Consider the following 55,103-nt stretch of genomic DNA (forward strand, 5'->3'; position numbering starts at 1 on the left):
CCGAGAACCTGATCGGCGAAGAAGGCAAGGGTTTCAAATACATCCTCGACGGCCTGAATGCCGAGCGCACCTTGATTGCCGCCGAATGCATCGGCGACGGCTACTGGTTCATCGACAAGGTAACCAAATACGTGAGCGAGCGCGAAGTGTTCGGCCGCCCGATCGGCCAGAACCAGGGCGTCCAGTTCCCGATCGCGAAAGCCTATGTGAACGTCGAAGCGGCCAACCTGATGCGCTACAAGGCCTGCGCCCTGTTCGACGCCCACCAGCCCTGCGGTGCCGAGGCGAACATGGCCAAGATGCTTGCCGCGGATGCGTCCTGGGAAGCGGCCAACGCCTGCCTGCAGTTCCACGGCGGCTTCGGCTTCGCCGCCGAATACGACGTCGAGCGCAAGTTCCGCGAGACCCGCCTGTACCAGGTGGCGCCGATCTCGACCAACCTGATCCTCGCCTATATCGGCGAGCACGTGCTCGGCATGCCGCGTTCGTTCTGAGGAGGCGACCATGAATGATTCCACCATGCGCCCGCTGGACGGCATCACCGTCGTCACGCTCGAACACGCGATCGCCGCGCCCTTCTGCACGCGCCAGCTGGCCGACCTCGGCGCGCGCGTCATCAAGATCGAACGCCCCGGCGTGGGCGACTTCGCGCGCGCCTACGACAGCCGCGCGCGCGGCCTGGCCTCGCACTTCGTGTGGACCAACCGCTCCAAGGAAAGCCTGACGCTCGACGTCAAGCACGAGGAAGCCGGCGCCATCCTCGACAAGCTGCTGGAAGAAGCCGACGTGCTGGTGCAGAACCTGGCGCCCGGCGCCGCCGCCCGCCTCGGCCTGTCCTACGAGGCCCTGTCCGAACGCTTTCCGCGCCTGATCGTCTGCGACATCTCCGGTTACGGCGCCGACGGCCCCTACCGCGACAAGAAAGCCTACGACCTGCTGATCCAGAGCGAGTCGGGCTTCCTGTCGGTGACCGGCACGCCGGACGAGCCGGCCAAGGCGGGCTGCTCGATCGCCGACATCTCGGCCGGCATGTACGCCTACTCGAACATCCTGGCGGCGCTGATCCGGCGCGGCCGCACCGGCAAGGGCAGCCACATCGACGTCTCGATGCTGGAAACCATGATGGAGTGGATGAGCTTTCCGCTCTACTACGCGATGGACGGCGCCTCGCCGCCGCCGCGCGCCGGCGCCGCCCACGCCACCATCTACCCCTACGGCCCCTTCCCCGCCGGCGACGGCCGGGTGGTCATGCTGGGCCTGCAGAACGAGCGCGAATGGGCGCTGTTCTGCACGAAGGTGCTCGGCATGCCCGAGCTGGCGAGCGACCCGCGCTTCAACTCGAACGCGGCGCGCACCGCCGCCCGCGGCGAACTGCGCGCCATCATCGTCGACGTGTTCTCCCGGTTCACGGCCGAGCAGGTGATCGACAAGCTGGAAGCGGCGCCGATCGCGAACGCCCACGTCAACACCATGCACGACATGTGGGAGCACCCGCAGCTGAAGGCGCGCGGTCGCTGGTCGGAGGTAGCGACGCCTGTCGGCCCCCTGCCCGCCCTGAAGCCGCCCGGGGTGCCCGAGGACTGGAATGCGCGCATGGATCCGATTCCGGCGCTTGGGGCGCATACGGAGGCGATCCTGGGTGAGCTGGGGTATGGGGCGGAGCGGATCGCGGCGCTGCGCGAGCAGAAGGCAATCTAAGAACGACGGCACTAACCGGAGACGCATCAATGAACGAGCACCACCCCAGCCAGAAACTGGCCACCTTCGCCGCCAGGCTGCGCTTCGAAGACATCCCGGCCCCGGTAATCAGGCGCGCCGAAGACCTCTTCCTCGACTGGTTCGGCTCGGCCCTGGCCGGCAGGACCGGCCGTCCGGTCCAGGTCATCGAAGCCTTCGCGCGGCAGATGGGGCCGCAGGACGGCGCCTGCGAGGTGCTGATCGCGCGCCGCCGCACCACGCCGCTGTTCGCCGCGATGGTCAACGCGGCCTCCTCCCACTTCGCCGAGCAGGACGACGTGCACAATGGCTCGGTATTCCATCCGGCCGCGGTGGTGTTCCCGGCGGCGCTGGCGGTCGCGCAGGCGATCGGTGCCGGCGGACGCGATCTGCTGACGGCGTCGGTGGCCGGCTATGAAGTCGGAATCCGGGTCGGCGAATTCCTCGGCCGCTCGCACTACAAGATTTTTCATACGACCGGCACCGCCGGCACCCTGGCCGCCGCCGCCGCCGCCGGTCACCTGCTGGGCCTGAACCCCGAACAGATGCTGCACGCCTTCGGCTCGGCCGGCACCCAGGCCGCCGGCCTGTGGGAATTCCTGCGCGACGCCGCCGATTCGAAGCAGCTGCACACGGCCCACGCGGCCGCCGGCGGCCTGACGGCGGCCTACCTGGCGCAGGGCGGCTTCACGGGCGCAAGCCGGATCCTGGAAGGCGCCCAGGGCATGGCCGCCGGCATGTCGCGCGACGCCGACCCGGCAAGGTTGACCGATCAGCTTGGACAGCGCTGGACCCTGGCCGAAACCTCGTTCAAGTTCCACGCCTCCTGCCGCCACACCCATCCGGCCGCCGACGCCCTGCTGCAGGTGGTGAGCGCGCACGCGCTGCGGCCGCAGGACATCGTGGGCGTGACGGCGCGCGTGCACCAGGGCGCCATCGACGTGCTGGGCCCGGTGGTCGATCCGCGCACCGTGCACCAGGCGAAGTTCTCGATGGGGACGGTGCTCGGCCTGATCGCCGAATTCGGCAATGCGGGCCTGCAGGAATTCGAGAGCTTCTACAACGATCCGCGCATCGCCGCTTTCCGCAACAAGGTCGAGATGGTGCTGGACGAGGAAGTCGACCGCGCCTATCCGGCACGCTGGATCGGCAAGGTGACCGTGCATACCGTCGATGGACGCACGCTGGAAGGCCGCGTCGACGAGCCGAAGGGCGACCCGGGCAACACCTTGTCGCGCGAGGAGCTGGAAAGCAAGGCCCTGCGCCTGGCCGGGTTTGCCGATGCCGCCAGCCCGGCCGAGATGCGCGCCGCTTTTGCCCGCATCTGGACGCTGGCCGATGCCGAACGGGTCGGCTTCCTGCTGTCCGGCCAGGACTGAAGCATGCTGGAACGCTCCTATCTGTTCGTACCGGGCAACCGCCCGGAACGCTTCGACAAGGCCTGTGCCGCCGGCGCCGATGCGGTGATCGTCGACCTCGAGGACGCGGTGCCGCCCGCCGACAAGCAGGCGGCGCGCGATGCGCTGGCCGCCTGGCTGTCGCCGCAGCAGCCGGTGCTGGTGCGCATCAACGGCTTCGAGAGCGCCTGGTTCGAGGACGATCTCGTGCTCTGCGCCGTGCCCGGCGTGGCCGGCATCGTGCTGCCCAAGGCCGAGCACGAGGCTGCGCTGGCCAGGCTCGACGCCGCCGGCGCCGCCGCCATCCTGCCCCTGATCGAAAGCGGCCTGGGATTGTGGAATGCCGCCGCGCTGGCGCGCATGCCGCGCGTGCAGCGCCTGGTCTTCGGCTCGATCGATTTCAGCCTCGACCTGAACATCCAGGAAAGCCACGAGACCCTGCTGCATGCGCGCTCCCAGTTGGTGCTGGCCTCGCGCGTGGCGGGCATCGCGGCGCCGGTCGACGGCGTGACCACCAGCTTCGACGATCGCGCCCGCGTGCACGGCGACACCCTGCGGGCCCGCGCGCTAGGCTTCGGCGGCAAGCTGTGCATCCACCCGAAACAGGTCGCTCCCGTGCACGAGGCCTTCGCGCCGACCGCCGCGGAGCTGGACTGGGCCGGGCGCGTGGTCGCCGCGGCCGAGGCGGCGCAGGGCGGCGCGGTGGCCCTCGACGGCAAGATGGTCGACCGGCCGGTCATCCTGATTGCGCAGCAAATGCTCGAAGAAGCACGGCGGCGCAAGTAACAACCCAGCTGTTCCCATTTCAACGACAAAGGAGACAAGATGAAATTCAAGATCATGCACGCGGTACTGTTCGCCGCCACCTTCGGCAGCGCCGGCGCCTACGCCCAGGCGCCGATCGTCATCAAGTTCAGCCACGTGGTCGCCAACGACACGCCGAAGGGCAAGGGTGCGCTACGCTTCAAGGAACTGGCGGAAAAGGCGACGGCGGGCCGGGTCAAGGTCGAGGTCTACCCGAACAGCACGCTGTACAAGGACAAGGAAGAAATGGAAGCGCTGCAGTTGGGATCGGTCCAGATGCTGGCGCCCTCGCTGGCCAAGTTCGGCCCACTGGGCGTGAAGGAATTCGAAGCCTTCGACATGCCCTTCATTTTCCCGGACAAGCAGGCGCTGTACCGCGTCACCACCGGCCCGGTGGGCAAGTGGTTCTTCGCCAAGCTCGAACCCAAGGGCGTCCATGGCCTGGCCTATTGGGATAACGGCTTCAAGGACATGACCGCCAACAAGCCGCTGCACACGCCGGCCGACTTCCGCGGCCTCAAGATGCGCATCCAGAGCTCGAAGGTGCTGGACGCCCAGTTCCGCGCGCTCGGCGCCAATCCGCAGGTGATGGCCTTCTCCGAGGTCTACCAGGCGATGCAGACCGGCGTCGTCGACGGCAACGAGAACACGCCGTCGAACATCTATACGCAGAAGATGCACGAAGTGCAGAAGGACATGACGATTTCCAACCACGGCTATATCGGCTACGCGGTCATCGTCAACAAGAAGTTCTGGGACGGCCTGCCGGCCGACATCCGCACCAAGCTCGAGGGCGCGATGGCGGAAGCCACCAAGTACACCAACGACATCGCCCAGGAAGAAAACGACAAGGCGATCGAAGCGATCAAGGCCAGCGGCAAGACCACGGTCTACACCCTGACCCAGGCCGAGCGCGAAACCTGGCGCAAGGCGATGTCGCCGGTGTACAAGCAGATGGAGAGCCGGGTCGGCAAGGAGGCACTGGACGCCGTGGAAAAGGCCGTGGCGGGTAAATGAGATGACGCCGATGCGAATCGCCGACGCGGACGGCGGGCCCGTGCTGGACGAACGGGTGCTGCTCGGCGCCCTGCCGCTGGCGTCCATGCCGGCGCGGGCGCTGGAACTGGGCTGCGGCACCGGGCGCCAGACCCGGCTGCTCGCCGCCGGCGGCCGCTTCGCCTCCATCCTGGCGCTGGAGGTCGACCGCATCCAGCACGACAAGAACCTGCTGGTCGACGACCTGCCCGGCGTGCGTTTCGCACTGGGCGGGGCGCAGCGGATTCCCGCGCCGGATGCCGGCGTGGACGCGGTCTTCCTGTTCAAGTCCCTGCACCACGTACCGCTCGACCTGCTGGGCCAGGCGTTCGCCGAGATGCACCGGGTGCTGGCGCCCGGTGGCCTGGTGTACATCTCGGAACCGGTGTTCGGCGGCGACTACAACGAGATCCTGCGCCTCTTCCACGACGAGGAGAAAGTGCGCGCGGCCGCCTTCGAGGCGACCCGTGCGGCCGTCGATGAGGGATTGTTCGAGCTGGTGTCCCAGACCTTCTTCCGCGCGAAGGTGAAGTACAGGAGCTTTGCCGACTTCGAACGGAAGGTGATCCAGGTGACGCATACCGAGCATCGCCTGTCGCCCGCGCTGTACGCGCAGGTGCAGTCGACATTCGAGGCCCACCTGGGCCCGGACGGGGCGAACTTCCTGGCCCCGTTCCGGGTCGACCTGCTGCGCAAGGCGTGATCGTTTAGTCGACCGCCTTGACCATGGACTCGATCACCTTCTTCGCATCGCCGAACACCATCATCGTGTTCGGCTGGTAGAACAGGTCGTTGTCCAGGCCCGCATAGCCGGAGGCCATCGAGCGCTTGTTGACGATGATGCTCTTGGCTTTATAGGCTTCCAGGATCGGCATGCCGGCGATCGGCGATTTCGGGTCCTTGGCGGCCGGATTCACCACGTCGTTCGCGCCCAGCACCAGCACCACGTCGGTCTGGCCGAATTCGCCGTTGATGTCCTCCATCTCGGCCACCTGGTCGTAGGGCACCTCGGCCTCGGCCAGCAGCACGTTCATGTGGCCGGGCATGCGGCCCGCCACCGGGTGGATGGCGTAGCGCACCTGCACGCCGTGCTCGGTCAGCTTCTCGGCCAGTTCCTTCACCGAGTGCTGGGCGCGCGCCACCGCCAGGCCGTAGCCCGGGACGATGATCACGGATTCCGCGTTCTGCAGGATGAAGGCGGCGTCTTCGGGCGAGCCGGCTTTGACCGGACGCTGTTCCTTGGCACCGCCGGCGCTGGAGTCCACCGCCTCGCCGCCGAAGCCGCCCAGGATCACGTTGAAGAAGGAGCGGTTCATCGCCTTGCACATGATGTACGAGAGGATGGCGCCGCTCGATCCCACCAGCGAGCCGGCGATGATCAGCATCGAGTTGTTCAGCGAGAAGCCGATACCGGCCGCCGCCCAGCCCGAATAGGAGTTCAGCATCGACACCACCACCGGCATGTCGGCGCCGCCGATCGGGATGATGATGAGTACGCCCAATATGAAGGACAGCACGGTCATCACGATATAGGGCGTCCAGGCCGCTGTATTACTTCCTCCGGTGCCGCTTGAAAAGCAGAACACGAGGCCCAGCGCGATGATGGCGATCGCCACCAGCAGGTTGATGATGTGCTGGCCCGGATAGCGCACCGGCGCGCCCTGGAACAGGCGGAACTTGTACTTGCCGGCGAGCTTGCCGAAGGCGATCACCGAGCCCGAGAAGGTGACGGCGCCCACGAAGGTGCCGATGAACAGTTCCAGCCGGTTGCCGAAGGGGAGCGCGGCGCCGCGTTCGGCGATATTGAAGGCCCAGGGCTCGGACACGGCGGCGATCGCGATGCAGACCGCGGCCAGGCCGATGAGGGAGTGCATGGCGGCCACCAGTTCCGGCATCTTGGTCATCTCGACCCGGCGCGCGGCAACGGTGCCGATGGCGCCGCCCACCACCACGCCCAGCAGCACCAGGCCGAAGCCCATGCCGCCCGTGCGGATCTGTTCCTGCAGCTTGAACATCAAAGCGATCGTGGTGACCACGGCAATCGCCATGCCGGTCATGCCGAAGGCATTGCCCATGCGCGCCGAGGACGGCGAGGACAGCCCTTTCAAGGCCTGGATGAAGCACACCGATGCCACCAGGTACAGCAGCGTCACCATATTCATGCTGATGAAATTCATGCTGCCTCCTTGGCACCGATGCCGTTGCCGGGCTTGTCGCCCGCGACGGCCTTGCTTGCCTTTGGCTCCTTCTTCTTGAACATCTCCAGCATGCGCTGGGTGACCAGGAAGCCGCCGAACACATTGACGGCCGCCAGCGCCACCGCGATGGTGCCCGCCACCTGGCCGGTGATGCCCTCGGTGAGGCCGGCCGCCAGCATGGCGCCGACGATGATGATGGCCGACACTGCGTTCGTCACCGCCATCAGCGGCGTGTGCAGGGCCGGCGTGACGGTCCACACCACGTGGTAGCCGACGTAGATCGCCAGCACGAAGATGATCAGGTTGATGATCGTGTGACTGATTTCCATGTTCTGCTCCTCCACTTATTTACGCAACACTTCGCCATCCGCGCACACCATCACGGCGCGCACGATCTCGTCCTCGCGGTCGATGGCGAGCTTGCCTTCCTTGTCGACGATGAGCTTCAGGAAGTCGAGCACGTTGCGCGCGTACAGGGCCGAGGCATCGGCCGCCACCAGGGCCGGCAGGTTGGGCTCGCCGATGATGGTCACGCCATATTTATTCACGGTCCGGCCCAGTTCCGTCAGCGGGCAGTTGCCGCCCTGCTCGATCGCCATGTCGACGATGACGGAGCCCGGCTTCATGGCCCGCACCGTGTCTTCCGAGATCAGCACCGGCGCCTTGCGGCCCGGGATCAGGGCGGTGGTGATGACGATGTCGGCGAGTTTGGCGCGTTCGTGCACCAGTTCGCCCTGGCGGCGCATCCAGTCGGCCGGCATCGGGCGCGCATAGCCGCCCACGCCATGCGCGATCTCCTTCTCTTCGTCGGTCAGGAAAGGGACGTCGATGAATTTGGCGCCCAGCGACTCGACCTGCTCCTTGACCGGCGGGCGCACGTCGGAGGCCTCGATCACGGCGCCCAGGCGCTTGGCGGTGGCGATCGCCTGCAGGCCGGCCACGCCCACGCCCATGATCAGCACGCGCGCCGCCTTGACCGTGCCGGCGGCCGTCATCAGCATCGGCATGAAGCGTTGATAGGCATTCGCGGCCAACATCACCGCTTTATAACCGGCGATGTTGGCTTGACTCGACAGCACGTCCATCGACTGCGCGCGCGTGATGCGCGGCGCGGCCTCCAGGGCGAAGGCGGTGAGGCGCTTGTCGGCCATCGCCGCCAGGTTCTCGGTATCGAAAGGGTTCAGCATGCCGATCAGCGCGGTGCCCGGGGCCATCAGGGTGCGCTCGTCCGCGTTCGGGGCGCGTACCTTCAGCACCAGCTCGGCCTGGAAGGCTTCCTGGGCGCTGCCGATGCGGGCGCCGGCGGCGGCATAGGCATCGTCGGTTACGGAAGCATGCAAGCCGGCGCCGGACTGCACGATGACTTCGTGCTGGGCTGCCAGCTTCTTGACGGTTTCGGGCGTTGCTGCGACGCGTGTCTCACCTGGCCTGGTTTCGGCCGGCACACCAATCTTCATCATGCCTCCGCAAAATTGATAAACTGTCTACAATCTAGCATGCAAAAGTCGACAAGAGCAGTTGTCAATATCGATCAGTGGTATTTCGTAAACAGACCGGCAATTTTCCTGCCCAACGTGTTACAGACCTAGGGATATCCCGCCGTTTTTTGTATCAAATCAAGCAAAAAGTCCGACCAGAACTGTTGCAATGCAGCGTGCGTGCAAGCAATGGCTGTGCCATCAAGGTAAAATGTCGGCACACTACAAGGACGCGCATGACCCATACCTTCAGACCATCAGTGACCGTCGCTGCGATCATTCAGCGCGATGACGGCCGCTTTCTGCTGATCGAAGAGGAAACCAGCGACGGCATCCGGCTGAACCAGCCGGCCGGCCACCTCGACCCATTCGAATCGCTCGAACAGGCGGTGATCCGCGAGGCCATGGAAGAAACCGCCCACGAGTTCGTCCCCGAGGCACTGGTCGGCATGTACATCTCGCGCTACCACTCGAAGTCGCGCGGCACCGACGTCACCTACCTGCGCTTCACCTTCTGCGGCAGGCCGGGCAGGCAATACGACCAGCCGCTCGACGAGGGCATCCTGCGCACCTTGTGGATGACGCGCGACGAACTGGCGGCCTGCCAGGAGCGCCACCGCAGCCCGATCGTGCTGAAGTGCGTGGACGACTACCTGGCCGGCAAGCGCACCGAGCTCGACCTGCTGTACACCGACCATACGGTATTCGATGGCGGTCTTTCAATCAAACCGGACGTAACGTAAGCATGAGCAAGAAAAAAGTCGTGATCGGGATGTCGGGCGGCGTCGACTCCTCGGTCGCGGCCTGGATGCTGAAGGAACAGGGCTATGAAGTCGTCGGCCTGTTCATGAAGAACTGGGAAGACGACGACGATTCCGAATACTGCTCGACGCGCCAGGACTGGATCGACGCGGCCAGCGTGGCCGACGTGGTCGGCGTCGACATCGAAGCCGTCAACTTTGCCGCCGAATACAAGGACCGCGTGTTCGCGGAATTCCTGCGCGAGTACCAGGCCGGCCGCACCCCGAACCCGGACGTGCTGTGCAACGCCGAGATCAAGTTCAAGGCCTTCCTCGACCACGCCATGAAACTGGGCGCCGACCTGATCGCGACCGGCCACTATGCGCGCGTGCGCCAGAACCCGGGGACCGGCAAGTTCGAGCTGCTGAAGGCCTTCGATTCGACCAAGGACCAGAGCTACTTCCTGCACCGCCTGAACCAGGCGCAGCTCTCGAAAGCCCTGTTCCCGCTGGGTGAGATTCCCAAGACCGAGGTCCGCAAGATCGCCGAGAAGCTGCAGCTGCCGAACGCGGCCAAGAAGGACTCGACCGGCATCTGCTTCATCGGCGAGCGCCCCTTCCGCGAATTCCTGGGCCGCTACCTGCAGCACAAGCCGGGCCCGATCAAGCTGGACAACGGCCAGACGGTCGGCGAACACGTCGGCCTGTCCTTCTACACCCTGGGCCAGCGCAAGGGCATCGGCATCGGCGGCCTGAAGTCGCACAAGAACGCGGACGGCACCAGCGAGCCGTGGTTCGTGGCGCGCAAGGACATCGCCAGCAACACCCTCTACATCGTGCAGGGCCACGACCACCCCTGGCTGTTGTCCGCCGAACTTGGCGCGGGCCAGGCCAGCTGGATCGCCGGCGAAGCGCCTGCTCCACGCGCACTGTCCGCCAAGACCCGCTACCGCCAGGCCGACGTCGCCTGCAGCGTGGCGCCGGAAGGCCTGGACCGCTTCAGCCTGCGCTTCGACGAGCCGCAATGGGCGGTGACGCCCGGACAATCGGCGGTGCTGTATGACGGGGATGTTTGCTTGGGTGGTGGGATTATCGATAGCGCCACTGGCGTTTGATCCCGTACTCGTAGCCCGCGGCGTTTGATCGTCGTCCCCGCGAAGGCGTGGACGACGTTTACACGTACGTGTCCGCAGTCGACTGTTGCACCCTTCCGCAAAATTTCACGATTTTTAGCCGCGCTTGCCATTTCTCCATCGAACTGCGCGCCGAAATATCGTAATCTTCACTAATGTTGCCGCACGGCAAAATTTGCACACAGGAGCAGCAATGGCTGAAGACACCAACAACGCGACAGAAGTGCTGTCGTTCCGGCTGGGCGCGGAAGAATATGCGCTCAGCATCCTCAAGGTCCAGGAAATCCGCGGCTACGACAACGTCACCCGCATCGCCAGCGCGCCGGACTACCTGAAGGGCGTGGTCAACCTGCGCGGCATCATCGTGCCGATCGTCGACATGCGCATCAAGTTCAATGTCGGCAACCCGACCTACGACGCGTTCACCGTGGTGATCGTCCTGAACATCAACGGCCACACGATCGGCATGGTGGTCGACAGCGTGTCGGACGTCGTGACCCTGACGCCGGACCAGATCAAGGCCGCGCCGGACCTGGGCGCCAGCGTCGCCGCAGAATACCTGCAGGGCCTGGGCACCGTCGGCGAGCGCATGCTGATCCTGCTCGACATCGACAAGCTGCTCAGCTCCGAAGACATGGGCCTGCTGGCCGCCGCACGGTCCGCCGCCTGACAGTACTGCCTCCCACGGCCGCGGCATGCGCCGCGGCTGTCTGCCTCATCTCGCTTCACCTCCAACAACATCATGAATTTCAGTAATTTCAAACTGCGCACCCGCCTTGCGCTGGGCTTCGGCATCATCTGCGCCATGCTGATCGTCGTTCTCGTGCTGGCCGTGACCATGCTCGGCCGCGTCAACCAGGGTGCCCGCGACATCGTGCAGCAACGCATGCCGAAGATCGAGGCGGCGACCTCGATCCTCGACCAGACCAACAACATCTCGGTGGCGCTGCGCAACCAGATGCTCAACGACGATCCGGCCGACCGCAAGCTGCAGACCGCCAACGTGATGAAGGCGCGCGCCACGATCCAGTCCATCCTCGACGGCTACCACGCCGAGACCACCGCAGGCGCGGAGCGCGAGCTGGCCAACCAGACCGCCGAGCACAACGCCACGTTCGTCAAGGACCAGGACGAGCTGCTCAAGCGCATCGGCGCCGGCGACATCGATGGCGCCAAGGCTTACCTGACCAGCGAATTCCGCCCCCTGCTGCTGGCCTACAAGAAGGTCCTGAACGAGCAGATCAAGCTGCAGAAGACCGCCGTGGCGGCGGCCAGCGACAACGCCGAACTCACTTATTCGGAAACCCGCACGCTGATGATCGGCCTGGGCCTGGCCATCCTGGTGGTGGCGGGCGTCATCGCCTGGCGCATCTCGGCATCGATCGCGGTGCCGGTCGCGCGTGCGCTGGAGGTGGCGAATACCGTCGCCGCCGGCGACCTCACCAGCCGCATCGACGTGACCACCCGCGACGAGATGGGCCAGCTGCTGCAGGCCCTGAAGGCGATGAACGAAAGCCTTGCGCGCACCGTGCGGACCGTGCGCAGCGGCACCGACACCATCGCCACCGCCTCGGGCGAAGTGGCGGCCGGCAGCCTGGACCTGTCCTCGCGCACCGAGCAGCAGGCCAGCTCGCTGGAGGAGACGGCGTCGTCGATGGAAGAGCTGACCTCGACCGTCAAGCAGAACGCCGACAACGCGCGCCAGGCCAATGTGCTGGCGGAATCGGCCTCGAACGTGGCGGCGCGCGGCGGCGCCGTGATCGAGCAGGTGGTCGGCACCATGCGCGAGATCCACGATGCCTCCGGCAAGATCGCCGACATCATCGGCGTCATCGACGGCATCGCCTTCCAGACCAATATCCTGGCGCTGAACGCGGCCGTCGAAGCGGCGCGCGCCGGCGAGCAGGGCCGCGGCTTCGCGGTCGTCGCCGGCGAAGTGCGCAACCTGGCCCAGCGCTCCGCCGCCGCGGCGCGCGAGATCAAGGCCCTGATCGTGGATTCGACCGGCAAGGTCGAGAACGGCAGCAAGCTGGTCGGCGAAGCCGGCAGCACCATGCGCGAAATCGTCGACGGCGTGCGCCGCGTGACCGACATCATGAGCGAGATCACCGCCGCCAGCCACGAGCAGAGCAGCGGCATCGAGCAGATCAACCGGGCGATCGCACAGATGGATGAAGTCACCCAGCAGAATGCGGCGCTGGTGGAGCAGACCTCGGCGGCCGCCGAAGCGATGCAGGACCAGGCGGCGCGCCTGGCGCAGGCGGTGAGTGTGTTCAAGGTGGAGGGCGCGGCGCAGGCCGTGGCGCCGACGCTTTCCAGGCCGCTGAAGCGCGTGGAAACGCCGAAGCTGGCGCAGGCGGCTAAGCCGGCGCAGCGCAAGGAGCCGGTGGCGGCGGAGTGGGAAGCGTTTTAATAAGAACTACCGTCGCCCCCGCGGCTTCTCTACGACGTTCAGGCGCCCCGATGCTGCCTGACGATATTCAGCACCGTAGTGCGAATGGTCCGCAGCACGGTCTCCGCCTTGAAGGGCTTGACGATGAAGCCCTGCACCCCGCGCGTCAGCGCGGCCTGCACCGCGGGTGCGTCGAGGGTGCCGGAAACCATGAAGATCAGTGTCTTCGGCAGATGGGTGCGCAGTTGCTCGACCACGTCGTTGCCGTCCTCGACCTGCTCGCGCGCGATGCAGAAGATGTGCGGGCGGTGCTTCTGCGCCAGCGCGTAGCCGAGCAGGCTGGTATGGGTCTGGCCGGCCACTTCGTAGCCGCCGTCGGTCAGCACGGTGTTGAGCAGGCCGCGCGAGATCGCGTTCGAATCGACAATCACTGCCTTGAGCATCATGGTTTTCCTGTCCTTCCTCAGTTGGCGTCCCACGCCAGCATCTTCCAGCTCACCCCGAGCCTGACGTCGGTCTTCAGGTCGACCAGCTTGCGCGAGACCTCGAGGATCTCGCGCTCGGCGCGCAGGCGCTCGCCCAGCGGGGTCTTGAGGATGCCGGCGCCGGCCATTACCGCGTCCAGGTCGCCGTAGGCGTTCAGCAGGCGCGCCGCGGTCTTCATGCCGATCTTGGAGACGCCCGGCACGCCGTCGGTCGGGTCGCCCATCAGCGCCAGCAGGTCATGGATGCGCTCGGGCGCCACGCCGAACTTGTTGCGCACCCAGGCGTCGTCGTGCCACTCGCCCTTGAAATGGTCCCACACCAGGGCGCCATGGGCGATCAGGGCGTGCAGGTCCTTGTCGGTGGTGGCGACCACCGCATCTCCCCTGCCCTCCGACAGCCAGCGCATGACGCCGGTAGCGATCACGTCGTCGGCCTCGACCTCGGGAATCATGAGCGCGTGCAGGCCGGCCGCGCGCAGGCGCTCGTGGAATTCCGGCAGCGCATTGCGCAGGTCCGAGGGCATCGGCGCCCGTCCCTCGCGGTAGCGCGGATACAGGGCGTGGCGCCAGGTCTGGCCGCCGTAGTCGAAGGCCGCCAGCACGTGGGTCGGCGCATGCGCCTCCAGCAGCTTGCGGAAGGACGAGAAGGCGTGGCGCAGGGCGATGCTGGCCTTCAGGTCGGAGTCCGGCTCCGGACTGGCCTCGTAGACCCGGCGGACGATGTTCAGGCCATCGATGGCCAGCAGCTTTGCCATACTCTCTTACTTGACGAAATCGTACTTCCCGCCCCGTTCGAGCGCGCGCCGGTAGGCCGGACGCGCGTGGATGCGTTCGAGGAAGCCGCTCAGCTTCGGATACTTGCCGTCCAGCCCACCGCGCGCGGCGGCCGCCTCCAGCGGGAAGCTGACCTGGATGTCGGCGGCCGAGAACGCGTCGCCGGCAAACCAGTCGCGCTCCGCCAGCTCGCCCTCGAGGAAGGCCAGGTGCTGGCGGATCTGCGGCAGCACGAAGCTGTCCTTGACCCGGTTGGCGATGGCGCGCGCGATCGGGCGCACGAAGAAGGGCGCCGGCGAATTCTCGACGCGGTCGAACACCAGCTTGAGCAGCAGCGGCGGCATCGCCGATCCTTCCGCATAGTGCAGGAAATAGGTGTAGCGCAGGCGCTCGGGCGTATCGGGCTTCGGTTCCAGGCGGCCGTTGCCGTAACGCCCCACCAGGTATTCGATGATGGCGCCGGACTCGGCCACGATGGTGTCGCCATCCTGGATCACCGGCGATTTTCCCAGCGGGTGCACGGCGCGCAGCTCCGGCGGCGCCAGCATCGTCTTCGGGTCGCGCTGGTATTTTTTGATCTCGTACTCCAGGCCGAGTTCCTCCAGCAGCCACAGGATGCGCTGGGAGCGGGAGTTGTTCAGGTGGTGGACGATGATCATCGGCTGGCGGTGGTCGGGAAAATGGCGCTAGCTTAACATTTTGCCTCGCAATTGCGTACCGCTCCCCGCTTGGGTAATATGCTTGAATGCAACTTTTAACAATCTAGGAGACCCCCCGATGCCGCGCCCCAGCCTGCCGACCCTGTCCATTCTTCCCCTGCTGTTCGCGGCGCTCGGCGGCACGGCCATGGCCCAGACGCCGGCGATGGCGCCCGACATCCCGTCCGACAAATTCTCGATCACGCTCCCGAATGCCGACTACGTGAAGCGGGAGGTGATGATCCCGATGCGCGATGGCGTCAAGCTGCACACCGTGATCGTGATCCCGAAGGGAGTCAGCCACGCCCCGATCATGCTGACCCGCACGCCGTATAACGCCTCCGGCCGCACCGCCCGCATGAAGAGCCCGCACATCACCTCGCTGCTGGGCGACGGCGACGATGCCTTCATCGAGAACGGCTATATCCGCGTGTTCCAGGACGTGCGCGGCAAGTACGGCTCGGAAGGCGACTACGTGATGACGCGTCCGGTGCGCGGCCCGCTGAACAATACCCAGGTCGACCACAGCACCGATGCCTGGGACACCATCGACTGGCTGGTCAAGAACGTCAAGGAATCGAACGGCAAGGTCGGCATGGTCGGCTCGTCCTACGAGGGCTTCACGGTGCTGATGGCGCTGGTCGAACCGCACCCGGCGCTGAAGGCGGCAGTGCCGATGAGCCCCATGGTCGACGGCTGGCGCGGCGACGACTGGTTCCACAACGGCGCCTTCCGCAATACCAACCTGGCCTATATCGCCGGCCAGAACGCGGCGCGCGGCAAGGGCGAGGAGATCGTCACCGGCATCCACGACGACTACGACGCCTTCCTGCGCGCCGGTTCGACCGCGGACTACGCCCACATCTACGGCGTCGACCAGCTGAACTTCACGAAGAAGATCTTCGAGCATCCGGCCTACGACAGCTACTGGCAGGAGCAGGCGCTGGACCGCATCCTGGCGAAGAAACCCTTGACGGTGCCGACCATGACCGTGGTCGGCCGCTGGGACCAGGAAGACATCTACGGCGCCTACGCGACCTATGCCGCGGTGGAGCCGAAGGACAAGGACAACAAGCTGAATTCGCTGGTGGTCGGTCCGTGGCGCCACAGCGGCGTGAATTACGATGGTTCCTCGCTGGGCGCCCTGAAGTTCACCGGCGACACCGCCCGCCAGTTCCGCCGCGAAGTCATGCTGCCCTTCTTTGACCAGTACCTGAAGGATGGCGCCCCGGCCTTCGACACCCCGCCCGTATGGAGTTACCAGACCGGCGTGAACCGCTGGCGCCGCCTGGAGCAGTGGCCGCTGGTCCCGAGTTCGACCGCGCTGTACCTGAAGCCGGGCTTCGGTCTCGGCTTCGGCAAGGATGAGATGCGAAGCGATGCCAAGGGCGCGGCCTTCGACGAATACGTGTCCGATCCGGCGAAACCGGTGCCCTTCGTGCCGCGTCCGGTGCGCATGGGCGAAGGCACGGTCTGGAAGCCCTGGCTGGTGACCGACCAGCGTTCGTATTCCGACCGCCCGGACGTGCTGACCTATGTGAGCGAACCGCTGAGCAAGCCCCTGGAACTGGCCGGCGAGCCGATGGTGAACCTGTTCGCCTCGACGTCCGGCACCGACAGTGACTGGGTGGTCAAGCTGATCGACGTGTATCCGGACGAGGTCGCGGCCCAGCCGGAGATGGGCGGCTACCAGCTGCCGATCGCGATGGACATCCTGCGCGGCCGCTACCGCCAGGGCTTCGACAAACCGGCGGCCATCCCGGCCAACAAGGCCGAGCGCTACCGCTTCGCACTGCCGAACGTCGACCACGTCTTCCTGCCGGGCCACCGCATCATGGTGCAGATCCAGTCCAGCTGGTTCCCGCTGTACGACCGCAACCCGCAGACCTTCGTGCCCAACATTTTCCATGCCAGGGCGGGCGACTTCCGCAAGGCGACCCAGCGGGTCTACCACGCGCCGGGCATGGAAAGCGCGATCGAACTGCCGGTCGTTTCGGCTGGGAAATAAACACTGCCGAGCCGGCCAGCCGTTGTGGCCGGCCGGCGACATTGTGTCAACCGGACAGGGCTTCCTTAACAAACACGTGTAGGCTGAACCCAGCATTTCATTTACCGCGGGGTCGTCCCGCACCATGCGAGGTCCACCATGAAGCACCTGTTGTCCGCCACCGCACTGCTGCTTGGCAGTGCGCTCGCCCATGCCCAGTCGGCCCACTGGACCTTCACCTACACCGGCTTCTACGACCATGAAGCCGCGGTCTTCCTGCCCGGCATGCAGATCTCCGGTTCCTTCACCGGCACCGACCTGAACGCCGACGGCGTGCTCGAACTCGGCGAGCTGAATTCGCTGACCATCGGCTCGATGGACTACATCGCCTGCGGCACCAGGAGCAATGCCTACTACCACTGCGGGGCCGACAGCTTCGTGTTCTCGCCCGACAAGGGACTGTCCTTCAGCCTGGGCGAATACGGCAGCGACCCCGAGGGCTGGCGCGGCGGCGGCCACCTGATCGAGTCCGGCAAGATGAGCTACGAATACCAGTTCGATCCTTACACCACCACCGAGCACCACCTGTACTGGACCGAGGGCACGGTCCTGAGCATGATGTCGGCCTCGCCGGTGACGCCGGTGCCGGAGGCGCCTGCGTGGGCGATGCTGGCGGCGGGGCTTGGGGCCGTGGGTTTGTGGCGCCGGCGGCCTGCGAAGTTTGCGTTCTTAGTCCGTCAGTAATGGTAGCGGCAGGAGATGATGACAAGCTCTTCATCCTGCACTTCGTAGACCAGGCGGTTTGTCTCGTCTATCCGGCGCGACCAGCAGCCGCTCAGGCTGTGTTTCAGGGCCTCGGGCTTGCCGATCCCTTCGAACGGGCTTCTCTGCGCGTCCTTGATCAGATCATTGATACGTTTGAGTGTCTTCCGATCTTGCGTTTGCCAATAGATGTAGCTGTTCCAGGCTTCATCCGTGAACTTCAGGTTTCGCATGATGCGCCTCTTCGGCTTCCAGAGTATCGATCAGTTCCCGGGACTGAGCCTGGCCGGAACGGGCTTGGGCGAGGGACTTGGCAAGATGCGCGGCGTTTGCCGGAGAGCTCAGCAGGTGCACTGTTTCCATGAGGCTGCTGTAGTAATCGAAGGACATGACAACGGCATCGGGAGCATCACGGCGCGAGATTACCGTTACGTCTGCATCTTCGACCACTTGATCGATCACAGTACGAAGGCTGTTACGCGCGTCGGAAAAGTTGACGATTCTCATTTGCCATCTCCAGAAGAATATTGACTTGTACAATATATAGTACAACTCTAAGTATAGCGCAAATAGCCTGGATCGCAAGCGAGCCCGATCACGGTTCGTCAACGTACCGAGTCATCCTCGCCGCTCGCCTACCATCGCAGGCATGGGCAACATCTACATCGGCATCTCGGGCTGGCGTTACGACCCCTGGCGCGGGGTGTTCTATCCGCCGGGTCTGGTCCAGGCGCGCGAGCTGGATTACGCATCGCGCTTCCTTCCCACCATCGAGATCAACGGTTCCTTCTATGCGCTGCAGCGGCCCGCGAGCTACGCGGCCTGGTATGCGGCCACGCCGCCCGGCTTCGTGTTCGCGGTGAAGGGCAACCGCTTCCTCACCCACATGCTCAAGCTGCGCGGGATCGAGACGCCGCTTGCCAACGTGCTGGCCTCGGGCGCCGCCACGATGCCAAGATGACGGGACGTTCGCTGCTGGAGATCGACGCCGTGCGCCCGCTGCGCCACGCGGTCGAGGTGCGCCACGAGAGCTTCCACGACGAGGCCTTCATCGCCCTGCTGCGCAGGTACAAGGTGGCGCTGGTGGTGGCGGACACCGCGGGCAAGTGGCCGGACTGGGAAGACGTCACCGCGGACTTCGTCTACATCCGCCTGCACGGCGAGCATGAGCTGTATGCGAGCGGGTACGAGGACGATTCGCTGGCGCGCTGGGCGGCGCGGATACGCTCGTGGAGCGAAGGGAAGCAGCCGGAGGATGCGCGGCTGGTGTCTTCGATACCGCCGCCGAAGGCCGGGAGCCGGGATGTGTACTGCTACTTCGACAACGACATCAAGGTGCGGGCGCCGTTCGATGCGAAGCGCTTGATGGCATTGCTGGACGTGGAATGGCGGCCTGCGGCCTAGAAATGGTGGATCTAGCGCTTCACATGCACCTGGATGATCTTGCGCCCCTGCGCATCCTGCTCCGGCATCGGCTCCGTTTCGCAGGTCCCGCAGGTATCGCAGCCGCTGCCGCAGCCCGCGTCCTTGTCGAGCCAGCGCGCCAGCAGGCCGCGGCCAGAGCCGTCCGAGAACTTGTAGACGATCTTGCGGCGCCAGGACAGCGGCAGGTATTTGCCCGCCGCGTACAGCGCCGCGAGCAGCACGATCATGCCGACGACCAGATACTGGACCATTTCAGCTCCCCAGCGCCCAGCGCGCGACGTGGTAGGTGATGAAGGAAGCCGTGTAGGCCAGCGCGAACATGTAGCCGGCCATCAGGAAGGCGTAGCGGATGCTGCCGGTCTCGCGGCGCACGACGGACAGGGTCGACAGGCACTGCGGCGCGAACACGTACCAGGCCAGCAGCGACAGCGCGGTCGCCAGGCTCCAGGAATGGGCGATCAGCGGCGCCAGCGAGGTGGCGACGTCGTCGCCGCCGCTGGACAGCGCGTACACGGTGCCGAGCGCGCCGACCGCGACTTCGCGCGCGGCCATGCCGGGCACCAGCGCGATGCAGATCTGCCAGCCGAAGCCGATCGGCTCGAAGACCACCGCCAGGGCGCGTCCCAGCATGCCGGCCACGCTGTAGTAGATCGGCGGATGGGTCGCCCCTTCCGGCGCGCCCGGGAAGCTCGACAGGAACCAGACCAGCACCATCAGGGTCAGGATCACGGTGCCGACGCGGGTCACGAAGATCTTCGCGCGTTCCCACAGGCCCAGGGCCAGGTTCTGCAGGTGGGGCCAGTGGTAGGCCGGCAGTTCCAGCATCAGCGGGTGATGACCCTTGGCGCGCGCGGCGCGCTTGAAGAACCAGGCCACGCCCATCGCGCTGACGATGCCGGCCGCGTACAGCAGGAACAGCACCAGGCCCTGCAGGTTGATGCCGGCGCCGAGCTGGCGGTTCGGGATGAAGGCCGCGATCACCAGCGCATACACCGGCAGGCGCGCCGAGCAGGTCATCAGCGGCGCGATCATGATCGTCACCAGGCGGTCGCGCGGGTTCTGGATCGTGCGCGCCGCCATCACGCCGGGGATCGCGCAGGCGAAGGAAGACAGCAGCGGAATGAAGGCGCGTCCGGACAGGCCGACGCCGCCCATCAGGCGGTCGAGCAGGAAGGCCGCGCGCGGCAGGTAGCCGCAGTCCTCGAGGATCAGGATGAAGAAGAACAGGATCAGGATCTGCGGCAGGAACACCAGCACGCTGCCGACGCCGCCGAAGATACCCTCGACGATCAGGCTGCGCAGCGGGCCTTCGGCCATGCTGGAACCGATCCAGCGGCCGAGTCCCTCGACGCCGTTCTTGATCAGGTCCATCGGCACGGCGGCCCAGCTGAACACGGCCTGGAACACCAGGAACATCAGCGCGGCCAGGATCACCGGGCCCAGCACCGGATGCAGCACGACCCGGTCGATCTGCTCGGAGAGGTTGCCGGTGTCCTTGTCGAAGCTGACGCAGGCCCCGATGATGCGGCGCACCTCGCGCTGGGTCTCCTCGACCGGCACGGCGTCGATCGCGGAAAGCGCGCGCGGCTTGACCGGCGCGTCGAAGGACAGCGCTTCGAGCGCTTTCAGCAGGCCTTTCTCGCCGCCGGACTGCACGGCCACGGTCTCGACCACCGGCATGCCCAGCTCTTGCGACAGTTTTCCGGTGTCGATCTCGATGCCGCGCTTGTTGGCGACGTCGACCATGTTCAGGGCCAGCACCATCGGCAGGCCCAGGCGCTGGATCTCGAGCACCAGGCGCAGGTTCAGGCGCAGGTTGGTGGCGTTGACGACGCACACCACGGCGTCCGGCGACTGTTCGCCGGCGCGCAGGCCGGCCACCACGTCGCGCGTGATGGCTTCGTCGGGGGTGTGGGCGGACAGGCTGTAGGCGCCCGGCAGGTCGAGCACGCGCATGGCGCGACCGCCCGGCAGGGTGAAACTGCCTTCCTTGCGTTCGATGGTGACGCCGGCGTAGTTCGCGACCTTCTGCCGCGCGCCGGTGAGGCGGTTGAACAGCGCGGTCTTGCCGCAGTTCGGATTACCCAGCAGGGCGATGAGCGGCGCCCTGGCCGCTGCCTGGACCTGCTGTTCTACTGCTCCCATGTATATATGGCCTTATTCCGGCTGGATCGAGATCAGCGCCGCTTCGAAACGGCGCAGGGCGAAAGTGGACTGGCCGACCTTCACCGCCACTGGGCCGCCGGGCAGGCCGCCCTTCAGCATGCGGATTCGTTCGCCGGGGACGAAGCCGAGCTCCAGCAGGCGGCGCGAGACGTCGGCGCCATCGCCACCATGGCTGGGGGCGAGATGGATCACGGTGGCGCTCTGGCCCGCCTTCAAGGCGTCGAGCGTGGTCAGGGTCGGTGCAAGAGTCATGATGTCGCTTCCAATCGAATTCGGCTGCAGCGCTGATGAGACATGTGAGCATCATAAACCTAAATGCGAATTATTTCTATTTGCGATTTGTCTACTTGTGTTCACTCTGCCTCGATTACGCGACAAAACGCTTGCATTCAGGCTTCGACTTCGGGAGAATACAAAACATAATGAGAATGATTCGCATTATAGACCAAACAACACCGGAATAAAGACCATGATCGTCTGCGTCTGCAACAACATCTCCGACCGTGAAATCCGCCAGGCCGTCGAAATGGGCCTGACCTCGATGTCCGACCTGTACAAAGAGCTCGGCGTCGGCACCTGCTGCGGCAAATGCGTCAGCTATGCCCGCGAGGTGATGAACGAACACCTGGAATCGACCACCACGGTCACCGAGCTGCGCCGCACCACGGTGGCCGGCCTGGCCGCCTGATTTTTCCGAATCGTCCCGGCCGTCGCCGCGCCTGCGGCGCCAGCGACGCCGGTCCAGTTTTACAAGCGCCATGACCTCATAGCAAAGCGTGGGATTGCCGCACACATATCGATGCGCGAAGCGGCCGATGCGCGGCGCGTCCTGATAACATGGTGCTTCCGAAGCAGCCATCTCGCCTGTCTTATGCCCGTCATCCCGTTTCGCAATCCGAGGACGCCGCCGCCCCCGTTTACGGTTCAACCGCCTCCCACACCTTCGCGCCGCGCCGTCGCCGTCAAGTGGCTGCGCAAGATGCATGGCTGGATCGGCCTGTGGGGCGCCGTGCTCGGCCTGCTGTTCGGCAGCACCGGCATCCTCCTGAACCACCGCGCGGTGCTGAAGATTCCCGCCGCGCAAACCCAGGAAAGCACGGTGCAGGTGCCCCTGCCCGACCCGGCCCCGGCCGACCCGCAGGCGCTGGCCGCCTGGCTGAAATCCTCGCTCAAGCTCGCCCCCGATCCGGCGCGCGTGAAACTCGATCCGGCCCGCACCGTGGCCTGGGGCGACCGCACCATGGTCCAGCCGGCGCGCTGGAGCGCCAGTTTTACGTCCCCCTCCGGGACGGTAGCGGCCGAGTACTGGGTCGGCAACAACTACGTGACCCTGAAACGCACCGAGAACAATGTCTTCGCCACCCTCACCAACCTGCACAAGGGCGTGGGCATGAGCGTGGGCTGGATCCTGCTGGTGGACACGCTGGCCGGCTCGATCATCCTGCTGTCGCTGTCCGGAATGGTGTTGTGGGCGCTCACCAACCGCAGGCGCACGGTGGGCATCGCGATCGCCTCGGTCTCGCTGCTGCTGGCCGGCGGTGTGGCGCTGGCATCGATATAAGGATGGCGGGCCCCGCGGTTTTGCTATGATGCCGATATCACGTCAACAATAAAGGGCACTCCATGAAGGGCGATCCGAACATCATCCGCGCACTCAATGCGCAGCTGACCAACGAACTGACTGCGGTCAACCAGTACTTCCTGCATGCGCGCATGTACAAGCACTGGGGCTTCACACGCCTCGGCAAGAAGGAATACGACGAGTCGATCGGCGAGATGAAGCATGCGGACCGGCTGATCGACCGCATCCTGATGCTGGACGGCCTGCCCAACCTGCAGGCCCTGCACAAGCTGCTGATCGGCGAGTCGACCCAGGAAATGCTGGAATGCGACCTCAAGCTCGAGCGCGCCGCCCAGCAGACCATCAAGGACGGCATCGCCGCCTGCGAGACCGTGCGCGACTACGTCTCGCGCGACCTGCTGCTGGACATCCTCGAAGATACCGAGGAGCACATCGAGTGGCTGGAAACCCAACTCGACCTGATCGTCAAGGTGGGTATCCAGAACTACCTGCAGTCGCAGATGGGCGACGTCAGCGAGGAGTAAACGCCGACGCCGAAGCGGCAGCCGGGTCGCGCCAGCGCGTGACCCATTTGTCGTAGAAGTTCAGGTCACGCGGCACCGCGCCGGCGACCGCGCAGATCGCGCCGGCGAATTCGTTGGCGCGCGCCAGGGTCAGTTCGAGCGGCCAGCCGCGCATGCGGCCCAGCAGGAAGATCGCCGAGAAGGCGTCGCCCGCCCCCACCGTGTCGATCACGAAGGGCGGCGCCGGGTTGTCGCGGTTGGCGATCAGGCCGCCGTCCGCCAGGAACACCACCGAGCCGCGGTGGCCCAGGGTCACGATCAGGGTTTCCAGGCCGAAGCGGTCCATCAGCGCGCGGCAGGCCGCGTGCACTTCCTCGGTGGCCAGCGGCGCATCGCTCGGGCCGATCTGGAAATACCACTGGAACAGCGCCTGCAATTCCTCTTCATTGACCTTGACGATGTCGGCCGCCTCGAGCGAACGCGTGACGGTGCTTTCCTCGTACTGGCCGGGACGCAGGTTGAGGTCGAGGTAGCGCTTGGCCGGCGTCGCGTCGAGCACGGCGGCCAGGGCGGCGCGCGAACGCTGTTCGCGCTGGGCCAGGGTGCCGAAGTAGACGATGCCGGCATCGGCGTTCGCCAGGCTGGCGGCGGCGGCGGCGGCGTCGATGAAGTCGTAGGCCTGGCGCGGCAGGATGCGGAAGCGGTGGCCCTGGCCGCTCCTTTCGACCACCACGCGGCCGGTTTCCTCCATCGGGTCGTGCTGCAGGCCGGCGTCGCTCATCGCGAAACGCTCGAACTCGCCGCGCACGGCCTGGCCGTTGCGGTCGCGGCCGATGCGGGTGATCATCAGGCTTGGGGCCATGAAGGCGGCCAGGTGGCGCGCGACGTTGAAGGGCGCGCCGCCCACCACCTGCTCGGTCGGGAATTCGTCGACCAGGGCTTCGCCGAACACGACCGTGGTCGGCGCGGATGCGCTTATTGCGGCGCTCACGAGGCGATAACCGGCACGGTGTCCTTGAAGGACTGGCGTTCCGACAGCTTGTCGAACAGGCGCGCCAGGTTCGGGTGCTCGCCGCGCCAGTCGATGGCGGGGAAGCGCAGGGACAGCCAGCCCAGCACGCAGCCGACCGCGACGTCGGCCAGGGTGTAGTGGATCCCCATGCAGAACGGCTGCTCGCCGAGGTTGTCGGACATGACCTGCAGGCCCTTGCTGACCTTGCCCATCTGGCGCTCGATCCAGGCCTGGCTCTGCAGCTCGGCGGGGCGCTGGGTGCGCTCCAGGTAGGCCAGCACGGCCGCATCGCCGACGCCGTCGGCCAGCGCTTCCCAGACCTTGACGTCGGCGCGGTCGCGGCTGTTGGCGGGCAGCAGTTTGCACACCGGGGTCAGCGTGTCCAGGTACTCGGCGATCACGCGCGAGTCGTACATCGCGCTGCCGTCTTCCATCACCAGGCAGGGCACCTTGCCGAGCGGGTTGGTGGCGCTGATCTTCGTATCGGCCGACCAGACGTTGTCGAGCTCGAACACATAGTCGAGCTTCTTCTCTGCCAACACGACGCGCACCTTGCGCACATAAGGACTCGTGACGGAACCGATGAGTTTCATAAATGCTCAGATTAGGGGACTGACTGACAGTATAGCATCGGGCAATGACCGGATAATGGCGTGGGAAAGGCGTGCAACGCTGTCCACATTCGGCTTGACAAACCCGGTTCGCGCAGGCTCCCGATGGTAAAATCGCGCTTTTGCACTCATCCCCGCCCGCCATGACCTCTACCGCCTCCTCCTCCACCCTGTCGGCCCTGTCCCCGCTGGACGGCCGCTACGCCGCCAAGACCGACAAGCTGCGTCCGATCCTGTCGGAAGCCGGCTTCATGCACCACCGCGTGAAGGTGGAGATCGCCTGGCTGCAGGCACTGTCGCAGGCCGGCTTTGCCGAACTCAAGCCATTCTCGCCCGAGGCGAACGCCCTGCTCGACAAGCTGGCCGCCGACTTCTCGGAGCTTGATGCCGCCCGTATCAAGGAAATCGAAGCCGTCACCAACCACGACGTCAAGGCCGTCGAGTACTGGCTGAAGGAAAAGGTCAAGGACGTGCCGGAACTGGTCGCGGCCAGCGAGTTCATCCACTTCGCCTGCACCTCGGAAGACATCAACAACACCTCGCACGGCATGATGCTGAAAGCGGCGCGCGACGGCGTGATGCTGCCGGCCCTGCAATCCATCATCGCCAGGCTGACCGAGATCGCCCACGTCAACGCCGACCTGCCGATGCTGTCGCGCACCCACGGCCAGACCGCCAGCCCGACCACCCTCGGCAAGGAATTCGCCAACGTGGTCGCGCGCCTGCAGCGCGCCGTCAAGCGCATCGAAGGCGTCGAGATCCTCGGCAAGATGAATGGCGCGGTCGGCAACTACAACGCGCACCTGGCAGCCTACCCGGGCTTCGACTGGCCGGCGTTCAGCAAGAACGTGATCGAACAGCGGCTGGGCCTGACCTTCAACCCCTACACCATCCAGATCGAGCCGCACGACTACATGGCCGAGCTGTTCGACGCGATCTCGCGCACCAATACGATTTTGCTCGACCTGAACCGCGACATCTGGACCTATGTCTCGCTGGGTTACTTCAAGCAGAAGCTGAAGGCCGGCGAAATCGGTTCGTCGACCATGCCGCACAAGGTCAACCCGATCGACTTCGAGAACTCGGAAGGCAACCTGGGCCTGGCCAATTCGGTGCTGCGCCACATGGCCGACAAGCTGCCGGTCTCGCGCATGCAGCGCGACCTGACCGACTCGACCGTCCTGCGCAATATCGGCGTCGGCTTCGGCTACGCCCTGCTGGCCTACGACAGCTGCCTGCGCGGCCTGAACAAGCTGGAAGTGAACCCGCTGCGCCTGGAGCAGGACCTGGACGCCAACTGGGAAGTGCTGGCCGAGCCGGTGCAGACCGTGATGCGCCGCTACGGCATCGAGAACCCCTACGAGCAGCTGAAGGAACTCACCCGCGGCAAGGGCATCACCCGCGAAGCGCTGCAGGAGTTCATCGGCAAGCTGGCCATGCCGCAGGAAGCCAAGGCCCTGCTGCTGGCGATGACCCCGGCCAACTACACCGGCCTCGCGGCCCAGCTGGCCAAGGCGATCTGAGTGTTTCCGGCCCCGTCAGCGGGGCCGGGATCTGAGTTTTTCCGGCCCCGTCAGCGGGGCCGGATAAGGTGTTTTTGACAGATCTCGAGGACGGCATCGACGCATTGCCCGATGCTGTCCCTGGCGGTATGCAGCTCCAGCTCCGGCGCCGCCGGCGCCTCGTAGGGCGATGAGATGCCGCTGAATTCCTTCACTTCCCCCGCCCGTGCGCGCCGGTACAAGCCCTTGACGTCGCGCCGTTCGCAGTCGGCCACGCTGGCGTTGCAATAGATCTCGAAAAAGTGTCCCTCCGGCAGCAGCCGGCGCGCCCGCTCGCGGTCCTGCGCAAACGGCGAGATCAGCGCCGTCAGCACGATCGCGCCCGATTGCGCGAACAGGGACGCCACCTCGCCCACCCGGCGGATGTTCTCGTGCCGGTCCGCGTTCGAAAAGCCGAGGTCGCTGCACAGGCCCTGGCGCAGCCTGTCGCCGTCCAGCACGAAGGCGCGGCAACCGAGCGCGTGCAGACGCCGCTCGACGCTGCTGGCCAGGGTCGACTTGCCCGAGCCGGACAGGCCGGTGAACCACAGCACCGCCGGCGCGTGGCCGTGCAGGCGTTCGCGTTCGCGCGGATCGATCAGCGCTGCCACACCAGCTTCACGCCGACGCTGCGTCCCACTTCGCTGCGGAACTGGGACACGCCGTATTCGCCGTGGCTGCCGTTCAGATTGTTGCCGATGACGGACAGCTCCATGCCCGGCGCGAAACGCCACCCGAAGCGCAGGTCGAGCGCATTGTAGGCCGGCACTTCAGGCCGTCCGGTGGCGCCGACGTGGCGCACCGCCAGTTCGAGCTCGCGCGCGCTGTCGAAGGCATAACTGGAGCGCAGCTGGGCCGTGTAGGCCGGATCGGTGCCGGTGGTCGCCACGCTGCCGGCGTCGACGCTGCCGGGCTTCAGCGTGAAGCGCTCGTGCAGCGCCGTCAGGCCGCCCGACAGGCGCCAGGCATCGCTCATCTGGTAGCTGCCCCAGGCTTCGAGGCCATGCGCCCGGCCTTCCATCAGGTTGCCGAATTCGATCGTGCCGGCGGGCGTGATGTCCTGGGTGCGCAGGTGGTCGTACAGGTTGCGGAAGGCCGTGACCGAATACGACATCCGCTGTCCGACCTGGCCGCGGTAGCCGAGTTCGAACACGCGCGCCACTTCGGAGCGCACCCGCGGACCGCCGGCCAGCAGATAGGGCGGCGCACCGGGGACGTAGGCGTCGACGTCCAGGCGCGACGGTGCGCGCACGGTGCGCGAATAGCTGGCCCACAGCGAGTGCGCCGGCGAGACCCGCCAGGACAGGCGCAGGGTCGGCAGGAATTCGGCGCCGGTATAGGGGTTGCGCTCATAGCGCGCGCCGGCCGTCAGGCGCAGGTCGTCGCGCAGCGCCATCTCATCCTGGGCGAACAGGCTGGCCCAGGGCTGGCGGTCGCTGGCCGGCAGGAAGGCGACGAAGCGGCTGTTGTCGACCTTGTCCCAGCTGTAGCGGTACTCGCCGCCCCACACGATGCTGTGCATGCCCCACTTGGGGAGCGAGTGCTGGAGCTGGAGGTCGGCGATGTCGACCGAATCCGTGAAGGTGGGCGGCACCTGGCGGTAGCGGTGATCGACATAGGCCTGGGCGCTGAGGCTGCCGCCGCCTTCGAGCGCATGCTCCCAGCGTCCGGTCAGGTTGGCGCCGCGCGTGATGATGTCGTCGACCCCGACGCTGGCGCCCGGCGCGGCGATGGCGCCCGGCGCCGGCTGGCCCTGGCGGCCGCGCCAGGCGTTGCCGTTGAGGCTGATGCGGTCCTGGCCGCGCTCCCAGTCGGAGCGGAAGCCGACCTGGCCCTGGTCCCAGGCGTCGTCGATCGGCGCACCGCTGGCGAGTTCGCTGTGACCCAGGCCGAACACCTTGCCGTACACCCGCCAACTGTGTTCCGGACCGCCCGCACCGTGGCGGAAGGCGGCTTGGGCGCCGTCGCTGTCGCCGCGCAGCACCAGCAGGTCGCCGCGGGTATCGGCCGCATGGCGGGTGGTGATGTTGATGACGCCATTCACGGCATTCACGCCCCACAGCGTGCCGCCGGGGCCGCTGATCACCTCGATGCGTTCGATGTCTTCCAGCATGACGTCGGGCTCGTCCCAGAACACGCCCGAGAACAGCGGCGAATACACGGAACGGCCGTCGATCATCACCAGCAGCTTGTTGGCGGGGCTGTTGCTGGAACCGTTCATGCCGCGCGCGGAAATGTAGTAACCGGAATTGTTGGAGCGCGCCACTTCCAGGTTGGGCGCCAGGCGCAGCGCTTCGGCCAGGCTGCGGCTGCCGGAACGGCGGATGTCGTCGGCGGTGATCACGAACACCGAGGCCGGCGCATCCTGCAGGCGTTCCGGCCGCTTGGACACCGACGTCACCTCGATGTTCGCCAGTTCCTCGATCGACAGGTCGGCGAATTCGGCCTGGCGCTCGCCGCCCGTACGCTCGCTCGACTGTTCGCCCGCATGCGCGCAGGTGGCCAGGACCACGCCCAGCAAAAGGAGGGGCAGGCGGAGCGCAAACGGCGCCCGGCCGGGAGCGGACGACATCATAAGGTGTTCGAGGAAATATTCATGGCCGACAATTATCATTGATAAATCGGCCAAGTCAACATTTTACCTTCGTCACACCCTCATCCGATGGGAGCTTTTTCCGATTGTTCCGCCAGCTGAACAATGTTATCCGTTTTGCTGGCTTCCTGACGCCCCATGGAATTGTTAAAGTACGGAATCAATACACCAGCTATTTTGTTAAGATCTTGTTCCGACAAGAATATTTTCCGGAGTCAAACATGTACGAGCGGCAGCGGCAGGAGCAGAAGTCTTACACCACGACCGCGATCGCGCTTCACTGGCTGATCGCCGTGCTGATCGTGGGCGCCTTCACGCTCGGCCTGGTGATGACGGACATCCCGGGCTTTTCGCCGACCAAGCTGCGCTACTACTCCTGGCACAAATGGGCCGGCGTGACCGTGCTGCTGCTGGCCGCCCTGCGCCTGCTGTGGCGCCTGAAGAACCGTCCGCCGGCGCTCGCGGCATCGATGCCGGCCTGGCAGCAAAGCGCGGCCCATGGCCTGCACCACCTGCTCTACCTGTTCATGTTCGCCGTGCCCGTCTCGGGCTACCTGTATACCCTGGCGGCCGGCGTCCCGGTCAAGTACTTCGGCCTGTTCCAGCTGCCGGTGTTCTACGCCAAGAATCCGGCCCTGGCCGACATCCTCAAGCCAATGCACTACTGGCTGAACATGGCCATGGCGGCCCTGGTCGCCCTGCACCTGCTGGCCGCCCTGAAGCACCAGATCCTCGACCGCGACGGCACCATGCGCCGCATGCTGCCCGGTCGTTCCATTTGAAGGAGAAAGCATGAAAACCACCTCTTCCCTGGCCGGCATCCTCCTCGGCGTCGCCCTGGCCGCGAACGCCGCGCCGCTCAAGACCGACGTCGCCCACAGCAGCGTATCGGCCGTTTTCAAGCAGATGGATGTGCCGGTCGAATCCAGTTTCAAACGATTCGACGCCCGGATCGACTACGACGCCGCGCACCCGGACAAGGCCAGCGCACGGGTCGACATCGACACCGCCAGCTTCGACATGGGCCAAGCCGACTACAACAAGGAAATCGCGAAGAAGGAGTGGTTCAACTCGGCCCAGTTCCCGAAGGCGACCTTCGTCTCGTCGTCGATCAAGCCGGCAGGCAGCAACAAGCTGACCGTCACCGGCAAGCTGACCATCAAGGGCAAGACCGCCGAGGTCAGCTTCCCGCTCAACGTGAAGCCCGAAGGCGGCAGGCAGGTATTCGAAGGCCAGCTGCCGATCAAGCGCCGCGCCTTCAACGTCGGCGAAGGCGAGTGGCAGGACACCAGCATCGTCGCCGACGACATCGTCATCAAGTTCCGCGTCGCCGCGGGTTAATTAGCAGCAGTTAATAGGCAGCATCCACACTAACGAAGGAAACCCGTCACATGAAACTGAAGCACCTGAGCATCGCCCTCCTGGCCGCAGCATTCGCAAGCAGCGCCTTCGCCGCCGACAGCTACAAGATCGACCCGAGCCACACCTACCCGAGCTTCGAAGCCGACCACTTCGGCGGCCTGTCGGTCTGGCGCGGCAAGTTCAACAAGACCGACGGCGGCATCGTGCTGGACCGCGCGGCCAAGACCGGCACCGTCGACATCGTCATCGACGCCAACAGCATCGACTTCGGCAACGACAAGCTGAACGAGCACGCCAAGAAGGCGGAGATGTTCGACGTCGCCAAGTTCCCGACCGCGACCTACAAGGGCAAGCTGGTGTTCAACGGCGACACCCCGGCAACGGTCGACGGCGAACTGACCCTGCACGGCGTGACCAAGCCGGTCACCCTCACCGTCAACAAGTTCAAGTGCATCATCAACCCGATGCTGAAGAAGGAAGTGTGCGGCGCCGACGCCTCGGCCACCTTCAAGCGCAGCGACTTCGGTGTGAGCTACGGCGAGTCCTTCGGCTTCAATATGGACGTCAAGCTGGCGATCCAGGTCGAAGCGGTCAAGCAGTAATTTTTGACCGGACGTAAAAAAACCTCGGCGCCGCAAGGCGCCGAGGTTTTTTATCGTTCAAGGAAAATTAACGGCCGTCGCGATCCAGGTCACCCGGCATGGCGCGCTCGACGCGATCCCAGGCTGCACGGCTGGCCGACTTGGCCTGCTCCCACGACAGGCGCGAATGGCCTTTCACGCGATCCCATTCATCGGCCATGTGCGGCTCGGCCAGGTCGTAGGACGGGTAGCGGCGGGCGTTGTTGTAGCCCAGCGCATAGGCCGGCGAGTAGTCGTCGTAGCTGTAGCCCGGCGAGTAGTACGGCTGGGTCTGGTAGTTGGTGCGCCAGTAGTTGTCTTCCTCGGTCGGGTTGACCAGGTGGCCGGCGCCCTTGCCGGCCATGCCGCCGGCGATGCCGCCGATGGCCGCGCCGGCCGCCATGCCGACCGGACCGCCGACCGCGCCCAGCGCCGCACCGGCCGCCGCGCCGCCGCCCGCGCCGACGCCGCCGGCCAGGTTGTGCTCATGCAGCTGGTCGCCCGGTTTCGGGTTCACGACTTCACCCGCGCCCTTGCCGGCCATGTCGCCGGCAATGCCGCCGACGACCGCGCCAGCCACCGCGCCGATCGGGCCTCCGACGGCGCCGATCGAAGCACCGGCCAGCGCGCCGCCGGCAGCGCCGGTGCCCTGCGCCAGGTTGTGTTCATGCAGGCGGTCTTCCGCATGCGGGTTCACGACTTCGCCCGCGCCACGTCCGGCAGCGCCGCCGGCCAGGCCGCCGATCGCGGCGCCGGCCGCCATGCCGATCGGGCCGGCCACCGCACCGGCGGCGGCACCGACTGCCGCGCCGGCGCCCGCGCCCACACCCTTGGCCATGTAGTGTTCACCCAGGTCGTCGCCCGCTTTCGGGTTCACGACTTCGCCGGCGCCCTTGCCGGCCATGCCGCCGGTGATGCCGCCGATCGCGGCGCCCGCCAGGGTGCCGACCGGGCCGGCGACCGAGCCGATGCCCGCCCCCACGGCCGCGCCGGCGAGGGCACCGATGCCGGTGCCGATCACGTGCGAGCCGCCGTTATCGGTGAAGGAGCGCTGGATGTATTCGACGTCGTCATCCGAACGGGGATTCACGCCCATCAGGATGCCGCCCTGGTTGATGCCTTCTTCGTAGTGCTTGACGCGCTCCTCCGGGATGCCGGCGCCGATCAGTGCGCCGATCAGGCCGCCGGTGATGCCGCCCGCGCCTGCGCCGGCCAGGCCGGCCGCCAGCGGACCCGCCACCACCAGGCCCAGGCCCGGCAGCACCAGGGTGGTGCCCAGCGCGGCCACGCCGGCCAGCACGGCGCCGATGGTGCCGCCGATACCGGCACCGACGCCGGCGCCTTCAGCCGCTTTGCTGCCCAGCTCGGTTTCGGTGTCGTTGAAATGGGTCTTGCGGGTCGAGTCCGACATCATCAGGTTGACGTCGTCCTTGGTATAGCCGCGCGTCGAGATGGCGCTGTAGGCGCGTTCGGCGCTGGCGCGGTCCGGGAACAGGCCGGTGACCATGCGATTCTGGTTGTTCTGCTTGTCGGTGTCGAAGATGCTCATAGTGTGTCCTCTCAAGGTCGGTGTGCCAGGCACGTATTGGATACGTGTTTTCTAAAAATCGGGTAGTGCAATGGAAGCAACGATATGCCTGCCCAGCAGTGCGCTTCTGTTCGCTGACGCACCCTTGCCCGGACATTCCAAGCATCAAGAGAACGTCGTCGCACTTTGCGCGTCTAACGTACGTTGCCGCACCGACCCGGGTACGTACGCATCACTAGACTTTGCCCATGGCCTCGGCAATCAATTGGCCTGGAGTATGTTTTTCCAACTTGAGGAGGAATCAACATGTTATTCATTATCTGGATCGTCGTCGGTGGTATTCTCGGCTGGCTCGCCAGCATGGTCATGAAGACGGACGCTGAACAAGGCATGATTCTCAATGTCGTGGTCGGTATCGTTGGTGCCTTCCTGGGCGGCTGGCTGCTGTCCCCGCTGTTCGGTTCCGGCACCATCAACGCGGACGACTTCAGTGTCTCGTCGCTGCTCGTTTCCTTCCTGGGCGCCGTGATCCTGCTGGCCATCGTGAATCTGCTGCGTCGCGGCCGCGTCCGCTAAGCAGTGCGCTACTTCGGTTAAAACCAACGCTCTTTCCGGCGTTGGTTTTTTTGTGTCTAAAATACTTCCATGCGTATACGTCGCTCCATCGTTGCCTTGATCGCCTGCATCGCCACCCTCATGGTCGGCCTGCTGGCGCTCAACCTCATGCCGAACGAAAAACAGATCGAGACCCAGCTGACCCGCCAGTACGACACCAACGACCCGCAATTCCGCCGCTCCCTCGGCGTGCTGCTCGGCCCGCCCCTGGTCGAAGGCAACAAGGTCGAGGTCCTGCTGAACGGCGACCAGATCTTCCCCGCCATGCTGAAGGCGATTCGCGAGGCGCAGCGCACCATCACCTTCGAAACCTATATCTACTGGTCCGGCTCGATCGGCCGCGAATTCACGGAAGCGCTGGCGGAACGCGCGCGCGCCGGCGTCAAGGTCCACGTCCTGCTGGACTGGATCGGCAGCATGAAGATCAGTAATGCCGAAATGGAGCAGATGCGCAGCGCCGGCGTCGAGCTGCACCGCTACCACAAGCCGGTGTGGTGGAAGCTGGCGCGGCTGAACAACCGCACCCACCGCAAGCTGCTGGTCGTCGACGGCCGCATCGGCTTTACGGGTGGCGTCGGCATCGCCGACAAATGGCGCGGCCACGGCCAGGACGAGGACCACTGGCGCGACACCCATTTCCGCGTCGAGGGCCCGGTGGTCGGCCAGATGCAGGCCGTGTTCAACGACAACTGGACCAAGGCCACCGGCACCGTGCTCGACGGCGACGCCTACTTCCCGGCCCTGAAGCACGAGGGCGAGTCGGCGGCGCAGATGTTTTCCAGTTCCATCACCGGCGGCAGCGAGAGCATGCACCTGATGTACCTGCTGGCGATCACCGCCGCGCGCCACACGATCCACCTGTCGAACGCGTATTTCGTGCCGGACGACCTGGCGGTGCGGGCCCTGGTCGCGGCGGCCAAGCGCGGGGTCGACGTGCGCGTCATCACTCCCGGCAAGATCATCGACTCGGACGTGGTGCGCGCCGCCTCGCGCGAGCGCTGGGGCGAACTGCTCGCGGCCGGCATCAGGATCGCCGAGTACCAGCCCACCATGTACCACGTGAAGGCGCTGGTGGTCGATTCGCTGCTGGTGTCGGTGGGCTCCACCAACTTCGACAGCCGCTCCTTCAGCCTGAACGACGAAGCCAACCTGAACGTCCTCGATCCGGTCTTCGCCAAGCAACAGGAAGCGGTCTTCGAAGACGACTGGCGCCGCGCGAAGCCGGTCTCGCTGCAGCAGTGGGAAAACCGTCCGCTGCACGACAAGGCGGCGGGCAAACTGGCCGACCTGATCGGTGCGCAGCTGTAATTACAAAGTGGCAAATATTGGTTGACGGTCGTTTTTCACATCCGCATACTGTGGCGGCTCCCAGAGAGCCACGAGACGACAATCCAATAACCACTAACGTATCGGGGCCTCCAAAACAGGTTTTGGCAGCCCCCACCACACGAATGAAAAAATCTCTTCTTTCGCTGGCCATCCTGACCAGCTTCGCCGCTCAGGCGGACGAAGGCATGTGGATGCCGCAGCAGCTGCCACAAGTAGCCAAGCAACTGAAAGCCGCCGGCCTCAAGCTCGACCCGGCCACCCTGACCAAGCTGACCGAATTCCCGGCGGGCGCGATCGTGAGCCTGGGCGGCTGCTCGGCTTCCTTCGTCTCGCCGCAGGGCCTGGTGATCACCAACCACCACTGCGTCTACAACAGCGTGGCGATCAACTCGACCCCGCAGCGCGACCTGCTGGCGAACGGCTTCCTGGCCAAGACCATGGACGAGGAACTGCCGGCCGCACCGGGCAGCCGCGTGTTCGTGACCGAGGAAGTGGCGAACGTCACCAACCGCGTGATCACCCCGGAAGTCGCCAAGCTGACCGGCAAGGCCCGCGTCGAGGCGATCGAGAAGAACCAGAAGGCGCTGGTGGCCGAGTGCGAAAAAGACGCCGGCTACCGCTGCACCGTGCCGAGCTTCTACGGCGGCCTCGAGTTCTACCGCATCAAGCAGCTGGAAATCCGCGACGTGCGCCTGGTGCACGCGCCGGCAGTCGGCATCGGCAAATTCGGCGGCGACACCGACAACTGGATGTGGCCGCGCCACACCGGCGACTACGGCTTCTACCGCGCCTACGTGAGCCGCGACGGCAAGGCCGCCGAGTTCTCGAAGGATAACGTGCCGTACAAGCCGAAGCACTTCCTGAAGATCGCCAAGGAAGGCGTCAAGGAAGGCGACTTCATCATGGCCATGGGCTACCCGGGCCGCACCAACCGTCACCGCCTGCCGTCGGAAGTGGCGTTCACCTTCGACTGGAACTACCCGGCCTTCGTGAAGGCGTCGGGCGAGACCCTGGCGATCATCGAGCGCGAGACCAAGAACGATCCGGCCGCCAAGCTGAAGTACGCCGGCCAGGTCGCGGGCGTCAACAACTACTACAAGAACCGCAAGGGCATGATCGCCAGCTACGAAGGCAGCGACATCCTGGCGCGCAAGACCGCCGAGCACAGTGCGCTGAAGGCCTGGGTCAACGCCAACCCGCAGCGTAAAGCCGAATTCGGCGCCGACATCGACACCGTCGAGAAGCTGATCGCCGAGCGCGACGCCAAGATCAAGCGCGAGTTCTTCCTGAGCTACTCGACCCCGCGCTTCCTGAACTCGGCGCGCGCCCTGTACCGCCTGGCCAACGAGCGCACCAAGCCGGATGCCGAGCGCAAGTCGGGCTACCAGGAACGCGACATGCCGCGCCTGACGTCGAGCATCACCGGCCAGGACCGCACCTACGACGAGAAGGTCGACAAGGCTTTGGTGCTGAACTTCCTGAAGCAATATGTGGAGCAAAATCGCGCCCAGCCGGGTAATGAAAACGCCGCCTTCGACGCCGCGCTGGGCATCAAGCCGGGCATGAGCGAAGCCGAACTGAAGGCCGCGCTGGACAAGCTGTACGCCGGTTCGCAGCTGGAGAACAAGGACTTCCGTGTCCAGTGGCTGAACAAGTCGCCGGCTGACTTCCAGTCCAGCAACGACGCCTTCATCAAGGCCGCCGTCGCCCTGTACGACGCCGACCGCAAGGAAGAAGCCGAGGACGAGGAACTGGGCGGCAACATCCAGAAAGCCTACGCCAGCTACATGAAGGCCAAGATCGCCTACATGAACAGCCGCGGCCAGGCCGTCTACCCGGACGCCAACTCGACCCTGCGCGTCACCTTCGGCAACGTCAAGGGCCGCAGCTACGGCGCCGACGGCACCGGTTCCTGGACCGCCTTCACCACCGTGAAGGGCGTGGTTGCCAAGCACACCGGCGAAGGCGAATTCAACGCACCGGAGAAGCAGCTGGCCGCGATTCGCGCCAAGGACTTCGGCAACTACGCCGATCCGAAGCTGAAGACCGTGCCGGTCGACTACCTGGCAACCCTGGACATCACCGGCGGCAACTCGGGTTCGGCTGCGCTGAACTCGAAGGCCGAGCTGATCGGCCTGGCCTTCGACGGCACCCTCGATTCGATCATCTCGGACTGGGACTTCAACAAGGAAGCCACGCGCGACATCCAGGTCGACATCCGCTACATCCTGTGGAACATGGACAAGGTCGACCACGCGGACAACCTGCTGAAGGAAATGGGCGTCAAGTAAACGCCTGGGTGGACGCTTCGCGGCGTCCAATCCAAGAAGCCACGCTGCCGCAAGGCGCGTGGCTTTTTTTCCGTTCGTCGCCCATGGCGGCGGTTCATCCGGCCGGATCGGCATTCCAGTCCACCGTCAGCTGCCGCTTGCCGCCCGCACCGCTACACTTGCCTGCAATCGGCGCCCGGCGCCATCGATCAGGGAGGAGCGGCATGAAAAGGACATGGATCGCATGCTGGGCGCTGGCCGGCATGGTGGCCGCGGGCGCCGCGGGCGCCGCGGCGCAGGATACCGATTTGCAGGCGCAGGCCAGGGAGTACCGCGAGGCGCGCGCCGCGGTCGCGGACCTGGAAAAGATCGTCGCCCCTGGCGCCATACAGGAGTCGTACAAGACCCGCATCGGCGGCATCGACCAGTGGATCAGCGTGCGCGGCCAGGATCGCGAGAATCCGATGGTCCTGTTCGTTCACGGCGGCCCGGCCTCCCCCGTCACGCCGACCATGTGGCAGTTCCAGCGTCCGATCGAAGAATACTTCACCGTCGCCAACTACGACCAGCGCGGTGCGGGCAAGACCTATGGCGAGACCGATCCGGAAGCGGTCGGCGGCACGATCCGTATCGAACGCTACGTCGACGATGCGATCGAAGTGGCCGAGCACCTGCGCCAGCGCTACGGCAAGCACAAGCTGATCCTGATGGGTCACAGCTGGGGCACCATCATCGCCATGAAGGCGGCACTCAAGCGCCCCGACCTGTTCCATGCCTATGTCGGCATCGGCCAGGTGATCAGCACGCGCGAGAACGAGCGCATCAGCTTCGACTATGCGATGGCGCAGGCAAAGGCGCACGACAACCGGGAGGCGCTGCGCGACCTCGCCTCGATCGCTCCCTACCCCGGCAACCAGCCGATCACGCGCGAGCGCATCATCGTGGCGCGCAAGTGGCCGCAATACTACGGCGGCCTGAGCGCCTTCCGCAGCAGCTCCGGCTACTTCTTCGATGGTCCCCTTCTCTCGCCCGAATACGACGGCAAGCAGGTGCGCGACATCGACCGTGGAAGCCTGCTGACGCTGGGACGGGTGCTGCCGGAATTCGTGCAGGTCGATTTCTCCGGCGTGAAGCGTTTCCCGATCCCGGTCGTGATGTTCCTCGGCCGGCATGACTACACCACGCCCACCGCCCCGGCCGAAGCCTGGCTGGCGCAGGTACAGGCCCCGTACAAGCGCGCGGTATGGTTCGAGCGCTCGGCCCACATGATCCCCTGGGAAGAGCCGGGCAAGACGCTGGTCAGCCTGTTAACGTATGTGAAGCCGCTGGCGCGGTGAGGACCGGCGGTTCTCGATCGGCCGCAAGGCCAGCGCCAACCGTCCCTGGGAAGGCGACGACCACATCCCGTCCGATGCGCCCTAAGGCTGGGACACCATCGCGCTGTCGGCTGTCGCCTACGGTGGCGGCCTGCCGAAAGTGCCGAAGGAGATGACGCTGGACGACCCTGGAGGCCGTGCGCGAAGTCTGGCCGCAGAACCTGCCGCTGACCGCGCGCATTGGCTGGAGCGTTACAGGATGCAGAAGTAATCCGGTAACTCAAGCACGTCGTTCCCGCTTTCGCGGGGATGACGCGTGATTAATGCGTCAACTCCGTTGCCTGCGTCCCAGCCCTGTTCAAGCGGCTGTTACGCAGCCCATAGCCGAAATAGGTCAGCACCGCCACCGTCATCCACACCGCGAACACGGTATAGGTGATCGGCGACAGGCCCAGCACCAGGTAGAGGCAGGCCAGGATCGACAGGCCCGGCACCAGGTAGGGACCGAAAGGCACGCGGAACCCCTTGCGGCCGGTGCGCTTGTCCTCTTCCTTCTGCTTGCGGCGGATGACCGGCACCGCCACCGAGACCACCATGAAGGCGACCAGGGTGCCCATGCTCACCATGTCCCACAGGAAGGTGGAGTCGACCAGGCCGGCCACGATGCCCACCACGATCGAGACGATCAGGGTATTCGCCACCGGCGACTGGGTGCGCGGGTTCACTTTTTGAAAGGTCTTCGGGATCAGGCCGTCGCGCGAGATCGCATACAGGATGCGGGTCTGGCCGTAGATCGTCACCAGGGTCACCGAGAACACGGAGATGACGGCGCCGCCCGACAGCACCAGTGCCGGCCAGGCCTTGCCCGTCACGTTCTGCAGGATCACGGCGAGGCCGGCTTCCTGGCCCTCGAACATATGGGCCGGCTGGGCGCCCATGGCGGCAACCGCCACCAGCATGTAGAACACGGTCACGATCAAGAGGGCGATCAGGATCCCGAGCGGCACGTCGCGGGTCGGGTTGCGGGTTTCCTCGCCGGCGGTGGCGATGGTGTCGATGCCGATGAAGGAGAAGAACACGGTGCCCGCCGCCGCCGTCACGCCGGCCATGCCGCCCAGGCTGTGGCCGTCCTTCGCCGCGAAGAAGGGGTGGAAGTTATTGATGTCGAAGCCGGTCAGGGCAATCGCCGCGAAGAAGATCAGGATGACGAGCTTGATCATGACCATGATGGCATTCGTGGCCGCCGATTCCTTGGTGCCGCGGATCAGCAGGACACAGCACATCACCACCAGCAGGATCGGCGGCAGGTTGATGTGGCCGGCATGGAATTCGATGCCGTTCTTGCCCGAGACGATCATCGGCGAACGCAGGGCGTCCGGGATCTGCCAGCCGATCGCGTTCTGCAGGAAGTTGTTCAGGTAGTCGGACCAGCCGATCGCGGTGGCGCTGGCGGCCAAGCCATATTCCAGCAGCAGGCAGGCGGCGACCACGAAGGCGGCGAATTCGCCCACGGTGGCGTAGGCGAAGGAATAGGACGAGCCGGAGGCCGGCACGCGATCCGCCAGCTCGGCATAGCACAGCGCGGTCAGGCCGGCGGTGATGGCGGCAAGCAGGAACGACAGCACCACCGCCGGGCCGGCCTTCGGCACCGCTTCGACCATGGTGAAGAAAATGCCGGTGCCGATGGTGGCGCCGACGCCGATCATGGTCAGCGGGAACAGGCCGAGCGTGCGGCCGAGCCCACCGCCGTGGGCGGACGCGTCGTCGAGCTTGCGCTCGGACGTCTTGGTTCTAAAGAGCTTCTGGCCCAATGTCTGGTTCACGGCGTGTCCTTTGGTCGCACTTCCAAAGCCTGCGATTATAGGGCCAGTTGCTGGCCACTTATAGATAACATTTTGCAATGCTCAGAAAAAATATTCCCTTAAAGATGCATTTTTTATGCATATTTATGTAGAATACCTGTGTTTTCACGAAGACCAAACGATGCGCCTCACCCGCTTTTCCGATATCGGCCTGCGCGTGCTCATTTACCTGGAGCGGGCCGGCGAACGCCCTCACCCGGTGACGGTTGCCGAGATCGGCGCCCAGTTCGACATCCCGCTGAACCACCTGGTGAAGGTGGTCGGGCAGCTGGCCAAGCTGGGCTGGATCACGGCGACGCGCGGACGCAACGGCGGCCTGCGCCTGGCGGCCGACCCAAGCACCCTGACCATCGGCCAGGTGTTGCGCAAGCTGGAAGGCGAGGACGATGAACTGGTCGACTGCGAGGGAACGGACTGCGCCCTCAAGCTCGACTGCCAGCTGCGCGGCATGCTGCGCGCCGGGATGCGCGCCTTCTACGAGGCGATGGACCGCTACACGCTGGCCAACGCCACCTCGGGCGCGACTGGCGAACAGGTGATTCGCATGCACCGGATGTTCTGGAGTGGGAACAAGAGTGAGACAGCCAAGGCTGGCTCATAGACTTGGAAAGAAGAGAAGTAGGTGCTCGCTTCGCGGGCATTTTTTTGAACGTTAAATCTGCATTTTAAATGCATCAATAAGGAAAAAACCATGATTTCCGACGCTTCCCGCCCCTATATCGACGCCAGCGTGCCGGTCCTGCGCCAACACGGCCTGACCATCACCAAGCTGTTCTACCAGAACATGCTGGGCGCGCATCCTGAGCTGACCCGCATCTTCAACATGGGCAACCAGGCAAGCGGGGCGCAGCAGCAGTCGCTGGCATCGGCGGTGTTCGCCTACGCGGCCAACATCGGCAATCCGGGCGCGCTGGGTCCGGTGGTCAATCGCATCGTCCACAAGCACGTCTCGGTCGGCATCCGCGCCGAACACTACCCGATCGTCGGCCGCCACCTGCTGGGCGCAATCGCCGCGACCCTGGGCGACGCCGCCACCGAACCGCTGCTGGACGCCTGGAAGGAAGCCTACAACTCGCTGGCCAAGCTGCTGATCGCCGCCGAAGCCGAGATGTATAGCACCGCCGGCATCCAGCCGGGCGAGACCCGCCCGATGCGCGTCACGGAAGTCGTCCGCGAGAGCGAGAACGTGGTGTCCTTCCGCTTCGTCGCGGCCGACGACAAGCCGCTGCCGGCCTTCCAGGCCGGCCAGTACGTCAGCGTCGCGGTCGACCTGCCGGACGGCAGCCACCAGCTGCGCCAGTACAGCCTGTCCGACGCCCCCGGCAAGGAAAGCCAGCGCATTTCCGTCAAGCGTGAAGACGCCGACGCCGGCACGCCGGCCGGCATGGTCTCGAACTGGCTGCACCAGAACGTGCAGGTGGGCTCGATCCTGCAGGTCTCGCATCCCTTCGGCGAATTCACTCCCGACACCGAAGGCGAGCAGCCGATCGTGCTGCTGTCGGCCGGCATCGGCATCACCCCGATGGTCTCGGCACTGAAGCGCATCGCAAAAGTGAATCCGCAGCGCCGCGTGATCTTCGCCCATGCCGCGCGCGACGCCACCCACCATCCGCTGCGCGAGGAAGTGGGCGCGCTGAAGGATGCGATGCCGAACCTGTCGCTGGTGACCTTCTATGAAGATGCGCAAGGCCGCATGGACGTGACCAAGCTGCCGTCCTGGCCGCGCGAGGGAGCGAATGTGTGGCTGTGCGGTCCGCACAAGTTCATGCAGGCGCAGTGGCTGTCGCTGCTGCACCTGGGTGTGCCGGCGGGGCGCCTGCATCGCGAGGTGTTCGGGCCGGAGCTGCTCGATCACCTGCTGTAATACCATCGACGGGCATGGGCACGGAGTGCCCACCCTACGTTGATGCGGCCGCCACGATATTTAATTCAGCATTTGAACGTGGTTGCCGCTCACCGAGCGCTGCCCCGGATTGCCGTACACGCGGATCCCGCCCGAACCGCCGTTCTGGGCGATCAGCGATTGGCGGACGTTGGCGGTGATGCCGCCCGAGCCCGAGGACGAGAGGTCGGCCTGGTCGCTGGACAGCTTGCCCAGGTCGAGGTGGCCGGAGCCGTTCGCGCGTGCCGTCAGCGAGCGCACTGTGCCGGTCACGCGCAGCTGGCCCGAGCCGTTCAGGTTGACGATCGCGTAGTCGCCGCGAACCTCGCCGACTTCCAGGCGGCCGGAGCCGCTCAGGTTCAGCCTGGCGTTGGCGCTCTGCAGGCGCGAGGCGTCGAGGCTGCCCGAGCCGTTGCTGCTGGCTTCCAGGCTGGCCACCTGGCCGGACAGGTTCACGGAACCCGAGCCGTTGCGGCGCACGGACAGCGGCGTGCCGCTCAGGCCTTCCACCGTGATGCGGCCGGAGCCGTTCTGGTTCAGGTCGGTCAGGCGCGGCACCGTGTAGATCACGTGCACCGGATTGCGGCTGCGGTAGGAGCGGTCGGCATAGATGTTCAGGGTGTCGCCGCGCACGTCGGTGCGGATCAGCGGCAGCAGGTTGCTGTCGGCTTCCACCACCAGCGAGGTTGCCGGGCCGACACGCACGTCGACCACGAAGGATCCATTCACGTCCAGGCCGTTCACGGTGCCGATCATGCGCTGGTCGCGCGCGGCCACGCCGTCGCCGTCGACCGTGTTACCGTTGAAGGGGGTCCGGACCTGGTAGTCGCCGTCGGCGCCGGGAGCGACGACGATGGCGCAGCCGCCGAGGGCGGCGAGGCAGGCGATGGCGAGCAGTGTACGCATGGGATGGCCTTTCTGTTAGTAGTGATTGAACTCTAACAAGGCGCGACCGGGCCAGCCCTCCTCATGCGACAAACTGCAGGAAACGCGGAACGAACGGCGTCAGCGCTGGCCCAGGCGGGTATCGCCGAACAGGTTCTTGTACTCGTGGGGCTGGGAGCGCCAGTACTGCGGCGGCGCGCTCACGCTGGCGCCGAGTTCGGCCGCCGCATGCCAGGGCCAGCGCGGGTCGTACAGCATGGCGCGCGCCAGCGCCACCATGTCGGCCTGGCCGGTCTGGACGATGGTCTCGGCCTGCTTGGCCTCGGTGATCAAGCCCACGCCGATCACCGGCATGCTGGTCTCCTGCTTGATGCGGGCCGCGAACTCGATCTGGTAGCCCGGCCCCACCGGGATCTTCTGCAGCGGCGACAGCCCGCCGCTCGAGACGTGGAGGAACTGGCAGCCGCGCTGTTCCAGCGCCTCGGACAAGGCCAGGCTCTGGCCCAGGTCCCAGCCTCCCTCGACCCAGTCGGTGGCCGAGATGCGCATGCCGACCACCATCTCCGGCGACACGGCCGCGCGGATCGCATCGAACACTTCCAGCGGGAAGCGCATGCGGTTCTCGAGCGAGCCGCCGTATTCGTCGGTGCGCCGGTTCGACAGCGGCGACAGGAACTGGTGCAGCAGGTAGCCGTGGGCGCCGTGGATCTCGATCGCGTCCAGCCCGAGCGCATCGGCGCGGCGGGCGCTGGCGACAAAACCTTCCTTCACGCGCTGCAGGCCGTCGGCATCGAGCGCCAGCGGCACGGTCTCGCCCTGCGCATGCGGGATGGCGGACGGCGCCACGGTCTGCCAGCCGCGCTGGTGATCCGGCGGGATGTTGGCGCCGCCCTGCCAGGGGACTTCGCTGGATGCCTTGCGGCCGGCATGGCCGAGCTGGATCGCGATCTTGATTGGCGAGTGGCGGCGCATCGCATTGATGACGGGTTCGAGCGCGGCCGCGTGCTCGTCGGACCACAGGCCCAGGTCCTCGGGCGAGATGCGTCCCTCCGGCGTGACCGCGGTCGCCTCGATGATCAGGAGGCCCGCGCCGGACAGCGCCAGGTGGCCCAGGTGGATCATGTGCCAGTCGGTCGGCAGGCCTTCGTCGGCCGAGTACTGGCACATCGGCGCGATGGCGATCCGGTTGGCCAGCTCCAGCGGGCCCAGCTTGATCGGAGAAAACAGCATGCTCATGGAAAAGACTCCCCTTTCGGTCGAAAGGGGTAGTCTAGCGCGCACGATTGAATTAGGTGCGCACCACCATGATTCCGGCGCGCAGACCCACACGCACGTCCGGATTGGGGAAGACGACGAATTCCTCGTCGTGCTGGACGGTATAGACGGTATCGCCGTCGGTGGCGATGACCTCGCCCTTTTTCAGGGGCGTAAAGTTCTCGGTGTCGCGCCCGAAGCTCATGCGGAAGGCATCGGACAGCTTCATGATCGACTGGGCGGTGTCGAACACCAGCGGCGCCTGCCCGGACGGCGCGGGCGCTCCGCGCAACAGCGCATGCAGCGCCGCGCTCATCGCCGCAAACTGCGACAGGTCGTTCCGCCCCAGGGTGCCGATGCGGCCCAGCTCCACCGTGCTGGCGGCGGCGCCGTGCCGCTCCGCCGTCCAGTACGAATAGGTACCGGCCGACTTCGGGTTCATGATGACGGCTTCGATGCCGCCCTGCCCCAGCCATTCGATCAGGGCCTTGCGCGCGCCCTTCTCGATCAGCTCCGGCACGATCGCGAACTTCGGATAGCGCGAGGCGCGGATTGCCGTGTGCAGGTCGAGGTGCCAGCGTTGCGGGCCGGCGCCGTCGAAGAACGCACGCGTCGCGGCGATCAGGGTGTCCGCCCTGCCCGCCTCGAAGGTGCCGGCGAGGTCGCCGCGTTCGAGGCGGAACATGCGGTTCAGGTCGGCGTCGATGAAACGCTTGCCGACCGCGATGGCGTCGATGCTGCCGACGCACAGCATCAGGTCCACCTTCAGTTCCCGCGGCGCGCGCGACAGCGCATCGAGCAGGTGCGCGACCATCTCGATCGGCCCGGTCTCGTCGCCGTGCACGCCCACCGACAGCAGCACGCTCGCACGCGCCGTGTCGGCATGCGCATGCTTCAAGGTCAGCACGCCCTTTGCAGGGAGGCCGACCGTGAAGCCGGCGTCGCGGAACAGGCCGGCCACCTGGCCGAAATCGGCCTGGGCCAGGACCCGTACCGATTCCGGCAGTGCTTCGAACGAAGCTGCGCTCATGGCTTGACTCAGCAACTTAGGCCGCGATGCGTTCAGGGCTCGAACCTTCCGACAGCGACCAGACGTTCAGCATCGCCTGTTCGAGGTCGGTCGGCTGGGCGAAGCCCGTCAGGCCCATGGCGCTGGTGACTTCCTGCACCGCGGCCTGCATGTCGCCGGTCTGCTTGCTGCGTTCCAGCACGGTCAGCAGCAGGCGCTGCTGGGTGCGGCGCAGGGCCTGCATCGCGTAGTTGCGCAGCTGTTCCTGCGACTTGCTGGTGGCCGGCAGCTTCAGGCCGCGCTCCAGCGTGTCGATGCCGGATTCGGCGCGCAGCAGCATGCCGACCTGCAGGAACTCGGCCAGCGACATGCCGCCAGGCCTCTGCACCGACACCGCCGCGAACAGGAAGGCCGCCAGCGATTCGACCGTGTCGACCGCCTTCCATGCCTGCGCGAAGGACGGCGGCAGGCCGGCGTGGGCGTCCGCATCCGACTTGCCCGGATTCAGGCGCGCCAGCTGCTCCGGCTGCGAGAACAGCTTGGACAGCTCGGCCATGCCGCCGGCGCCTGCCTGTTCGGCCGGCAGCGACAGCACGCCTTCGATCACGGTGCGCAGCATCACGCGGGTACGCACATCGACGGTCTGCGAGACGTCGCGCGGCACCTTCAGGGCGTCGGCGTCGAGCGCATCGAATACCGGCGCCAGGTGCAGGGCAGCCCAGGCCTGGCCCCAGGCCTTGACCACTTCGGCGTCGTCGATGCGGTGTTCCTGGGCCAGGTCGCGCAGCATCAGCGGACCGCAGCGGTTGACCGACTCGTTGGCCAGCACGGTCGCCAGGATGGCGTTGGCCAGCGGGTGCGCGAGCGGCTTGCGGGTGGCGACCAGCTGTTCCGGGAAGTACGGACGCAGCACGGTTTCGGCCCACGGTTGCTCGGTCAGCGGCAGGGCGGCCAGGATGCGCTTGAAGCGGTTCTTGACGTTGGCGATGACGACCGCCAGTTCCGGCGTGGTCAGGCCCTGGCCGAGTGCCTTGCGGCGCTGCAGCTCGGTCTCGGACGGCAGCTGTTCCAGTTCGCGCGAGACGGCGCCTTCGGCTTCGAGGCTGGCGATCAGGGCGGCATAGCCGTCCACCACCGCGCTGTTCGACTGGGCCTGGGCTTCGCGCACCAGCAGGTGGGTCTGCAGCTTGTTGTCGCGCAGGACCAGCTCTTCCACGGCACCGGTCATCTCGTTCAGCACGCGGTTACGGTCGGCTTCCGGCAGCTGGCCGGCATTGACTTCGGTGTCCAGCCAGATCTTGATGTTGACTTCGTGGTCGGAGCAGTCCACGCCTGCCGAGTTGTCGATCGCATCGGTGAAGATGCGGCCGCCAGCCAGGGCAAACTCGATACGGCCGGCCTGGGTCGCGCCCAGGTTGCCGCCTTCCGCCACGACCTTGCAGCGCAGTTCGCTGCCGTTGACGCGGATGTTGTCGTTGGCGCGGTCACGCACCTGGGCGTGGGTCTCGGTCGAGGCCTTGATGTAGGTGCCGATGCCGCCGTTGTAGAACAGGTCGACCGGCGCCAGCAGGATGCGGTGCATCAGCTCTTCCGGCGACAGGCTGGTCTCTTCGATGCCCAGCGCGGCGCGGACCTGCGGGGTCAGCTCGATGTGGCGGGCGCTGCGCGGGAACACGCCGCCGCCCTGCGAGATCAGGCTCTTGTCGTAGTCTTCCCACGAGGAACGCGGCAGCGCGAACATGCGCTTGCGCTCGTTGAAGGAGACGGCGACGTCCGGGGTCGGATCCAGGAAGATGTGGCGGTGGTCGAATGCGGCGACCAGTTTCAGCTGGTTCGACAGCAGCACGCCGTTGCCGAACACGTCGCCCGACATGTCGCCCACGCCGACCATGGTGATCGGGGTGGTGTTCATGTCATGGCCCATCTCGTAGAAGTGGCGCTTGACGGCTTCGAAGGCGCCCTTCGCGGTGATGCCCATCTTCTTGTGGTCGTAGCCGTTCGAGCCGCCCGAGGCGAAGGCGTCGCCCAGCCAGAAGCCGCGCGAGACGGCGATGCTGTTGGCGATGTCGGAGAAGGTCGCGGTGCCCTTGTCGGCAGCCACCACCAGGTACGGGTCGTCCTGGTCGTAGCGCACGGTGTCGTTCGGCGCGACGATCTCGCCGCGCACGCGGTTGTCGGTCACTTCCAGCAGGCTGGAGATGAACAGGCGGTAGACTGCTTCGCCCTCGGCCGCCACCACTTCACGCACGGCATCCTTCGGCATCTGCTTGCAGACGAAGCCGCCTTTCGAGCCGGCCGGCACGATCACGGCGTTCTTGACCATCTGCGCCTTCACCAGGCCCAGCACTTCGGTGCGGTAGTCTTCCATGCGGTCCGACCAGCGCAGGCCGCCGCGGGCGACCGGGCCGCCGCGCAGGTGCACGCCTTCGAAGCGGCGCGAGAACACATAGATTTCGCGCCACGGACGCGGTTCCGGGGCCAGCGCCAGGTCGGCGGTGGCGATCTTGAAGATGATCTTCTCCCCTTCGTTCTGGAAGTAATTCGTACGCACGGTCGCCATCACCAGGTCGACCAGGGCGGCCATGATCTCTTCGGTGTCGGCGTGGTTGACCTGGGCCAGGCCGGCCTTCAGCGCGGCCAGCTTGGCGTTGCCGGAGGCGCGCTCGTTTTCGCCCAGCTTCGGATCGAAGCGCAGCTTGAAGCCTTCGACCAGTTCGCGCACCAGGCCGGCGCGCAGGCGCAGGGTTTCGGCCATGTAGCGGGTCGAGAACTTGCTGCCGGCCTGGCGCCAGTAGCTGATGTAGGCACGCACCAGCTGCACTTCGCGGGTCGACAGTCCGCCTTCGATGGTCAGGCCGTTCAGGCGGCCGTCTTCGGCTTCATCGTTGAACAGGGCGGCGAACAGCTCTTCGGCCACCTCGGCGATGCCCGGCTTGGCCAGCTTGGCCGCGCTTTCCGCATCGACGATCAGGCTGGTCACGAAGTGGCGGGCGCCGTCGGTGGTGGTGATCGCGAAGGCCTGCTCGCGGTCGATCGCCACGCCGGCGTTCTGCAGGGCCGGCAGGATGCGCGACAGCGAAGGCAGGCTGCCGGTCGAGTACAGGCGGATCGACGCAGAGCTTGCCCCAGCGGTCGCGGCGTCGCTCTCGATGCGAACCGACACGTGGTTCGGCTTGCCGTTGCCGAGGATGGCGGCGACGTCGCGGAAGGCGACTTCCGGCGCGGTGGCGGCCACGTAGTTGACCGGCAGGGTCGGCAGCAGCTTGCGCAGCGCGTTGCGGGTCGGGACGTCTTCGACGCCATCGGTCAGCGTGGTGTAGCGGTCATGCCAGCCGTCCAGCACGGACAGCAGCGGCTGCTGGATGTCGGTTTCCAGGTCGAGCGGATTGCGCGCGGCCTGGGCGATCAGGTAGACGCGGGCCAGCGGGCCGTCGGCCACCAGGGTCTGGGTACGCACGTCGCTGGCGCCCGAGCTGTCCTTCAGGGCCTGGGCCAGGGCGGCCACCACGGCGGCGCTGTAGCGCTCGCGCGGCAGGTAGACCAGCACGTTCAGGTGGCGGGCGTAGACGTCGCGGCGCGCGAACACCTTGGCGCGCGGCTGCTTGTACAGCGAGACCACGGCGCTGCAGACCTGGGCCAGCCATTCCGGATCGGCTTCCAGCGCTTCGGTGCGCGGCAGCGATTCCAGGATCTCCAGGAATTTCTCGGCGCGGAAGCCTTCCTGGCGCACGCCGGCGATGCCGAGCACCTTGGCGACGCGGCCGCGCGCGAACGGCAGGCGCGCCAACGGGGTCGAGGTGGCGGCGCGGGTGAACAGGCCGATGAAGCAGTGTTCGCCGATGGTGTTGCCCTGGGCGTCGGTGGCGCGCACGCCGATGAAGTCGAGCGGCTGGTCGCGGTGCAGGGTGCCGGCGACGTCGGCCTTCACGATCGACAGGGTCTCTTCGCGCTTCGACAGGATCTCGAAGTCGCCCGGGATGTTCTGGATACTCGTCGCGTAAACCGGGTGCGAGGTGTCCTGCAGCACGCCGATGCGGCTCGGGATGTCGCGTTCGAGTTCGCGCACGCCCGGCTTGACGAAGTAGTAGGCATAGCCGAAGGGCTCGAAGCCTTCGTTCCTGGCCCATTCGAGGAAGGCGGCGACTTCCTGGCCGGCAGGCGTGCCCTGCGCGGCGGCGTCGGCGGCAACGGCGCTCATGCGGTCGCCCATGGCGACGGCATCGCGGTGGACGACGGCGGCGTCGCGCGCCACCATCTGCAGGCGCTCGACCAGGGCGGCCAGCTCTTCCTGCGGCAGGTCTTCACCCAGCAGGCAGAGCACATAGGATTCCAGCGGCGCGCCGGCTTCGCCGACGGCGACCACGGCGCCATTCGCGTCGCGGCGAACCGGCAGCACGGCATTCATCACACCGGTCGCCACCACGCGCTGGCGGCGCAGCGCCATCACGAAGGAATCGACCAGGTAGGGCATGTCCTCGTTGAGGATCAGGAGAGCAGTCGACATGCCGCAGCGCCCGTCGGTGTAGCGCATCTGGGCGATCTGGCAGCCCTGGCCGGTGCGTTGCGCAACCTGGGCGAAGCCGTCCTGCAGGATCGCGGCCAGGCTGTCCGGCGAAACGCCCGCCAGGTCCTCGTCGTCGAGGGAACCGAGCCAGGCGCCGATCAGCGCACCAAGCTGTTCGGCAGGCTTGTTTTCCGCATTTTTCTCGTTAACCAGGGCGAGCGTACGGGTACGCAGGTCCGACGGCATGTCTTTATTCATTTGCTTCTCCAAAGCTGAGTGTTGATGCCGAGTCCGTCGCGGCTTGTGGCCACGCGTGCTCAGGCTTATGCGGACGGGGTTGTCCCGTCCAGATTCCTTGCTTTCTTATCCCGAAAGCTAATCCGCTATTAGAACATGCCGTAAAGACGCTGGCGAGGCAGTTCTATATCCACGCGGCAATATTTTCGGGGGCTCTTCGTTAATCCAGGTCGTACAGTCCGGGCAGGCCGAGCAGACGCTCCAGTTCTTCCAGCGCGGCGGCGCATTCGATCGCCAGCTGCGGGTCGGCCAGGTCCTTCGGCTCGACGCGGTCGCGGTAGTGGCGCTCGACCCAGGGCACCAGCTTCGCGTAGAGCTCATCGGTCATGATCACGCCCTGGTGCATCGCGGCCGCCTCGTCATCGGTCAGCGCCACGCGCAGGCGCAGGCAGGCCGGGCCGCCGCCGTTGCGCATGCTCTGGCGCAGGTCGAACTCGATCAGTTCGTCGATCGGGCCGCCACTCGCGACCAGGCCGGCCAAGAAGCGCGAGACCGCGGCGTTCTCGCGGCATTCGTGCGGTACCACCAGCGCCATGCGGCCATCCGGTTTCGACAGCAGCTGGCTGTTGAACAGGTAGCTGGCCACCGCGTCCGCGACCGGCACCATGCCGGTATCGACACGCACCGCGGCGAGGTCGGCGTCCACGTTGGCGAGCGCACGGCGCAGCGCGTCCAGGGTCGCGGTCTCGTCGGCGAAAGCCTGCTCGTGGTAGAACAGCACGTTGCCGTTGCCGACCGCGATCACGTCGTTGTGGAACACGCCCTGGTCGATCACGTCCGGGTTCTGCGAAGCGAACACGGTGCGCGCCGCATCCAGGCCGTGCAGGCGGGCGATCGCCTGCGAGGCTTCGAGGGTCTGGCGCGCCGGGTATTTTTTCGGGCTCGGTGCGGACGGATCGAATTCCACGCGGCCGTAGACGAAGAACTCGACCCCAAGAGCGCCGTGGGCGCTGGCGAAGCGGGTGTGGTTCGCCGCGCCCTCGTCGCCGAACGCCGGCGTGGAAGGCAGGGGCTCGTGCACCACGAAGCGGTCGCTGTTCGCGAACAGTGCGCGCAGGGTGCGGGTCGACTGGATGTGCTCTTCGGCACGGTGCAGCTTGTTGTTCAGGTTGGCGGCCGTGAAGTGCACGCGGCCGTCCGCGGTGTCGCTCGACGGGCTGACGGTGGCGGCGTTCGCGGTCCACATCGGCGAAGCGGACCAGGCGCAGGCCAGGATCACCGGCGCTTCCCGATACGCCTGGGCCAGCACGTCGGCATCAAGGCCAGAGAAGCCGAGGCGCCGCAGCATCCGGAAGTTCGGGCGCGCCTGCGGCGGCAGCACGGCTTGCGCGAAACCGCGCGCGGCCAGTTCGCGCATCTTGGCCAGGCCCTGCAGGGCAGCCTGCCTCGGGTTCGACGCGCTCTTCACGTTGTTGAAGGAGGCGACGTTGCCGAAGGAGAGGCCGGCGTAGTTGTGCGAAGGCCCTACCAGGCCGTCGAAGTTGAATTCGCGGGCATTACGCATAGTGTTAGAAGCTCAGTCCGGGGGACAGTTTGGCCGGCATTTCCAGCTCGGAGGTTTCGATCGAGGCGACCGGGTAGGCGCAGTAGTCGGCCGCGTAGTAGGCGCTCGGGCGGTGGTTGCCCGACTTGCCGACGCCGCCGAAAGGCGCCGAACTGGCCGCGCCGGTGGTCGGGCGGTTCCAGTTCACCACGCCGGCCCTGGCCTTGACGGCAAAGCGCTTCCACAGCGCTTCCGACGGCGACAGCAGCGCGGCGGCCAGGCCGAACTCGGTGGCGTTGGCGGCCTTGATCGCGCTGTCGAAATCCTGCACGCGGATAATCTGCAGCAGGGGGCCGAACCATTCCTCGTCCGGGATGCCCTGCACGCCGGTGACGTCGACGATGCCGGCGGTGACGAAGCCGTTATCAGGATCCAGCTGGCGCATGCGCAGCAGCACCTTGCCGCCCTTCTCTTCCATCATCTGCTGGGCTTCGACCAGGCGCCTCGCCACCGTGCTTGATACGACCGGGCCCATGAAGGGTTGCGGATCGGCGTTCGAGGGACCGACCACCAGCTTGCCCGCCACCTCGACCAGGCGGTCGATGAAGGCCTGGCCCTGCGGGGTGTCGTGCACGATCAGGCGGCGCGCGCAGGTGCAGCGCTGGCCGGCCGAAATGAACGCCGACATCACGGCGTGGTGGACGGCGGCGTCGCGCTTGTCCTTTTGATCCTCTACGTCCCAGACCACCAGCGGATTATTACCGCCCATTTCCAGGGCCAGCATCTTGCCGGGCATGCCGCCGAACTGTTTATGCAGGGCGGCGCCGGTCTGGCTGCTGCCGGTGAACAGCACGCCGTCGACGATCGGGTTGGCGCCCAGCGCGATGCCGGTCTCGCGGCCGCCGTTGACCAGGTTCAGCACGCCTTTCGGCAGGCCGGCCTGTTCCCACAGCTGGACCGTGCGCACCGCGGTGCGCGGCGCATATTCGCTGGGCTTGAAGACCAGGGTGTTCCCGGCGATCAGGGCCGGCACGATGTGGCCGTTCGGCAGGTGGCCGGGGAAGTTATACGGGCCGAAGACGGCGAACACGCCATGCGGGCGGTGGCGCAGGACGGCATTGCCGTCGGCGACCCTGGCGGCGGTCTCGCCGGTGCGCGCGCCATGGGACTGCACCGAAATATCGACCTTGTTGGCCATGGTCGTGACTTCGGTACGGGCTTCCCACAGCGGTTTGCCGACTTCCTCGGCGATGATCGCGGCCAGTTCCTCGTTATGCTCCTTGAGCAGGTCGCGGAAGCGCTGGCAGATCGCAATGCGCTGCTCGAGCGGGGTCAGGGCCCAGTCTTCGAAGGCATCGCGCGCCGCTTCGACTGCGCGGGCCACGTCGTCGGCGTTCGATTCCTTGCTGGTCCAGGTCTGGCGGCCGGTCGACGGATCGATGGTGACCAGTTCCTGGCCGCTGCCGGCGAGCCAATCGCCGCCGATGTAATTCGAGAGGTTGGTATCAGCCATTCGTATTCTTCCTTACATTGAGTGACAGCGTGCGCACGGGGTCGCCCGCCTGGCAATGCAGCAGCTGCAGTTCGCGTACCGACAGCGCCACCTTGGTGCCGCCATCGCAGGTTTGCGCGAGGATCATGCGGAAATCGTCGAGCTTCGTGTTCGAGACCAGGGTGATGTCGCACTCGCCTTCCGCCGCGCCTTCCCCGGCCACGGTCAGCACGCTGTCGCGCACCGCACGCAGCTCGGCCACGCGGCCCTGCAGCACCGGGCCGGCGTCGAAGATGTCGACGTAACCCTCGTAGTGCATGCCTTCCTGCTCGAGCAGCTTCCTCGCCGGCAGCGTGGAGCGGTGCACCTGGCCGATCACGGCCTGGGCGTCTTCCGGCAGGTAGGCCACGTACAGCGGCTGGCGCGGCATCAGCTCGGCGATGAAGGACTTCTTGCCGATCGCGGTCAGGCCGTCGACGTGGTCGAAATCCATCTTGAAGAAGTGGCGGCCGAGGCCTTCGTAGAACGGCGAGGAGCCGTCATCAAGCTGGAAGCCGCGCATCTCGGCGATGATCTTCTCGGTGAACAGGTGCTGGAACTGGGCGATGAACAGGAAGCGGCTTTTGGAGAGCCACTTGCCGTTATGGCCGGTGCGGTATTCCGGCATCAGGAACAGCGAGCACAGTTCGCTCGAACCGGTCAGGTCGTTCGACAGGTAGAGCGTGTCCATGCGGGTGAACACGCCCAGCTCGCGGCTGGAATGGACCAGGGTGCCGATGCGGTAGTTGTAGAAGGGTTCGGTGAGGCCGACCGCGCCCTTGATGGCGCATACGCCGGCCAGGCGATGGTTGGCGGTATCGTCCAGCACGAACATGTAGTCGCGCTGTTCCGGCGGGATGGCCTGGGCGAAGGAAGCGACCGCGGTGTTCACGCGTTCGCCCAGCATGTCGCGGTCCGGTTTCAGGGTCGTCATGCCGCTGCCGACCTGGCGCGCCATCTCGATCAGCGGATCGATGTCGTCCAGGGTGATTGCGCGAATCAAGAGCATGGATCGGTTTCCTTTAAATGCGCACGCAGATGACGTTATCGCCCGGCGCGACGCCGAGCGCCTGCTGGGCCCAGGCGGGCAGGCACAGCGCCTCGCTGCTTTCGGCCGGCGCGCAGGTCACGACGATGGCGCGGAACTTGCGCTCGCTGCTGGCCACCGCGTAGCTGGCCATGGTGTCCGGCGCGCCCGGCGGCTGGTCCTGGGTCGCGACGCGGCGCACCATCGAGCCGCGGAAGGAACGCAGCGCGTTCTTGTGCGCCTGCAGGATCGGGCCGCCGTCGAAGATGTCGATGTACTCGTCGGCCTCGAAGCCTTCTTCGGTCAGCAGATCGAAGGCCAGCTGGCCATCCGGGTGGATCTGGCCCATGGCCGCCTGCGCCGGACCGGGCAGCAGCGGCACGTACACCGGATAGTGCGGCATCAGCTCGACGATCAGGGTGCGGTTGCGGGCGCCGCCGATGGTGCGTTCGGCGTCGAGGAAATCCATCTTGAAGAACTTGCGGCCGAGCGCATCCCAGAACGGCGACTGGCCGTCGTCGTCGGTGACGCCGGCCAGCGGCACGAAGAAGCGGTCGCCGAAGCGGTGCGGCGCCAGCACGGCGTACAGCAGCCTGGCGCGCGACAGCAGGGCCGCTTCGGGGCCGGCGCGGTAGTTGGCCTTATTGCGGTGGCGGATCGTGAAGCCCGACAGCTGCGAATAGGCGGTCAGCTCCGAGCACAGGGTCAGCGCATGCACGCTGTGACTGATGTTCAGGTCGCGCGAGACCTGCTGGATCACATCGTTGCGAAACGCGAAATAGGTGCCGTTCGAGCCGGCCGAGGCGTGGATCGAAGCGGTGCCCACCAGTTCATGGTGCTCGAGGTCCTCCAGCACGAACAGATAGGTTTCCTCGCTGGGGATGTCGACGTGGGCCGCGAACGAAGCGCTTGATCGTTCGACCAGGGCGGCGATCTTCTCGCGCGTGCGCGGCAGGGTATGCACTCCCGGCATGGCGGTGGCCAGCAGCGTCTCGAGGGCGCCGACATCCGCGGGCTCTACCGGACGGACAACATACATGGGAACTCCCGATCAAGAGTCAGGCAGGCCGGCTGCGTCGAAGCAGCCGGCGGATGGCGCGTATCAGCCGGCGATGAAGGCCTGGGCGGTGTCGCGCATGATGCGGTCGGCTTCGAGCAGCTGGGCGTCGCTGACGACCAGGGCCGGCGCCAGGCGCACGACGTCAGGGCCGGCGATCAGCAGCATCAGGCCGAGCTTTTCGGCGGCCTTGGTGTAGTCCTTGGCGCGGCCCTTGAAGCCTTCTGCCATCGGCAGGCC

Annotated in this window: 52 protein-coding genes and 2 pseudogenes (2 of these 54 running past the window's edge); 27 read left to right on the top strand and 27 right to left on the bottom strand. The window is 66.0% G+C overall.

The features are described from left to right. The 6 genes in view from AC1DOP_RS13215 to AC1DOP_RS13240 are tightly spaced (at most 39 nt apart) and all read left to right on the top strand, a layout consistent with a single transcriptional unit that may run on beyond the window. A protein-coding gene (locus AC1DOP_RS13215) for an acyl-CoA dehydrogenase family protein (RefSeq protein ID WP_477251642.1) crosses the window boundary here: on the top strand, nt 1-494 show its final stretch. It extends 670 nt beyond the left edge of the window; the window shows 494 of its 1,164 coding nt (coding positions 671-1,164); the start codon falls outside the window, past its left edge; it ends in the stop codon at nt 492-494. 25 nt (nt 495-519) lie between these two features. Further along, nucleotides 520-1,698, top strand: a complete 1,179-nt coding sequence (locus AC1DOP_RS13220) for a CaiB/BaiF CoA transferase family protein (RefSeq protein ID WP_477251730.1) — start codon at nt 520-522, stop codon at nt 1,696-1,698. A gap of 29 nt (nt 1,699-1,727) precedes the next feature. Continuing rightward, the gene (locus AC1DOP_RS13225) at nt 1,728-3,095 is read left to right on the top strand and encodes an MmgE/PrpD family protein (RefSeq protein WP_477251644.1); all 1,368 of its coding nucleotides are present in this window, start codon (nt 1,728-1,730) and stop codon (nt 3,093-3,095) included. A gap of 3 nt (nt 3,096-3,098) precedes the next feature. After that, a complete protein-coding gene (locus tag AC1DOP_RS13230; protein WP_477251646.1) occupies nt 3,099-3,899 on the top strand; it encodes an HpcH/HpaI aldolase/citrate lyase family protein in 801 nt (266 codons plus the stop codon). Nucleotides 3,900-3,938: 39 nt separating this feature from the next. After that, a complete protein-coding gene (locus AC1DOP_RS13235) occupies nt 3,939-4,934 on the top strand; it encodes a TRAP transporter substrate-binding protein (protein WP_442122785.1) in 996 nt (331 codons plus the stop codon). A gap of 10 nt (nt 4,935-4,944) precedes the next feature. After that, complete coding sequence (locus tag AC1DOP_RS13240) at nt 4,945-5,655, top strand: class I SAM-dependent methyltransferase (protein WP_477251648.1); 711 nt, start codon at nt 4,945-4,947, stop codon at nt 5,653-5,655. 4 nt (nt 5,656-5,659) lie between these two features. Here the strand turns inward: AC1DOP_RS13240 and AC1DOP_RS13245 are convergent, their stop codons facing one another. From AC1DOP_RS13245 to AC1DOP_RS13255, 3 genes are read right to left on the bottom strand one after another with little or no spacing between them, the layout of a single operon-like run. Continuing rightward, nucleotides 5,660-7,129, bottom strand: a complete 1,470-nt coding sequence (locus AC1DOP_RS13245) for an NAD(P)(+) transhydrogenase (Re/Si-specific) subunit beta (protein ID WP_442122783.1) — start codon at nt 7,127-7,129, stop codon at nt 5,660-5,662. Then, nucleotides 7,126-7,479 (bottom strand): NAD(P) transhydrogenase subunit alpha part 2, encoded by a 354-nt coding sequence (locus AC1DOP_RS13250; RefSeq protein ID WP_442122782.1) that lies wholly within the window; start codon nt 7,477-7,479, stop codon nt 7,126-7,128. Before AC1DOP_RS13250 ends, AC1DOP_RS13245 begins: the two co-directional genes overlap by 4 nt. 15 nt (nt 7,480-7,494) lie before the next feature. Next, complete coding sequence (locus AC1DOP_RS13255) at nt 7,495-8,607, bottom strand: Re/Si-specific NAD(P)(+) transhydrogenase subunit alpha (protein WP_442122880.1); 1,113 nt, start codon at nt 8,605-8,607, stop codon at nt 7,495-7,497. 257 nt (nt 8,608-8,864) lie between these two features. Between AC1DOP_RS13255 and AC1DOP_RS13260 the strand changes: the two genes are divergently transcribed. The 4 genes from AC1DOP_RS13260 to AC1DOP_RS13275 all read left to right on the top strand — a co-directional run bounded on the left by AC1DOP_RS13260 (nt 8,865) and on the right by AC1DOP_RS13275 (nt 12,914). After that, nucleotides 8,865-9,371 carry an NUDIX hydrolase gene (locus AC1DOP_RS13260; RefSeq protein ID WP_442122781.1) on the top strand — a complete coding sequence of 169 codons (507 nt, stop codon included), beginning with the start codon at nt 8,865-8,867 and terminating at the stop codon, nt 9,369-9,371. A gap of 2 nt (nt 9,372-9,373) precedes the next feature. Then, a complete protein-coding gene (gene mnmA, locus AC1DOP_RS13265) occupies nt 9,374-10,483 on the top strand; it encodes a tRNA 2-thiouridine(34) synthase MnmA (protein WP_442122780.1) in 1,110 nt (369 codons plus the stop codon). Nucleotides 10,484-10,694: 211 nt separating this feature from the next. Then, entirely contained in the window at nt 10,695-11,171 is a 477-nt protein-coding gene (locus AC1DOP_RS13270) for a chemotaxis protein CheW (protein ID WP_442122779.1), read from the top strand. A 72-nt stretch (nt 11,172-11,243) separates the two neighbouring features. Then, entirely contained in the window at nt 11,244-12,914 is a 1,671-nt protein-coding gene (locus AC1DOP_RS13275) for a methyl-accepting chemotaxis protein (RefSeq protein WP_477251653.1), read from the top strand. Nucleotides 12,915-12,952: 38 nt separating this feature from the next. On the opposite strand, the gene AC1DOP_RS13280 is transcribed toward AC1DOP_RS13275, so the two are convergent. From AC1DOP_RS13280 to AC1DOP_RS13290, 3 genes are read right to left on the bottom strand one after another with little or no spacing between them, the layout of a single operon-like run. Next, nucleotides 12,953-13,339: an ANTAR domain-containing response regulator gene (locus tag AC1DOP_RS13280; RefSeq protein WP_442122777.1), complete on the bottom strand. Its 387-nt coding sequence runs from the start codon at nt 13,337-13,339 to the stop codon at nt 12,953-12,955. Between the two features lie 17 nt (nt 13,340-13,356). Next, entirely contained in the window at nt 13,357-14,133 is a 777-nt protein-coding gene (locus AC1DOP_RS13285) for a 5'-3' exonuclease (RefSeq protein WP_442122776.1), read from the bottom strand. A 6-nt stretch (nt 14,134-14,139) separates the two neighbouring features. After that, on the bottom strand, nt 14,140-14,811 hold the full coding sequence (locus AC1DOP_RS13290) for a glutathione S-transferase (RefSeq protein WP_442122775.1): 672 nt from the start codon (nt 14,809-14,811) through the stop codon (nt 14,140-14,142). A gap of 118 nt (nt 14,812-14,929) precedes the next feature. Between AC1DOP_RS13290 and AC1DOP_RS13295 the strand changes: the two genes are divergently transcribed. Together AC1DOP_RS13295 and AC1DOP_RS13300 are read left to right on the top strand one after the other, a co-directional pair. Beyond that, a complete protein-coding gene (locus AC1DOP_RS13295) occupies nt 14,930-16,858 on the top strand; it encodes a CocE/NonD family hydrolase (protein WP_442122774.1) in 1,929 nt (642 codons plus the stop codon). A 138-nt stretch (nt 16,859-16,996) separates the two neighbouring features. Next, nucleotides 16,997-17,581 (top strand): hypothetical protein, encoded by a 585-nt coding sequence (locus AC1DOP_RS13300; RefSeq protein WP_477251656.1) that lies wholly within the window; start codon nt 16,997-16,999, stop codon nt 17,579-17,581. On the opposite strand, the gene AC1DOP_RS13305 is transcribed toward AC1DOP_RS13300, so the two are convergent. Together AC1DOP_RS13305 and AC1DOP_RS13310 are read right to left on the bottom strand one after the other, a co-directional pair. Further along, entirely contained in the window at nt 17,575-17,832 is a 258-nt protein-coding gene (locus AC1DOP_RS13305) for a Txe/YoeB family addiction module toxin (protein ID WP_442122772.1), read from the bottom strand. The genes AC1DOP_RS13300 and AC1DOP_RS13305 overlap by 7 nt on opposite strands. Beyond that, nucleotides 17,807-18,106 carry a type II toxin-antitoxin system Phd/YefM family antitoxin gene (locus AC1DOP_RS13310; protein WP_442122771.1) on the bottom strand — a complete coding sequence of 100 codons (300 nt, stop codon included), beginning with the start codon at nt 18,104-18,106 and terminating at the stop codon, nt 17,807-17,809. The genes AC1DOP_RS13305 and AC1DOP_RS13310 overlap by 26 nt, the downstream gene beginning before the upstream one ends. Before the next feature lie 142 nt (nt 18,107-18,248). Here AC1DOP_RS13310 and AC1DOP_RS13315 point away from each other — a divergent pair. Beyond that, a pseudogene (locus AC1DOP_RS13315) lies at nt 18,249-19,003 on the top strand (DUF72 domain-containing protein). An 11-nt stretch (nt 19,004-19,014) separates the two neighbouring features. On the opposite strand, the gene AC1DOP_RS13320 reads toward AC1DOP_RS13315, so the two are convergent. From AC1DOP_RS13320 to AC1DOP_RS13330, 3 genes are read right to left on the bottom strand one after another with little or no spacing between them, the layout of a single operon-like run. Next, the gene (locus tag AC1DOP_RS13320) at nt 19,015-19,275 is read right to left on the bottom strand and encodes a DUF6587 family protein (RefSeq protein ID WP_442122770.1); all 261 of its coding nucleotides are present in this window, start codon (nt 19,273-19,275) and stop codon (nt 19,015-19,017) included. Between the two features lies 1 nt (nt 19,276). After that, nucleotides 19,277-21,169, bottom strand: a complete 1,893-nt coding sequence (feoB, locus tag AC1DOP_RS13325; RefSeq protein ID WP_442122769.1) for a ferrous iron transporter B — start codon at nt 21,167-21,169, stop codon at nt 19,277-19,279. A gap of 12 nt (nt 21,170-21,181) precedes the next feature. After that, entirely contained in the window at nt 21,182-21,442 is a 261-nt protein-coding gene (locus AC1DOP_RS13330) for a FeoA family protein (RefSeq protein ID WP_442122768.1), read from the bottom strand. 217 nt (nt 21,443-21,659) lie between these two features. Here AC1DOP_RS13330 and AC1DOP_RS13335 point away from each other — a divergent pair, with 217 nt between their 5' ends. The 3 genes from AC1DOP_RS13335 to bfr all read left to right on the top strand — a co-directional run bounded on the left by AC1DOP_RS13335 (nt 21,660) and on the right by bfr (nt 23,296). Next, the gene (locus tag AC1DOP_RS13335; protein ID WP_442122767.1) at nt 21,660-21,878 is read left to right on the top strand and encodes a (2Fe-2S)-binding protein; all 219 of its coding nucleotides are present in this window, start codon (nt 21,660-21,662) and stop codon (nt 21,876-21,878) included. Between the two features lie 183 nt (nt 21,879-22,061). Then, on the top strand, nt 22,062-22,751 hold the full coding sequence (locus AC1DOP_RS13340) for a PepSY-associated TM helix domain-containing protein (protein ID WP_477251660.1): 690 nt from the start codon (nt 22,062-22,064) through the stop codon (nt 22,749-22,751). A gap of 62 nt (nt 22,752-22,813) precedes the next feature. After that, nucleotides 22,814-23,296, top strand: coding sequence for a bacterioferritin (bfr, locus tag AC1DOP_RS13345; protein WP_442122765.1), 483 nt, complete (start codon nt 22,814-22,816; stop codon nt 23,294-23,296). Here the strand turns inward: bfr and AC1DOP_RS13350 are convergent. Continuing rightward, nucleotides 23,283-24,266, bottom strand: a complete 984-nt coding sequence (locus AC1DOP_RS13350) for a PfkB family carbohydrate kinase (RefSeq protein ID WP_442122764.1) — start codon at nt 24,264-24,266, stop codon at nt 23,283-23,285. The genes bfr and AC1DOP_RS13350 overlap by 14 nt on opposite strands. Next, nucleotides 24,263-24,880: a glutathione S-transferase N-terminal domain-containing protein gene (locus AC1DOP_RS13355; protein ID WP_477251663.1), complete on the bottom strand. Its 618-nt coding sequence runs from the start codon at nt 24,878-24,880 to the stop codon at nt 24,263-24,265. The genes AC1DOP_RS13350 and AC1DOP_RS13355 overlap by 4 nt, the downstream gene beginning before the upstream one ends. 161 nt (nt 24,881-25,041) lie before the next feature. Between AC1DOP_RS13355 and purB the strand changes: the two genes are divergently transcribed. Then, complete coding sequence (purB, locus tag AC1DOP_RS13360) at nt 25,042-26,421, top strand: adenylosuccinate lyase (RefSeq protein ID WP_442122762.1); 1,380 nt, start codon at nt 25,042-25,044, stop codon at nt 26,419-26,421. A 50-nt stretch (nt 26,422-26,471) separates the two neighbouring features. On the opposite strand, the gene cysC is transcribed toward purB, so the two are convergent. The 3 genes from cysC to AC1DOP_RS13375 all read right to left on the bottom strand — a co-directional run bounded on the left by cysC (nt 26,472) and on the right by AC1DOP_RS13375 (nt 29,232). Then, nucleotides 26,472-27,050 (bottom strand): adenylyl-sulfate kinase, encoded by a 579-nt coding sequence (cysC, locus tag AC1DOP_RS13365; RefSeq protein WP_442122761.1) that lies wholly within the window; start codon nt 27,048-27,050, stop codon nt 26,472-26,474. After that, nucleotides 27,038-29,014, bottom strand: coding sequence for a TOL_0244 family TonB-dependent receptor (locus AC1DOP_RS13370; protein ID WP_477251666.1), 1,977 nt, complete (start codon nt 29,012-29,014; stop codon nt 27,038-27,040). The genes cysC and AC1DOP_RS13370 overlap by 13 nt, the downstream gene beginning before the upstream one ends. An 80-nt stretch (nt 29,015-29,094) precedes the next feature. Continuing rightward, nucleotides 29,095-29,232 (bottom strand): hypothetical protein, encoded by a 138-nt coding sequence (locus tag AC1DOP_RS13375; RefSeq protein WP_477251668.1) that lies wholly within the window; start codon nt 29,230-29,232, stop codon nt 29,095-29,097. A 21-nt stretch (nt 29,233-29,253) separates the two neighbouring features. Between AC1DOP_RS13375 and AC1DOP_RS13380 the strand changes: the two genes are divergently transcribed. The 3 genes from AC1DOP_RS13380 to AC1DOP_RS13390 are packed head-to-tail and all read left to right on the top strand — an operon-like array spanning nt 29,254 to nt 30,996. Next, entirely contained in the window at nt 29,254-29,814 is a 561-nt protein-coding gene (locus tag AC1DOP_RS13380; RefSeq protein WP_442122759.1) for a cytochrome b, read from the top strand. Between the two features lie 10 nt (nt 29,815-29,824). After that, nucleotides 29,825-30,373 (top strand): YceI family protein, encoded by a 549-nt coding sequence (locus tag AC1DOP_RS13385; RefSeq protein ID WP_442122758.1) that lies wholly within the window; start codon nt 29,825-29,827, stop codon nt 30,371-30,373. Nucleotides 30,374-30,423: 50 nt separating this feature from the next. Further along, nucleotides 30,424-30,996: a YceI family protein gene (locus AC1DOP_RS13390; RefSeq protein WP_442122757.1), complete on the top strand. Its 573-nt coding sequence runs from the start codon at nt 30,424-30,426 to the stop codon at nt 30,994-30,996. A gap of 67 nt (nt 30,997-31,063) precedes the next feature. Here the strand turns inward: AC1DOP_RS13390 and AC1DOP_RS13395 are convergent, their stop codons facing one another. Further along, a complete protein-coding gene (locus AC1DOP_RS13395) occupies nt 31,064-32,563 on the bottom strand; it encodes a hypothetical protein (protein WP_477251671.1) in 1,500 nt (499 codons plus the stop codon). 285 nt (nt 32,564-32,848) lie between these two features. On the opposite strand from AC1DOP_RS13395, the gene AC1DOP_RS13400 reads away from it, so the two are divergent. The 5 genes and pseudogenes from AC1DOP_RS13400 to AC1DOP_RS13420 all read left to right on the top strand — a co-directional run. Then, complete coding sequence (locus AC1DOP_RS13400) at nt 32,849-33,118, top strand: GlsB/YeaQ/YmgE family stress response membrane protein (protein WP_036170652.1); 270 nt, start codon at nt 32,849-32,851, stop codon at nt 33,116-33,118. Between the two features lie 69 nt (nt 33,119-33,187). Beyond that, nucleotides 33,188-34,465, top strand: coding sequence for a cardiolipin synthase (cls, locus tag AC1DOP_RS13405; RefSeq protein ID WP_442123930.1), 1,278 nt, complete (start codon nt 33,188-33,190; stop codon nt 34,463-34,465). Between the two features lie 143 nt (nt 34,466-34,608). Then, nucleotides 34,609-36,777, top strand: a complete 2,169-nt coding sequence (locus tag AC1DOP_RS13410) for a S46 family peptidase (protein WP_477251674.1) — start codon at nt 34,609-34,611, stop codon at nt 36,775-36,777. A 203-nt stretch (nt 36,778-36,980) separates the two neighbouring features. Next, nucleotides 36,981-38,093, top strand: coding sequence for an alpha/beta fold hydrolase (locus AC1DOP_RS13415; protein WP_442123932.1), 1,113 nt, complete (start codon nt 36,981-36,983; stop codon nt 38,091-38,093). Between the two features lie 19 nt (nt 38,094-38,112). Then, nucleotides 38,113-38,259 (top strand): annotated as a pseudogene (locus tag AC1DOP_RS13420) (NADH:flavin oxidoreductase/NADH oxidase); the annotation flags it as partial. A gap of 133 nt (nt 38,260-38,392) precedes the next feature. Here the strand turns inward: AC1DOP_RS13420 and AC1DOP_RS13425 are convergent. Beyond that, a complete protein-coding gene (locus tag AC1DOP_RS13425; protein WP_477251676.1) occupies nt 38,393-39,895 on the bottom strand; it encodes an APC family permease in 1,503 nt (500 codons plus the stop codon). Between the two features lie 160 nt (nt 39,896-40,055). On the opposite strand from AC1DOP_RS13425, the gene AC1DOP_RS13430 reads away from it, so the two are divergent. Together AC1DOP_RS13430 and AC1DOP_RS13435 are read left to right on the top strand one after the other, a co-directional pair. Beyond that, on the top strand, nt 40,056-40,535 hold the full coding sequence (locus AC1DOP_RS13430) for an RrF2 family transcriptional regulator (RefSeq protein WP_442123934.1): 480 nt from the start codon (nt 40,056-40,058) through the stop codon (nt 40,533-40,535). 90 nt (nt 40,536-40,625) lie between these two features. Continuing rightward, entirely contained in the window at nt 40,626-41,798 is a 1,173-nt protein-coding gene (locus AC1DOP_RS13435) for a globin domain-containing protein (RefSeq protein ID WP_477251678.1), read from the top strand. Nucleotides 41,799-41,858: 60 nt separating this feature from the next. On the opposite strand, the gene AC1DOP_RS13440 is transcribed toward AC1DOP_RS13435, so the two are convergent. The 9 genes from AC1DOP_RS13440 to AC1DOP_RS13480 all read right to left on the bottom strand — a co-directional run. Beyond that, nucleotides 41,859-42,722, bottom strand: a complete 864-nt coding sequence (locus tag AC1DOP_RS13440) for a head GIN domain-containing protein (RefSeq protein ID WP_442123936.1) — start codon at nt 42,720-42,722, stop codon at nt 41,859-41,861. A 99-nt stretch (nt 42,723-42,821) separates the two neighbouring features. Beyond that, the gene (locus AC1DOP_RS13445) at nt 42,822-43,937 is read right to left on the bottom strand and encodes an NADH:flavin oxidoreductase/NADH oxidase (RefSeq protein ID WP_477251681.1); all 1,116 of its coding nucleotides are present in this window, start codon (nt 43,935-43,937) and stop codon (nt 42,822-42,824) included. Nucleotides 43,938-43,989: 52 nt separating this feature from the next. Beyond that, nucleotides 43,990-44,985 (bottom strand): succinylglutamate desuccinylase, encoded by a 996-nt coding sequence (locus tag AC1DOP_RS13450; RefSeq protein WP_442123938.1) that lies wholly within the window; start codon nt 44,983-44,985, stop codon nt 43,990-43,992. A gap of 16 nt (nt 44,986-45,001) precedes the next feature. Beyond that, a complete protein-coding gene (locus AC1DOP_RS13455) occupies nt 45,002-49,726 on the bottom strand; it encodes an NAD-glutamate dehydrogenase domain-containing protein (protein WP_477251684.1) in 4,725 nt (1,574 codons plus the stop codon). Nucleotides 49,727-49,925: 199 nt separating this feature from the next. Further along, on the bottom strand, nt 49,926-51,269 hold the full coding sequence (gene astB / locus AC1DOP_RS13460) for an N-succinylarginine dihydrolase (protein ID WP_442123940.1): 1,344 nt from the start codon (nt 51,267-51,269) through the stop codon (nt 49,926-49,928). A 4-nt stretch (nt 51,270-51,273) separates the two neighbouring features. After that, on the bottom strand, nt 51,274-52,761 hold the full coding sequence (gene astD / locus AC1DOP_RS13465) for a succinylglutamate-semialdehyde dehydrogenase (protein ID WP_442123941.1): 1,488 nt from the start codon (nt 52,759-52,761) through the stop codon (nt 51,274-51,276). Continuing rightward, nucleotides 52,754-53,788 carry an arginine N-succinyltransferase gene (gene astA / locus AC1DOP_RS13470; RefSeq protein WP_442123942.1) on the bottom strand — a complete coding sequence of 345 codons (1,035 nt, stop codon included), beginning with the start codon at nt 53,786-53,788 and terminating at the stop codon, nt 52,754-52,756. The genes astD and astA overlap by 8 nt, the downstream gene beginning before the upstream one ends. Nucleotides 53,789-53,801: 13 nt before the next feature. Further along, a complete protein-coding gene (locus AC1DOP_RS13475) occupies nt 53,802-54,845 on the bottom strand; it encodes an arginine N-succinyltransferase (protein ID WP_442123943.1) in 1,044 nt (347 codons plus the stop codon). Between the two features lie 63 nt (nt 54,846-54,908). Beyond that, a protein-coding gene (locus tag AC1DOP_RS13480; protein ID WP_442123944.1) for an acetylornithine/succinyldiaminopimelate transaminase crosses the window boundary here: on the bottom strand, nt 54,909-55,103 show its 3' end. It continues 1,047 nt past the right edge of the window; 195 of the gene's 1,242 nt are visible here — the last part of the coding sequence; its start codon lies off the right edge, out of view; it ends in the stop codon at nt 54,909-54,911.

The organism is Massilia sp. 01N410 (assembly GCF_056399665.1).

Excerpts from the sequence above, each read along its gene's own strand:
- astB (WP_442123940.1), bottom strand. The coding sequence starts at position 51,269 with ATGCGTAATGCCCGCGAATTCAACTTCGACGGCCTGGTAGGGCCTTCG.
- AC1DOP_RS13455 (WP_477251684.1), bottom strand. The coding sequence starts at position 49,726 with ATGAATAAAGACATGCCGTCGGACCTGCGTACCCGTACGCTCGCCCTG.
- AC1DOP_RS13380 (WP_442122759.1), top strand. The coding sequence starts at position 29,254 with ATGTACGAGCGGCAGCGGCAGGAGCAGAAGTCTTACACCACGACCGCG.
- AC1DOP_RS13220 (WP_477251730.1), top strand. The coding sequence starts at position 520 with ATGCGCCCGCTGGACGGCATCACCGTCGTCACGCTCGAACACGCGATC.
- AC1DOP_RS13330 (WP_442122768.1), bottom strand. The coding sequence starts at position 21,442 with ATGACTCTTGCACCGACCCTGACCACGCTCGACGCCTTGAAGGCGGGC.
- AC1DOP_RS13230 (WP_477251646.1), top strand. The coding sequence starts at position 3,099 with ATGCTGGAACGCTCCTATCTGTTCGTACCGGGCAACCGCCCGGAACGC.
- AC1DOP_RS13340 (WP_477251660.1), top strand. The coding sequence starts at position 22,062 with ATGCCCGTCATCCCGTTTCGCAATCCGAGGACGCCGCCGCCCCCGTTT.
- AC1DOP_RS13385 (WP_442122758.1), top strand. The coding sequence starts at position 29,825 with ATGAAAACCACCTCTTCCCTGGCCGGCATCCTCCTCGGCGTCGCCCTG.
- AC1DOP_RS13335 (WP_442122767.1), top strand. The coding sequence starts at position 21,660 with ATGATCGTCTGCGTCTGCAACAACATCTCCGACCGTGAAATCCGCCAG.
- AC1DOP_RS13295 (WP_442122774.1), top strand. The coding sequence starts at position 14,930 with ATGCCGCGCCCCAGCCTGCCGACCCTGTCCATTCTTCCCCTGCTGTTC.
- AC1DOP_RS13245 (WP_442122783.1), bottom strand. The coding sequence starts at position 7,129 with ATGAATTTCATCAGCATGAATATGGTGACGCTGCTGTACCTGGTGGCA.
- bfr (WP_442122765.1), top strand. The coding sequence starts at position 22,814 with ATGAAGGGCGATCCGAACATCATCCGCGCACTCAATGCGCAGCTGACC.
- AC1DOP_RS13370 (WP_477251666.1), bottom strand. The coding sequence starts at position 29,014 with ATGATGTCGTCCGCTCCCGGCCGGGCGCCGTTTGCGCTCCGCCTGCCC.
- feoB (WP_442122769.1), bottom strand. The coding sequence starts at position 21,169 with ATGGGAGCAGTAGAACAGCAGGTCCAGGCAGCGGCCAGGGCGCCGCTC.
- cls (WP_442123930.1), top strand. The coding sequence starts at position 33,188 with ATGCGTATACGTCGCTCCATCGTTGCCTTGATCGCCTGCATCGCCACC.
- AC1DOP_RS13410 (WP_477251674.1), top strand. The coding sequence starts at position 34,609 with ATGAAAAAATCTCTTCTTTCGCTGGCCATCCTGACCAGCTTCGCCGCT.
- AC1DOP_RS13450 (WP_442123938.1), bottom strand. The coding sequence starts at position 44,985 with ATGAGCGCAGCTTCGTTCGAAGCACTGCCGGAATCGGTACGGGTCCTG.
- astD (WP_442123941.1), bottom strand. The coding sequence starts at position 52,761 with ATGGCTGATACCAACCTCTCGAATTACATCGGCGGCGATTGGCTCGCC.
- AC1DOP_RS13440 (WP_442123936.1), bottom strand. The coding sequence starts at position 42,722 with ATGCGTACACTGCTCGCCATCGCCTGCCTCGCCGCCCTCGGCGGCTGC.
- AC1DOP_RS13270 (WP_442122779.1), top strand. The coding sequence starts at position 10,695 with ATGGCTGAAGACACCAACAACGCGACAGAAGTGCTGTCGTTCCGGCTG.
- AC1DOP_RS13310 (WP_442122771.1), bottom strand. The coding sequence starts at position 18,106 with ATGAGAATCGTCAACTTTTCCGACGCGCGTAACAGCCTTCGTACTGTG.
- AC1DOP_RS13395 (WP_477251671.1), bottom strand. The coding sequence starts at position 32,563 with ATGAGCATCTTCGACACCGACAAGCAGAACAACCAGAATCGCATGGTC.
- AC1DOP_RS13305 (WP_442122772.1), bottom strand. The coding sequence starts at position 17,832 with ATGCGAAACCTGAAGTTCACGGATGAAGCCTGGAACAGCTACATCTAT.
- AC1DOP_RS13435 (WP_477251678.1), top strand. The coding sequence starts at position 40,626 with ATGATTTCCGACGCTTCCCGCCCCTATATCGACGCCAGCGTGCCGGTC.
- AC1DOP_RS13225 (WP_477251644.1), top strand. The coding sequence starts at position 1,728 with ATGAACGAGCACCACCCCAGCCAGAAACTGGCCACCTTCGCCGCCAGG.
- AC1DOP_RS13415 (WP_442123932.1), top strand. The coding sequence starts at position 36,981 with ATGAAAAGGACATGGATCGCATGCTGGGCGCTGGCCGGCATGGTGGCC.
- AC1DOP_RS13240 (WP_477251648.1), top strand. The coding sequence starts at position 4,945 with ATGCGAATCGCCGACGCGGACGGCGGGCCCGTGCTGGACGAACGGGTG.
- AC1DOP_RS13275 (WP_477251653.1), top strand. The coding sequence starts at position 11,244 with ATGAATTTCAGTAATTTCAAACTGCGCACCCGCCTTGCGCTGGGCTTC.
- AC1DOP_RS13320 (WP_442122770.1), bottom strand. The coding sequence starts at position 19,275 with ATGGTCCAGTATCTGGTCGTCGGCATGATCGTGCTGCTCGCGGCGCTG.
- AC1DOP_RS13445 (WP_477251681.1), bottom strand. The coding sequence starts at position 43,937 with ATGAGCATGCTGTTTTCTCCGATCAAGCTGGGCCCGCTGGAGCTGGCC.
- AC1DOP_RS13280 (WP_442122777.1), bottom strand. The coding sequence starts at position 13,339 with ATGATGCTCAAGGCAGTGATTGTCGATTCGAACGCGATCTCGCGCGGC.
- AC1DOP_RS13475 (WP_442123943.1), bottom strand. The coding sequence starts at position 54,845 with ATGTATGTTGTCCGTCCGGTAGAGCCCGCGGATGTCGGCGCCCTCGAG.
- mnmA (WP_442122780.1), top strand. The coding sequence starts at position 9,374 with ATGAGCAAGAAAAAAGTCGTGATCGGGATGTCGGGCGGCGTCGACTCC.
- AC1DOP_RS13400 (WP_036170652.1), top strand. The coding sequence starts at position 32,849 with ATGTTATTCATTATCTGGATCGTCGTCGGTGGTATTCTCGGCTGGCTC.
- astA (WP_442123942.1), bottom strand. The coding sequence starts at position 53,788 with ATGCTCTTGATTCGCGCAATCACCCTGGACGACATCGATCCGCTGATC.
- AC1DOP_RS13250 (WP_442122782.1), bottom strand. The coding sequence starts at position 7,479 with ATGGAAATCAGTCACACGATCATCAACCTGATCATCTTCGTGCTGGCG.
- AC1DOP_RS13255 (WP_442122880.1), bottom strand. The coding sequence starts at position 8,607 with ATGAAGATTGGTGTGCCGGCCGAAACCAGGCCAGGTGAGACACGCGTC.
- purB (WP_442122762.1), top strand. The coding sequence starts at position 25,042 with ATGACCTCTACCGCCTCCTCCTCCACCCTGTCGGCCCTGTCCCCGCTG.
- AC1DOP_RS13355 (WP_477251663.1), bottom strand. The coding sequence starts at position 24,880 with ATGAAACTCATCGGTTCCGTCACGAGTCCTTATGTGCGCAAGGTGCGC.
- AC1DOP_RS13285 (WP_442122776.1), bottom strand. The coding sequence starts at position 14,133 with ATGGCAAAGCTGCTGGCCATCGATGGCCTGAACATCGTCCGCCGGGTC.
- AC1DOP_RS13390 (WP_442122757.1), top strand. The coding sequence starts at position 30,424 with ATGAAACTGAAGCACCTGAGCATCGCCCTCCTGGCCGCAGCATTCGCA.
- AC1DOP_RS13260 (WP_442122781.1), top strand. The coding sequence starts at position 8,865 with ATGACCCATACCTTCAGACCATCAGTGACCGTCGCTGCGATCATTCAG.
- AC1DOP_RS13235 (WP_442122785.1), top strand. The coding sequence starts at position 3,939 with ATGAAATTCAAGATCATGCACGCGGTACTGTTCGCCGCCACCTTCGGC.
- AC1DOP_RS13300 (WP_477251656.1), top strand. The coding sequence starts at position 16,997 with ATGAAGCACCTGTTGTCCGCCACCGCACTGCTGCTTGGCAGTGCGCTC.
- AC1DOP_RS13290 (WP_442122775.1), bottom strand. The coding sequence starts at position 14,811 with ATGATCATCGTCCACCACCTGAACAACTCCCGCTCCCAGCGCATCCTG.
- AC1DOP_RS13430 (WP_442123934.1), top strand. The coding sequence starts at position 40,056 with ATGCGCCTCACCCGCTTTTCCGATATCGGCCTGCGCGTGCTCATTTAC.